Source organism: Chitinophaga vietnamensis, assembly GCF_902167635.1.
Taxonomy (GTDB): Bacteria; Bacteroidota; Bacteroidia; order Chitinophagales; family Chitinophagaceae; genus Chitinophaga; species Chitinophaga vietnamensis.
In genome coordinates this window covers 403,700-461,370 of record NZ_CABHMS010000005.1, presented here as the reverse complement: position 1 = coordinate 461,370, position 57,671 = coordinate 403,700, and the positions used below count along the sequence as shown (strand labels likewise).

The following is a 57,671-nucleotide window of genomic DNA, read 5'->3' as shown; positions in this document are numbered from 1 at the left end:
AATTTTCTGATCAATACAAATCCCATTTATTAACCAAACTAAAAAGGCAAGTATGAAAAAGAACCTACGCCTTATGAAAGTGTGTATGGCTGCCGGTATTGCCATCACTTCCATAATTGCAGACAATGCACAGGTGATGGCGGCGAGGTATGCTTACACTCCCACGCTTTCATTCCGTAGCATTTTCCAGGAAAAAGAAATAGCTGGTACGGTGCGCGATAGTAAAGGAAATGTGCTGCCTGGTGTAACGGTACAGATAAAAGGCACGGCACGCGGAACGCAAACAACTGGCGATGGCAAGTTCCACCTTAGCAACGTAAAAAGCAGCGACATACTGGTTTTCAGCTCTGTTGGCTTCGCACAGAAAGAAGTACCGGTAGGCGCCAATAGCGCCCTCACTGTAACCATGGACGATAACGTGAAGGGGCTGAACGAACTTGTGGTAACAGCTCTGGGCATCCAACGTAAAGCAAAAGAACTGACCTATTCCACACAGTCCGTAAAAAGTGAAGACCTCACCACCGTAAAAGAAAGCAACGTCGTGAACAGCCTCTCCGGAAAGATCTCCGGCTTGCAGGTCAACCGCAGCGCATCCGGTGTGGCAGGGTCTTCCAGGGTGATCCTTCGCGGACAGAAATCCATCCGCGAAAACCAGCCGCTGTATGTAGTAGACGGCGTACCCATCGCTAACTTCACCAGCGCGCAGCCTACTGACCTCTGGGGCCAGTCATCCGGCGCCTCTTCCGGTGGCCGGGACGGCGGCGATATTCTCAGCACCATCAACCCCGATGATATCGAAAGCGTGAATGTGCTCAAAGGCGCCTCTGCATCTGCCTTGTACGGTAGCCAGGCCGCCAATGGCGTGATCATGATCACCACCAAAAAAGGAAAGGCCGGCAATATGAAAGTGAACTACTCTTCCGATTTCACACTCGACCGCCCCTCGTACCGCCCCGATTTGCAGTTCTCCTACCTGCAAACCAACAAAGACAACCTGTATAGCTGGGGACCAAAAGGCAGCAGCCCGGATCACGTGAAACCCTTCTTCCAGAATGGTACTACATGGATCAACTCCATCAACCTCTCCGGTGGCACAGAAAAATCACAGACCTATTTTTCCTATTCCAATACTTCCAACAAAGGTATCCTGCCCACCAGCAAGTTCTATCAGCATACCGTCAATTTCAGGGAGAATGCCAACTTCTTCAATGATAAACTGAACATCGATGCGAATGTGCTGGCCACCACGCAGAATGCGCACAACAGGCCCTCTTCCGGCTTGTATTACAACGCGCTCACCGGCCTGTACCTGTTTCCACGCGGACTGAATTTCGATGATTACAAAAATAATTTCGAATACTTCTCTCCCACCCGTAACATGTACATGCAAAACTGGTGGAACATCAACTACGACCAGGGTAAAGGTGGTCAGGATTCCCAACAAAATCCTTACTGGATACTCAACAGGAATATAACAGAGAACAGGAAAGACAATATCATCGCCTCATTGACCCTGCGTTACAAACTCACCGACTGGCTCAGTATCCAGGCGAGAGGCAATGCCAACAAGTCATGGGACAAATATGAGCTGAAAGCCAATGCAGGCACACAAACCACCATTGCTGATGCAAACGGTCGCTATACCTATGATTATATTACCAGCACCCAGTACTACGGCGATCTGTTGTTATTGGGTAACACAAAGCTGTCTGACAAATTCGGCCTGAACTTCACTGCCGGTACCAGCATCACCGACCTGAAACAGGATCGTACTTTCCTGGATTCAAAAGATGGCGACCTCGCCTTTGCGAATGTGTTCCACATCGGTAACCTCAACCTGAATCCCGCGACCAAAGTGAAACCTGACGGGTTGAGAAGGCAGCTGCAATCTGTCTTCGCTACCGCAGGCATCAACTTCAGCGAAAAAGTATTCCTCGATCTGACCGCACGTAACGACTGGTCATCTACCCTGGCGTATACGCCCAACATGAAAAAGGGATATCTCTATTATTCCGCAGGTTTGAACACTATCCTCAGCGATGTGTTTAAAATGCCGGCATTCATCGATTATTCCAAACTGCGTTTGTCTTACGCCAAAGTGGGTAACGACGTAGCGCCCTTTGCTACCCTGCCTACCAACATCATCGCTTCAGGAACGCTGACCTCCAATGTTTCCGGCGCCTATCTCAATCAGCCACTGAAGCCGGAAATGACTACCTCCGTTGAAATCGGTACAGAGTGGAGATTCCTGGATAACAGGCTGAACTTCGATTTCACCTGGTATAATTCACATACCAAAGATCAATATTTTGATTTCCGTATCTCCAGCGGCTTCCTGTATCCGAATGCTTTCGTGAATGCAGGTAATGTGCGCAACACCGGTATAGAAGCTACGCTCGGCTACCAGGTCATCAAACAAAAAGACCTGAGCTGGACCACCACCTTTAACTTCACCCGTAACAAGAACACCATCATAGAACTGGCGCCGCAGCTGAAAGGCGATTACATCATCACGCCCAAAGGCGACAACGTAAACAACTATGCGTTGATGCTGCATGAAGGCAGTTCTTTCGGAGACATCTATGGCAAGGCCTTCAAACGCGCTGCAGACGGCTCTATTCTTGTTGAAGACAATGGCAAGCCTATCCCTGCTGATGGCGCCCTCACCTTCCTCGGCAATCCCACACCGAAATTCCTGTTGGGATGGAACAACAGCTTCAGCTGGAAACAGTTCAGCCTCAACTTCCTGATCGACGGCCGTTTCGGCGGTAAAGTGATGAGCGTTACACAAGCCATGCTGGATGAATACGGCGTATCCAAAGCCACTGCCGATGCCCGCGACAATGGCGGCGTAAGCATCAATGCCACCACCGTTTCCGGCGGCAAATTCAGCGGCAAGATACCCGCAGATGTGTTCTACGGTACTGTTGGCGGTCGCGCCGGTATCACTGAATATTATATGTACGATGCTACCAATATCCGCTTGAGAGAGCTGGCTATCGGCTACACTATTCCTTTACGCACTTCAGCAATCAAAAGCCTGAAAGTAGGACTGGTAGGCCGTAACCTCTTCTTCTTCACGAAGAAAGCGCCTTACGATCCTGAGCTGAGCATGAGTACAGACAATGGTTTACAGGGTGTAGATGTATTTGGCCTGCCTGCTACCCGCAGCTTCGGCCTTAATCTGAAACTGTCCCTTTAATCCGATTCAGAACCACTAATAACAAAAGCCATGAACTATAAATCATTCAAGATAGCTGCTCTGGCCCTCGCGGCGCTGCTCAGCATGGGCAGTTGTACCAAGAACTTCGAGGATATCAACAAAAATCCTTACGGTTCTACAGACAAAGACCTCGAACCTGATTTCGCCATTGTGGCCGCACAGCTGCAACAGGCGCAACGCAGCATCTACCTGTATCAGCCGGTGCCTTCCTTCCAGCTGCAACAGAACCTCCTCGGCGATGTTTTCGGCGGATATATGATGTCGGCTACACCCTTTGCAGGCAACAGCAATAACCTGAACTATAACCTGCTCGATGGATGGACCAGCGCCTCCTTCACCATCGCTTATGCGAATGTGATGAACCCTTGCTACAAAGCGGGTAATTTCTCCAAAGACAAAAACTTCCCCGACGCCTACGCCATGTCCAAAATACTGCGCGTAGAAGCCATGCACCGTGTCAGTGATATCTTTGGACCTATCATCTACACAAAATATAATGTGCCCAATGCAGAAGGTGGTGTTGATTTTGATGCACAGAAAGATGCCTACTATGCATTTTTTGCTGATCTGAAAGAAGCCATCGATATCCTCACGCCGCTGGCAGGCAAACCTTCCAGCGTATTGTTCAGCAAAGCCGACCTCGTATATGGCGGCAGTTATGCACAATGGCTGAAATTCGCCAACACCCTGCGTTTGCGCCTGGCGCTGCGCGTAGTGAAGATCGATCCTGCGAAAGCAAAAACAGAAGGCGAAGCTGCCCTCGCCAATGCCGGCGGCCTGCTCACCAGCGCCAGCGATAATTTCCTTGTTGACATCGGCGCTACCACGCATCCACTGAACACCATCAACAATTCCTGGGATGATATCCGCATGGGCGCTCCTTTAGAGTCTATCCTCGGCGGCTACAACGATCCGCGCCTGCCCAAGTATGTATTGCCTGCCACCGATCCTAAAGTAGCCGGCACTTTCAAAGGCATCCGCAATGGTATCGATATCGATGCGAAAGAACGGTATGTAGGTTATTCCAAGCTCGTCACCTTCCCCAGCAAGATTTTGCTGATGACTGCCGCAGAGGCCTGGTTCCTCAAAGCAGAAGCCGCCCTCCGCGGATGGGCTAACGCCGGCGATCCTAAATCCAATTACGAAAGTGGTATCAGCACTTCGTTTGATCAATATGGTTTGAGCGCACAGGCAGCTGCCTATATCAATAACAGTACGCTCACACCCGCGCCCTACAAAGATCCCAAGGCCATCACGGCGGGCGCCAACGATGTGCTGACCGGCTCGCCCTACCTGAGCACCATCACCATCAAATGGGATGCTGCCGCTCCGTTTGAAACAAACCTCGAACGTATCATCACCCAGAAATGGATCGCCATGTATCCCGAAGGGGAAGAAGCCTGGTCCGAATTTCGCCGGACCGGCTATCCCAAACTGTTCCCTGTTGTGATCAACAACAGCGGCGGCAAAATCAGCACCACTGATTTCGTTCGCAGGGCGCAGTTCCCGAGCAACGAGTACTCCACCAACAATGCAGCGGTACTCCGCGCCATCCAAACTTTAAGTGTACAGAAAGACGTAGGAGGCACACACCTCTGGTGGGATCCGGTACACTAATCAACAATGTCTTATTTTGAATCGCGTGCATAAAAATCGATGCCGGTCCTGTTGAGGACCGGCTTTTTCATTTAGGGATTTCTTGATTTACGGATTTCTTGATTTAGGGATTTGAGAATTTAAATTCCCATGAAGATTTACATGGAATTTAAATTCTCAAATCCCTAAATCAAAAAATCCCTAAATATTCTATAGTACCATCACTCTCTTCATACGACTCCTCTACATCGGCCTATACAGCATGTAACTGACACGACTATACGAAAATGTCCATTCATTTATCAAACCAAAATTTTAAAACAAGGCAAGTATGAAAAGAAACCTACGCCTCATGAAAGCATGCGTTGCTACCGGGCTTGCGCTCAGCACGGTGATAACGGAAAATGCGTATGCTGCAGTAGCCGCCACCACTGCACATTCCAGCGCATGGCATGCGAACTTCCAACAAAAGGATGTACATGGTACTGTCAAAGACAGTAAAGGCTCTCCTTTACCCGGCGTTACTGTAATCGTGAAAAATACGGGCAAAGGCACCCAGGCAAATGCAAACGGACAATACAAGATCGCCGCCAAAGCCGGCGATGTACTGGTATTCCGCTTCGTAGGATTTACCGTTAAAGAAGTAACAGTAGGCAGCGACGACGAAATGAACATCACCCTGGAAGAAGGTTCCACCGGCCTCAATGAACTGGTAGTAACCGCACTGGGCATCAAGAAAGAAGAGAAAAGCGTTGGCTATGCCATCACCAAAGTGAAAGGCGGCGACTTCACCCAGGCCCGCGAGATCAACGTAGGTAATGCCCTCGTTGGTAAAGTAGCCGGCGTAAACAGCTCGGCCCCTGCAACCGGCCCTGGTGGCTCTTCCCGCGTCACCATCCGTGGTAACTCCTCCCTCTCTTTCAACAACCAGCCACTGTATGTAGTGAACGGCATCCCGCTCAACAACGACAACCAGGGCAACCCCGGTATGTATGGCGGCGCCGACTATGGCGATGGCATCTCCAGCATCAACCCGGATGATATCGAAGATATGACCGTATTGAAAGGTGGCGCCGCCGCCGCATTGTACGGCCAACGCGGTATCAACGGCGTAATCCTCATCACCACCAAATCAGGCAAGGCGCGTAAAGGCATCGGCATTGAAGTGAACAGCAACATGACCATCGATAAAGTGCACGACTACCGCGACTTCCAGGACGTATACGGCCAGGGCACGCTGGGCGCGCGTCCTACAGATGCTACCAGCGGCATCAGAACGGGCATGTCGTCATGGGGCGCGAAACTCGATGGCCAGCCTGCCTATTACTTCGATGGCCAACAACGTCCTTACAGCAAGGAAAGTCAGCATAACTTCAAAGACTTCTATCGCACCGGTTCCACCATTACCAATACGGTGGCCTTCTCCGGCGGTAATGAAGCTACTACCTTCCGCGTATCGCTCGGCGATCTCCGCAACCTGGGCGTATATCCCGGCGCTTACTATAAACGTAACAACGCCAACATCGACCTCGGATTTAAATTAAGTCCGAAATGGTCCGGACAAGCCAACATCACATATGTGAAAGAAAGAGCTAACCGCGCCAATGTGAGCGATGCACCTGGTAACGGTAACTTCGCCATCATGTTCCTGCCGCCGAACGTAAGAGCCAATCTCCTCGCACCAGGATGGGATCCGCTCACCGGCGCAGAAACACAATACAGCGACAACCAGTATAATACCAATCCCTACTTCGCTGCCGCTAAATTCTCTAACAAAACAAACAAAGACAGGATGATGGGCATGGCTAGTCTCCGCTACCAGGCTACCGACTGGCTGTATGTGCAAGGCCGCGTTACCAACGACTTCTTCGCCTTCAACGCGCAGAGCATCTGGCCCACGGGTACCGCATTCAAACCTACCGGTAAACTGTACCAGGACCTTACCCGCAATTTCAATGAGCTCAATACCGACGTACTCGTAGGCCTCAACAAAACTGTTGCCCGCGATTTCAATATCGGTGTTACTGCCGGCGCCAACTTCATGCGCCAGGACGCCAAAGAAATTGATATGAATGCCGACGGCCTCGCATATGCCAACCTCTACAACCCGAGCACTGCCAGCGCCAGAAACGTAAATATCAGCACGCCTACCAAAGAAGTACATTCTGTGTACGGATCATTGGAGCTGTCTTATAAAAGCACCTTGTTCCTGACCCTGACGGATCGTAACGACTGGTCCAGTTCATTGCCTGCCAGGAACAACTCTTACAACTATCCATCTATCAATGCCTCTTATCTCTTCTCCGAAACCCTGCAATTGCCATGGCTCAACTTCGGTAAGATCAGAGCGGGTTACTCACAGGTGGGTGGCGACGCGCAGCCTTTCAAAACACAGCTGTACTACGGCGCTATGGGCGCTATCGGCGGCAACCCGATCGCCGACCTGCCTTCTGAAATCCCGAATGCAAACCTCGAACCACTGAAAGTGAAAGAGGCGGAAATCGGTGCTCAACTGGGTTTCTTCAAAAATCGTTTATCCGTTGACGTTGCTGTGTATAAAAAACAAACACTGAACGATATCGTATCCGGTACCGTATCTATCACTTCCGGCTACCTGACCAGGCTGCTGAACGTAGGTAAAATAGAAAACAAAGGTATTGAACTGATGGTATCTGTAGTGCCTGTGAAAACTACTGACTTCACCTGGACCACCAGCTTCAACTATACCAACAACAAAAATACCGTACTGCAACTCGCTGCCGGCCAGGCGGACATGCAGATGGATCAATCACGCACCACCAACGCCTATATCAAACATGTAGTAGGCTTGCCGATTGCGCAGGTGATGGCATTTGATTACCTGAGAGACGCCAAAGGCAACCTGGTACTGGATAACGGCCTTCCACAGCAAGGTGCGCTCACCCCGAGAGGTACCGGCGTGGCGCCCGTATCCGGCGGTTGGAACAACGAATTTGTATACAAACGTTTCGGTCTCTCTTTCCTCATCGATTATAAAAATGGCGGTGTACTGTATTCCGGTACTAACGCTAACGCCTACACTTTCGGCCTGCAGAAGGAAACCCTCGCAGGCAGGGAAGGCGGCGTAACGGTGAAAGGTGTGGATGCCAGTGGCAACGAAGTATCTAAAACGGTAGATGCACAAACTTACTACGGCCGCCTGTCTACCATCTCTGCTTTGCAGGTATACAGCTCGGACTTTATCAAGTTCCGTTCTGTAAGTCTTACCTATAACATCCCGGGAAGCGCCTTCAACCACAAGATTGCCGGCTTGGGAGTATCGCTGGTAGCCAGGAACCTGTTCTACATCTCCAAACATACGCCCAACATCGATCCTGAATCTTCCTACAACAACTCCAACTCACAAGGTCTGGAATACGCCGGCGTGCCTACTACCAAATCTATCGGTGTAAATCTGAATGTAAAATTCTAAAAAGAGAAACATGAAACTACTGTCAAGATATATGCTGTTACTGGCGGTTCCAGCCACTGCGTTGCTGGCCTCCTGTACCAAGAATTTTTCCGATATCAACACCGATACCAATAAGGTGGCGCCGGAAAATAATATTCCCATCTACAACCTCACCCGCGCCGAGCTGGAATTTGCGGGCAACCACGATTTCAGCTTCGACACCTGGCGTGTGAACATCATCTATTGCAGCCTGATGACGCAGCAGCTGTCGTCCACTACCGGCTGGTATTCGGGCGATAAATATTCTCGTAACGACGGATTTGCCAGCAGCGCCTTCACCACCGCCTACCAGGATCAGATCAAATACGTGGTGGATCTCGTGGCCAATACCAAAGGCAAACCACAATACGCCAACCTTTACCAGGTAGGCCGTATCGCCAAAGTGCTGCTGTTTCACCGCCTGACCGACCTTTATGGCAACATCCCTTATTCGCAGGCCGGGCAAGGCTATCTGAACGGCATCTCCACGCCTAAATACGATGCGCAGAAAGATATCTATTCCGATATGTTGAAAGAACTGGACGAAGCCGCCAAAGGCCTCGATGCCTCCAAAGACAAGATCGGTGCGGGCGACCTCATCTACCGCGGCGCAGACGACGCCGTGCTCAAATGGAAAAGGCTGGCCTACTCGCTCATGCTGCGTCTCGGCATGCGTATGAGCAAACGTACAGAAAATGACAGCGCACGCATCTGGGTGGAAAAGGCTTACGCCGGCGGCGTATTCACTTCCAACGACGACAACGCCTACGTACAACATGAGAGCACCGGCGGCAGAAATACCGTGAACCGCAACAGCAACATCCTCAGCGGCGAATGGGACGCAGTAGGAAAAGGTAACGTATACCTCAGCAAAACATTGGTAGATTTTCTGCAAGGCAACAATGATCCCCGCTTGCAATATCTCGCGCAGATCAAGTCCAGCGGCGACAGAACGCCTTCCAAACAGATCGGCTTACCCAATGGCTATGATCAGAACAATGGCGCCAACGATGTAAAAACAGCGCCAGGTTTTCCGGGAGATATCAACAATTACTCCACCATACAGAAAAACTTCCTGCTGAAACTTGATGGTCCTACCTTCGTGATCACCTACGCGCAAACAGAGCTGTTGCTCGCTGAAGCGGCCCAACGCGGCTGGAACGTAGGCGCCAACGCAGCTACTCACTATAACAACGGCGTTACCGCCGCTATGAAACAGTTCGCGCAATACGACAAAGGCGCCACCATCGCCGATGCCGACATCGCGGCCTACCTCACTGCACATCCTTATGTAGCAGCCAGCGGCCTGCAACAGATCAACACCCAATACTGGATGGCCTCCTTCCTCGACTGGTACGAAGCATGGAGCAACTGGAGAAGATCAGACTTCCCGAAACTGACACCCGTTGTATATCCAGGCGATAACAACGGCGGCCAGATCCCGAGAAGAATGCTCTACCCCACCTCCGAAGCCAGCGCCAATGCCGACAACTACAACGCTGCCATCACCGCACAGGGCGCCAACAATTTCAGCACCCGCGTATGGTGGGATAAATGATAAAGAATAAAGCATACATTCTCCATAAGCAATCGCTTAGCATTCACATAGGTCACATTTAACATGTTTAAGAAAGCCGCCTGTAATCTTGCAGGCGGTATTGTTTTACGCGAAGGTTGTCTGGCTCAGGATTTAATGATTGAAAGGATTACCAGGATTTTTATCTACAGGATTTATAAAGATTAAAAAAAGATTCGCGGAGACCATTTCGACCTGATCTCCGCGAATCTTTTTTTAATCTTTATAAATCCTGTAGATAAAAATCCTGGTAATCCTTTCAATCATTAAATCCTGAGCCAGACAACCTTCGCGCTATCGAGCGAAAAAGCGGTGGAAAAACAACAGTTGATACTGCACCGAATTACTCCAATAATCCCAGTTATGTTCGCCGGGTCTTTCGGTGTAGTCATGTGGGATGCCCAGCTGTAACAGGCGTTGATGGAGGTTTCTGTTGACGTCGATGAAGAAGTCTTTGACGCCGCAATCGATGATGAGGGGAAGAGTGCCGGGTTTCAGTTGTTCTATTTGTTTGATGACCATGTAATTGGTCCAGTTGGCGCCATTAGGGCCCGGATCGCCAAATATTTTAGGAAGGTTCCAGCTTTTAGGAAAAGGTCTCAGATCTACGCCGCCGCTTATACTGCCAGCGGCGCCGAATGTTTCAGGATGACGGATAGCCAGGTACAAGGCGCCATGACCGCCCATGCTCAAACCCGTAATAGCACGGCTTTGCGGCGAAGGAATAGTACTATAGTGCTGATCAATATAAGCCGGTAACTCTTTGCCAACATACGTTTCAAAGCGGCGGCTACTATCTGCAGGGCTGTCCACATACCAACTATTCACACCATCGGGGCATACGATCATGCACTGATACCGGTCCGCCAACTCACGGATGGCAGGCACTTTCGTGATCCAATTGCTGTAGTTACCATCATAACCATGCAGCAGGTACACCACCGGAAAACGCCGCGTACTGCTTTTATATTCAGCAGGCGTAATCACCACACAACGGAAACTGCGGTGCATAACCGCACTCGGCACACTGATAGTATCCACATCCGCGGCATATGCCGTATGCAAACATAAAAACGCAATAATGAAAGCAAAAAATCTCATGAGATAAATATAAAAAAATCTTCGAAGAGTGAAGCGGAGGTTGTCTGGCTCAGGATTTAATGATTGAAAGGATTACCAGGATTTTTTTATCAGGATTAATAAGGATTAAGAGAGATTCGCGAAAATCAATTCGAAAATCTTTCTTAATCCTTATTAATCCTGATAAAAAAATCCTGGTAATCCTTTCAATCATTAAATCCTGAGCCAGACAACCTCCGCTTAGCTCTTCCGCGCCTTCTTCATCGGGTTATCCCCGTTAGAAGCGCCTCTGGGTGCGGCGTTGGATTTGAACAGTTCAAACTGTGATGGAGCAGCCTGACGGGGCCAGCTGTTGTTGCTTTCGTCGATATCGGCGGTTTCGCGGAGCGGGTCCAGTTTGATGGAAGCTACTTGCTTGTCTTTGGCGAATACCTTGGTGACTTCATTTTCGTTCTTGCGCCAGATGTAGGCGGAGATACGATCTGTTTCTTTAGTGCCGTCGGTGAAGGTCCATTCGATGATGAGCGGCATCACGAGGCCTCCTTTGTTGGAGAACGATACTTCGTAGAAATTCTTTTTGCTGTCGTACATCGCTTTTTCCTGCGGTGAGAGATTGCTATAGAACTTGTCGAAAGCCGCTTTATCTTCGTTGCTCACATCGAAGCGGTTCCATTTGCTGTAGAAGTCTTGCAGACTGGGATCCTCATCCACGGCGTATTTGATGCCTTCGGCCTTGTTACGCCGGCGGGCAATATGATCCATGTTTTTATCGTAAGCGGCTTTGGCGGCGGCGCTGGCTTCTGTTGGATTTTTGCTATCCATGCGATACCATTTTACGCTGTCGATGGCGATATCTACCGGCTCTGTGCCGAAGAACCAGCCACGCCAGAACCAGTCGAGATCCACGGCGGAAGCGTCTTCCATGGTACGGAAGAAATCCGCCGGCGTAGGATGTTTGAAGGCCCAGCGGCGCGCATATTCCCTGAAGGCAAAATCGAACAGCTCGCGGCCCATCACCGTTTCACGCAGGATATTCAGCGCAGTGGCGGGTTTCGCGTAGGCATTAGGACCAAACTGAACGATGTTTTCGGAGTTGGTCATAATGGGCTCCAGCTGGTCTTTAGGCATCTTCATATAGTCTACGATCTTGTGGGCTGGCCCGCGTCCGGAAGGGAAATTGCTGTCCCACTCCTGTTCGGCCATGAACTGACAGAAGGTGTTGAGGCCTTCATCCATCCAGGTCCACTGGCGTTCGTCGGAGTTGACGATCATCGGGAAGAAGTTGTGACCCACTTCATGGGTGATCACGCCGATCATACCGTTTTTGGTGGCTTCGGAATAAGTGCCGTCTTTATCTGCACGGCCGTAGTTGAAGCAGATCATCGGATATTCCATGCCGTTGGCCGCTTCTACGGAAATGGCCACGGGATAAGGATACGGGATGGTATGATGAGAATAGGATTTGAGCGTATGTGCTACTACTTTGGAAGAATAGCGGCGATACAGCGGATACGCTTCCGGACCGTAGTACGACATCGTCATTACTTTGTTGCCTTCTACATTGGTGGCCATCGCGTCCCATACCAGGCGGCGGGAAGATACCCAGGCAAAGTCGCGCACATTCTGCGCTTCGTATACCCATGTTTTGCGGGCGGTAGCTTTGGACTGCATGGCTTTCTTTGCTTCATCGAGCGTTACCACTTCCACCGGCTCTTTGCTGCTCTGCGCCTGCTGCCAGCGCTGGTATTGTGCGGCGGAAAGCATCTCTTTATAATTCTGGCATTCGCCGGTGCCGCCTACTACATGGTCGGCGGGCACGGTCATGCGTACACGAAAATTACCGAAGGTGAGCGCAAATTCGCCGGCGCCGGTGAATTGCTTGTTCTGCCATCCCTGGAAATCAGAATACACCGCCAGCCGGGGATACCATTGCGTGATGGTGTAGAGATAGTTGCCATCTTCCGGAAAATATTCATAACCGCCACGGCCGCCGGTGCTCATACGGTCAGAGATATTATACCACCATTCCACCTTGAAGCGATACTTTTCGCCTGGCATCAGTGTTTGCGGCAGGTCGATGCGCATCATGGTCTGATTGATGGTATAAGGCAAGGCTTTACCATCTGCATCGGTGATCTTCACGATCTTCACACCCAGGTCTTTATTGGGCCTGATGATGCTGTTGAGCGCAGCCATGGTCATCTTGTCCGTCATGCGGCTGCCATTGAACTGCTGGTTGTCGCTTTTGGCGTCATGCTCGTTCTCATCCAGCTGTAACCAGAGGTAGGTAAGCGGATCGGGAGAGTTGTTGAAATAAGTGATGGTTTCTGCGCCGGAGAGCCGCTGCTTGCTGTCGTCCAGCTCGGCGCTGATGTCATAATCCGCGCGCTGCTGCCAGTATTTAGGGCCTGGCGCGCCCGACGCGGAGCGGTACATATTGGGCGTTTGCAGCATGGTGCCCAATTGCTCAAAGCGATTACCATGGTTGGAGCCGGGATTATTTTGCGCGTACAGCGAAAGCGCGCTGCCACACAAGATACCCAGCACATACAAGTGCTTTCTCATAAACAGTATTAAAGACTAAATTCTACCATTCGATAACAAAGGCCGGATGCCCTGCAACACCATAATGAAAGCCGCTCCGAAAGCGGCTGACGACAGGAACATGTTCCAGTCGCGGCGGCGTGCATGCGATATGTTCACCGTGATACCGGAGATCAGCAACACGATCGTCACGATCAGTATCTGCCCCGCTTCCAGCCCGATATTAAAACCCAGCAAAGGTTTGATGATGTTGGTTTGGCTGCCCAACATACTTTTCAGATAATTGGAAAATCCCAGCCCGTGAATCAATCCAAAGAACAAGGCATAAAAATAATTCAGCTGTAAATGTTGTGGCTCGTCGTCCTTCCGGAGGATGTTGGACATAGCTGTTACGCAGATCGTGACCGGTATCAGGAACTCCACCAGCTCACCAGGTATATGGATCACATTCAGCACACTCAAGGCCAGGGTAATGGAATGCCCGATAGTAAAGGCGGTGACAAGTACCAGCACTTTGCGCCAGTCGCGCAGCACATAAATGGCACACAAGGCTATGATAAAAAGTATGTGGTCATAGGCATCCCAGTTCACGATATGCTGCCATCCCAGCTGAAAATACAAGTCGTCCATTACACTACATTGACTAAATTTGGTAATTATATAAACTAAATATTAATTTTTCATAAAAATTTGTCTAGTGGGGTTATTATTATGTAAGTGGTGGCTGACAGTATGGCTCACAGCGATGCATCCCTTTTATGCCAGTGTAACGGAAATCACGCATAACGCAGCGAAAAATGAGCTGGAAGTGAGCTGCCGCATCTTCACCGACGACCTGGAAAACACTTTGAAAGCACAGTTCAAAACATCCTTTGATATCGCACATCCCGCCAACCGCAGGCAGGTAGAGGATTTCATCGCTACCTACCTGTCGCAGCACCTCATCATAAAAGCCGATGGTAAAGCAGTATCCCTGCATTTGATTGGTTACAAGATAGAAGAAGACGCAGTATGGAGTTTTTTACAGGCGGATAATATCCCCGCCCCGAAGAAGGTGGAAGTCAGGAACGACGTGCTGTATGCGCAACACGCCTCACAGATCAATATGATACATGTGATCGTAGGCGGCAAGCGCCAGAGCATCAAGCTGGATAATCCCAAAGCTGATGCCGTCATGAATTTTTAAATGGGAAAGCCCTTGAAGCGCTTCGAGCGCTTCAAGGGCGGAAACTGCCGTTAGCTAACATCAAAGCATAAAGTGAATGCTACCGCGAACTTTTACCTATTAAGGCTCCCAGCCCTTGAAGCGCTCGAAGCGCTTCAAGGGCTTTATTCGCTTCCTCCGCTTCCTCCGCTAACTTCTATTATCGATAAATTTCACCGGCTTACGGCTATTTTCCGGAAACTGCATCCGCATAATTTCCTGCTGGTCGCAATAGCGTACCTGTGGGATCACGCGCAGGCGGGCTTGCAGGTAGGAACGTATCTTACGGTCTGTTTCCTCGGATTCCTCTCTGGGCCAGAGGTGCAGCAATATCTCGTCGGTGCCGAGTTCATTGGAATATACTTCTACTACAAATTCTTTGACTTCTTCCATGTCATTGAGCAAGTCGAACAAGGCAGGCGGATACAAGGTGGTGCCTTTGTATTTGATCATCTGCTTTTTACGGCCGATCACGGGAGAAAGACGCAGCGTTTGCCGGCCGCAGGAACATTGATCCTGTTGGTACTGGCAGATATCGCCGGTCTTGTAACGCAGCAGGGGCATGCCTTCCACGCCAAGCGTGGTGATGGTCACTTCGCCTTCTTCGCCCGGCGCTACGGGTTCATTGTTTTCATTGAGCAGCTCTACGTACAGCAGTTCGGGATGATGATGCCCGCCTTTACCTGCCTTGCATTCGGTGAATGCTGTCTGCATTTCTGTAGAGGCGTAGGTGGAATATAGCTGAATATCCCACTGGCTGGTGATCTTCTTGCCCAGCACATTCAAAGAAAAATCAGTGTTGCGTATATTCTCACCGATACACACTGCTTTCTTCACGGAAGTGCTGTTGATATCGATATGATGTTCTTTCGCATACGCAATGAGCTTCACGATAAAGGAGGGCACGCCTACAATGGTGGTAGGTTTGATGCGCTGGATATTTTCCCACTGCATGCTCGGCACGCCCGGGCCTACACGCAGTACGCCGGCGCCCAGTTTACGGATGCCGTTGTAATACGCCATACCGGCCATGAACTGGCGATCCAGCGTGAGCATGAGCTGAAAGATGTCGCTGTCGGAGCCATCGGCGCAACAGAAAGAAATATATTCATTGTAGCTGAGGCGCTGCAAGTCTTTTTCGGTAAGCGCAATGATCACCGGGCGGCCCAAAGTGCCGGAAGTAGTGGTATATTCAGCGATCTTGCTTTTATCTACACACAAAAATTCCCAGTTGTGTTCCTGCAGATCTTCTTTGGTTACCGGTGGTATCTGTGAAAAATCGTCCAGCGATTTTATTTTATCAGGATGTATATCATGCTGTTTGAACCAGGCTTTATAAAAGGGCGAGAACTGCCGGAGATAACCCAGCAGGTGCATCACTTCCCGCTCCTGGAAGGCCCTGATGGCGGCTTTGGACTGTAGTTCAATATCGGGTATATACATAGCAGCTGTGAAGATATTAAAAAGATACTAACCTTCGAGCACCACCATGGCGATGGCAGCGCCCTTTTCATGGGATAATGATACCCATATTTTTTTGATGCCCAGCTCACGGTAGCGGGCCTCGCCTTCGTGCAGCAGGAATAGTTCTGGCTTGCCGTAGCTGTCGTTGCGTATTTCGATATGATCGAAATTGATGCCGCCATTATTGCCCCAGCCGGTGCCCAAAGCCTTCAGCAGGGCCTCTTTGGCGGCAAAGCGCGCGGCAAATGATTCTGCCGGACTGGCCTGTTTTTCACAATAGGCAATTTCCAGCGGTGTGAATACCAGGTCCCGGAAACCATTGTCCCGGGCCAGTTTGGCCGCTATGCGCGGCACTTCCACAATATCGGTACCGATGCCAATGACCATAACATTTTATTTTAGATGTTCAACGCACTGCTGTAACCGTTTACGGATATGGTTTTCCTCGCCTTTGGTAGCAATCACTTTCGTTAATGCGGTGGCGTAGTATTGCTTCGCGGCAGCGTAATCTTTGCGTTTAAAGTCGTAATCGCCGGCCAATACATAGGTATGATAATATTCCGGGTTGGTGGCGATGAGCGCTTTGGTATCGATCGTTTCCCCGTTCGCGATCTGCTCCTTGAAACGGCGGTAGCGCTGAAAGTCGGCATAGTCCTTCGTTTGCAGGAAAGGATCAGCGGCGATGTTTTGTGCGCTGTCATATACTTCATGATCGGCATCGAGGCCGTGCATGTGGAATATCTTGTTCAGATCATAAGCTACAAATTGCCCCAGCTGCCAGGGAGCGGTAGATACCCATACCATTTTCTTTTTCGGTTCAAATACGATGGCATGATGCGCAATGAACTGGTTGATGGCCTTTTCATTGCCCATACCGATATTGGCGTTGTGCAGCCCGAAACGGTCGCGCAGGATGTCCACCGTCTTTTGCGGTGTGTTAGGTCCTTTTTCTTTCAGCAGTTCGTTGAGGCGCTGATAACGGTATGCAGAGGCGCTTTCCGCCACCTGCAATTTGTTGGAGGCCAGCTTGCCAAGGGTATCGCCCTGGAAGTGGTTGGTGCAGGTGATGAAATGCTGATCGGCAGGACTGTACATATCCATACCGGTGGGCGTTTTCTCGATCACGGCGGCTTTGTTATCTTTCGCGGAGCCTACGAGAAAAGATTCTGATACAAACATCTTGCGCTGCTTTGCAATATTCCAGGCTTCCTGGATCGTGCTGGCATATTGTAATATTTCGCGCGCTACCAGCGATACCGGAGTGGCGGCGCCGGAAGGCACATCGGTGCGGGCGGCGTTGATGGTAACGGTAAGGCCCTGGTCGTTCATGCCGGAAACCACGCCGGTAAAGCCTCCCCAGGTAACGAACATAAAGTTGTAGCCTTTATCCGGATGATAGAAAACGACCATCTTATCCTCCGCGAACTTGTCGCCCATATAGAAATCGAAGTTACGGCCAAGGATCAGGTTACTATCGGCCGACTGCTCATCCCAGGTGCCAAACGACGTACAACCCACGAGGGCCATGCCTTGCAGGGCGTGACCAATATCATGCGCGGCATGGTAGTTCATCAAACGCTCGTAATTGGTACCGATATAATCATAACCGCTGGCGGCAGAAAATGATTCTCCATAGATCTCTTCCTTAAACTCTTCTTTTACATGTGCGCTCAGGTCGCGGTTGAACCACCCGATAAAATATTTCAGGAAATGCAGGTAGAAGGTAGAAGGGATCATCTTTTTGATCTGGTTCACAAAATTATCTTCCTGGCGGCGGATCAGCTCACCGGACAATTTCCCGTTGATAACGCCTCTTTCAAAAGGAGCGCCTTCTACATACATTTCGTACAGGCCACTGTTGCTTTTACGGAACCAGTTGTTACCGATCGTGTAAGCGCTGCCGCTGATCGATGTCCGTTCCAGCTGCAATGCCCGCTGGTCGGCGATCTTCGGCGGCGTTATATGACTCACCGATACCAGGTAGATCGCCAGTGCGATGAACAACACCAGGAAAACACCAATGATCCATAAGAGTGCGCGTCCTAATTTCCGCCAGCCGCTTCGTTTCTTCTTTTCCACTTTTTATATATTGGATGATGCTTGATTAATACGGTCTACCAGGAATTCCATTCCCAGCAGCTCTGCGGAGGTGATCACGCTGCTGATCGTTACCCCGAGAATACCGTGCAAGTTCAGGTTTTGCCCGGTAAGATACAAATTGGAAAGTCTTGTACGCGCCGAAACCATGGACCGCAGCGGGTCGCGGCTGTCTTTCATCACACCGTACATGCTGCCGTCGGCTGTGCCGATGTAATCGCGGTATGAAAGTGGCGTAGCTACATAATACGACTGCACGCTGTTGCGGAAGCCGGGAAACTTTTGCTCCACGCGGTCCAGCAGCTGCTCTGCTTTCCGTTGTTTGAAGGCTTCGTAGTCTTCTCCCCTGGAACCTTTGTGCAGCACGGTATTGAAGGTATGTTCCCAGGGTTGTAACTCCTCGTAACGCATATACGTCATGATGGAAAGGCTGTCGGCCCAGGTACTGTGTTTCGAGGTGGCGGATACGTACATGGCGTAGGTTTCCGGCCACTGGTCGGTATTGTAGCTGATGCCGGCCCAGGCATCGTCCGAAGCATGGTAATAGTAGTTATAGTTGAGATAGGGGAAACTGTCCGGCTTGAGCACCACATTGAGCACAAAGGCGCCGATAGAGTTTTCCAGCTGCTGCATGCGGTTGCGATAGGCGCCGCGCAGCATATCGCTTTGTGTGATAGCCATGGTTTGCGCCGGATGCAGGTTGGAGATGTAATGCGTCGCCCGGGCAATGGCGCCATTATCGAGCAGGATATGATCTACCCGGTCGCCTTCACCAACAATGTTTTTCACGGTGGTATTGCGGATGATGGCGCCGCCATTCTCCGTGATGCGGCGTCCGAGCCATTTAGCGATCTGCGAGCCGCCATCCACACATTTCCAGGAGCTGTTCATATAACTGTTGAGCACCAGGGCATGTACATAAAAGGGCGTACGGTCGGGCATCCCGGCGTATAAGAGATTATTGCCGGCCAGCACATTTTGCAACCTTTCGTTGCGGGTGATGCTGCGCAGGTATTCGGCAGTGTTAATATGCAGCACACTGCGTTTTTCTTCATAGTCGCCCGTGCGCAGGTTATACAAAGGGAATTTGCTGCATACCTCCCGGATCATCTCACAATAATCCTGTAATGCTTTTTTTTCATCCGGGAAGTCGGCCAGCAATGTATGCACGAAGCGCTCGTAACCCTGTGCCAGCTTGTATTCCTTACTTTCGCCATTGAAGTTGATGTGATCAAAACCGTCGATATCCATGCGCTTCAGCCGCAGCTTGTCCATGATACCAAGGTAGTTGAATACTTTGTAGAGATTTTCTCCGGGGGCTAACCCTCCGATGTAATGCACACCGGAGTCAAAGATGACCTTCTCGCGGGAATAGGTCTGGAGGCAACCGCCCAGCTGGCGGTTCTTTTCGTATACGCATACCCGGTAGCCGTTCTGGCTCAGGATAGCGCCGCTGACCAGGCCTCCGAGGCCACTGCCGATGATAATGACATCATAATGCTGCATAATTTTTTTGGGGGGATTTTCGAATCACAAATATTACGTTGGAAGTGTATCGGGAGTTGTCGATCTCTTCTGCTACAGCGCCGTATTTGCTGACGAGATTACGTATATGCGTGCCCGATAGGAAAGATAAAGCGGTGCGCCCGGTTTTATTAAACCCGAACACTTTGGTGGACAGCACTTCCGTGAACCTTGTCCGTTCATGACGTTTGGCGCGGTCGCTGTCGCCATCGCGCACCACGATCACTCCTTCAGGCTCCAAGTGGTTAATACAATGTTGCAGCAATGCTTCCTGCTCTTCAGGGCGCAGGTAGTGCAGTACATCGCTGAGGATATAGCCATGATATTTTTCGGGAGACAATTGGGCAATATCTCCCTGTATAAAGTTCAGTTTCGAAGTTCTCGAATAGTTATGGTTCGCGGTCAGTATCTTCTCTTCGTCGTGGTCGATACCGGTGATCTCACGGCCTTCGGAGAGGAAGGAAAGCATATAGCTCATAAAGCCGTAGCCACAGCCGATATCCAGTATGCGGCCTTCCAGTGGCAACAGTTCATGGAACACCTGGTAATTGTGCTCCATCCTCGTTTTGATGCGCATGTACCATTCCAGCACCGGGCCTTTATAAATGTAGTTGTACTTCAGCAGTTCGCGGAAATATTCCGGCACTTCTATCTCCCGTCTCAACGCCTCATATTCTTTCTTGAAATATTTGCTCACCGATTTCGTACGGGCGCTGTAGCTGTCTCCCCAACGCGCGTCATCAGGCGCAATGCGCGGCAGGTACTTGACGGTAACCGTGCCATCTTTCAACAGGAAATCGCTCTTCTGCATCGTATAGGCGGTACCGTGAATGATCACTGGTAATATGTCAAGGCCCAGCTGTTCTGCAATATAGAACGCTCCTTTGTGGAAACGTTTGATATGCGGATCAGGCGAGCGCGTGCCTTCCGGGTACACCACAATAGAATAACCTTCCGCTACACGGGCGCGCAGCTTGTCGATCGCTCCTTCTGCGCCATCGGCCACGGGGTAATAATCTGCCAGCCGCACTACCGCGCCAAATACCGGCGAACGCCATACCCACTGGTTCGTCAGCAAAATAACCTTCGGATGGATCATCGTCGATACCAGTATATCCAGGAACGACTGGTGATTGCTGATGATCACCGCCGGCTTCTGCAATTGCTCCTCTTTCGGTTTAAACACCTGCTTTTTCACGTTGCCCATGATATACAACACGGACCAGGTGTATTTAGACAAGATGGTATGATAAAGCAATTTCGCCCTTTCCTTCTTTTTAAATGGATTAAGGCGGATAAGTATTGTGCCAAGCACGGTCATCAACATACACCCTACCGTAAAGTAAGTGAAGGAAAAAACCGACAAAGCCCATCCCTTCAAAGTCCAGGGTGCAAAGCCTTTGCGCACCCGGTTCGTGATCAGCCAGTTGAACAGCACCGGTATCATCACCTGCGATATCAATACCACCGTACCGATACCAATGATAGATATCAGCGCGATAGATTGTAAAGACGGATGTTTGGCGAAGATCAATACGCCCAGTCCGAGCACCGTAGTGATGGCAGAGAGAAAGATAGATGATTTGAAAGACGAGATCGTTTTCTTGCCGGTTTTGTATTCCTGCAAAAGGCCGTCCATCATGAAGATGCTGTAATCGTCTCCCAAACCGAAAATAAAGGTAGACAGGATGATATTGACGATATTGAACTTGATGCCGAAAAGCCCCATGATACCTAATATCCACACCCAGCTAAGGGCCATCGGGATGAAGGTGATCAGCGCCAGTTCGATGCGGCCGTAGGAAATCAGCAGCGCAAAAAACACCAGCAGGGAAGTCATCCAGGCAATGCTGTTATATTCATCACGTATCACTTCCACGAGGCGGTTGGCGGCGTATTGCTTGTCCAGCACGGTGGTATGCGCCTGTGTTTCCAGGGCTTTGTACACCGCCTGCTTGTGGGCGGGATCTACTTTCAGCAGCGTTACCAGCGAGGTATTGCCATTCTTCTGCATGATAAAATCGCCCAATGTGCCGCTGCGCAAGGTTTGCAGGGCATCATCGCCAAGGGGTGCGAAGCGGGTTTGCAGCAGCTCCTCAAAACGGTTAAAGGCGGTAGCGCTGAAACCTGTTACAGTACCATGACTGCGCAGGTAAGCCAGCAATTGCGTTTTCTTTTCCGGCGTCCAGTAACGGTTCCAGCGGTCGATGCGGGCCTGCTGTTCCTTATTGGATAACAGTAACGACTGTACGCCGGCGTACTTCTTCACAATGCCTTGCTGCTGTAATTGCGTGATCATGGGCATCAGCTGTTCATTGCGTTCCAGCGCGGTTTCCAGGCTATTGCCATCAGTAACTACATAAATGGATTGCGCGGTATAGGCATTGATCTTATTCAGCTGCGCTTCCGCTGCTTTCAGTCGGGGCGACATATAATTCATGCGCATCATGTCGCTCTCAAAGCCAACACGCTGCGCTGTGAAAAAGAATACGATCGTTAATACAAAGATGCCTGCCACGAGGAATTTGTTCTTTTCCGGGTGGTAGTCGGATATTTTATCGAGCCAGTTATCATGGTGATGGGCGTCCACCGGCGGCTGGTGGCCGATCACGATCATGTGCGGTAAAAAGACCAGGGAGAACAAGGCAGCGCCCACCAGGCTCAAAGCCGCAAACAGCCCTACATCACGGAGCATGGGCGACTGCACAAATTGCAAGCACAGGAAGCCGCCTACCGTGGTAAAGCTGCCGAGCGTCATCGGAGTGGCCAGGTCGGCGATCACTTCGCGCACATCGCTGGTATGCCGGAAATGGTTGAACACATGCAGGGAATAATTCACCGCAATACCCAGCACCACAGAACCCGCTCCCAGCGCCACTACCGAGATATGCCCCTTAATAACGTATATCCATGCCAGTGAGAAGATGCCGCCAAAAAGCACAGGCAGCATTACCAATACCGGCGCGCGCTTCTTGCGGAAGAACCACGCGATCAGCACTACCAGCAATACGATGGTGATACCCTGCGTCAGCAAAGTATCCTGCCGCAGTTGTGTGGCATTGCCCGCCGATACCGCCGTACCGCCGAAATAAGAGGCGCTCACGCCCGGAAAGGCTTGCTGGAGGCTGTCTTGCAGGCGATCCAGCCCCGCAAGGAACACGGTATTTTGTTTGGTAGCGCCGGGAGGATTGGCCGGCGTAATGAATATCATCAGATGACGATGGTCTTTCGTCATCACATAACTGTCATACAATTCAAACTGATCATCGTATTGCAAGTGCTGCAATTTCTTCACACCAATCCAGGAGATGCCCACGGGATCGGCCTGTATCATTTTCTTCAACACCAGGCCGGCAGGGGATATCAGGGTATTATAATCATACTGCAATGTTTTTTGCAGTTGATCCGGCATGAGTAAACTATCGATCTTTTTATAATCTCCTTCTTCCAGGAAAACGGGCAAATGCGTTTGTATCGTTTGCATCAGGCCCATCACCATATTGTCGTCGGCCTGCGCCTGGATATGTTTGATATAAGGCGATAGCTGCGCGCCCGCCCTGGATACGTATTCCGCGGCATAGGCGGTAAGACTGTCGGGCTGCGCTTCCGCGGCGCTATCGCGCTGTGAAATAGTCACGATCAGTTTATCCGCGAACTTGGAGTCCTGGAATACCTGTTGCAGTTTATCCAGCTTTTTGTCTTGCGGCAATATCTTCGTAATATCTTCTTCCAGCCTGATCTGTGCGGCGAAAAAGCCTGCCAGCAGAAAACTGGCCACAACGGATATCCACAGCCAGGCTTTATGGCGCGCAAAGAAATTATAGATCGCTATGAAGAGTTTACTCATCTTTATTTTTTTCCTCTAAAAATTGTCAACAACACAAAGCTCAGCAGCCAGGCTGCCAAACCCGCTGCTATGGCCAGTGTGATGGCGCCATACACATATTGCAAGGTATTGGCTTTAATCGTTTGCATGGAGATGCCATCGCTGAAGAACAGGTCGGTGGCAGATTGTCCCATCCATATCTTCCCGGTAAGAAAGCTGAGAAAGACCACTACCGGTATCATGGGCGGGATGCTGATATGTGCCGCAATCACCACCAATGCCTTATTCAGCTTCAGTTTGATGGATACCAGTATGGCCACCAGTAGCTGAAATCCCCATATTGGCACGATGCCCATGAATACGCCGAAGCCGATGGAGGCGGCTTTCAGGGCATTGGATTCCCGCGGGTTCAGTATTTCGTCGTGCCATAGTTTACGCCAGCTCTCGCCTTTGAGCATATAGCGTACAAAGTCGCGCGGCTTGATATACAGGAAAGTGATCAGCACCAGTACGGTATTGAGCACGCTGATACGGGAGAAATCGCGAAAGGGCCTGAAATGCGATACCCGCTCATCTGCCGGCGGGTAGTATACTTTCACGGGGGCCCAGTCTATCTTGATGCCGCGCCAGGCGCTGCGTACGAGCACTTCTATCTCAAATTCGTATTTGGTGCACCAGAAGCGCATCTTGCGCATGAGGTGCAGTGGGTACAGGCGGTAGCCGGATTGCGTATCCGGTCCTTTGAGGCCTGTTTCCACATAAAACCAGAAATTGGAAAACTTGTTGGCAAAGGTATTTTTGCCGGGCATGTTCTCCTGTTGCAGGTTGCGGGCGCCAATCACCAGTGCGCCGGGTGTTTCATCGATCTTTTGCAACATCACCGGCAGATCGGTGGCAAAATGCTGCCCGTCTGCATCCATCGTGATCACGTAATCGTAGCCCTGTTCCATCGCATAGGAAAAGCCGCGGCGCAACGCCACGCCCTTACCACGGTTAGGGCTATACGAAATTAATTGCAGTTCCGGGAATTGTTCCAATATTTTGCTGGTGCCATCCGTAGCGCCATCGTTCACCACAATCACATGACGGGTATATCCCAGCGCATCGGCGATCACCGCGCCAAGGGTAGCGGCGTTGTTGTACGTGGGGATGAGCACCGCTACGCGGTGTTGCTCAAATTGCTCGTTATGTGAATAGCTATTCTTCATTTGATTTGAAACGTATGAAGCCTCCCAGCGCTTGAAGCGCTTCAAGCGCTTTTTATTTAAATATCCCTTGAAACTTCATAAATGTCTTCTCTTCTTTCTTCAATACCGCATTCACTTTCAGCAGACTATCTTCTTCTTTATAGGTCACCTGTACATCTACCAGCGGCTGTTGCCGGGGATCGATCATGTTCAGGAATTTCATGTTGCTGGCTTTTTGCAACAGCACTTTACGCTGTACGGCTGTTTCCAGTACTTCGGTAATGGTCTGCATCATGCATACGCCGGGCACTACCGGCTGATCCGGAAAGTGGCCGCCAAAGATCGGATGCGCCGCATTCAGTTCGATGGTAACGTTGATCTGACCGGGCTCCTGCGCTGATGCAGTGATATTATAGAAGTTGCCTGCTAACATATACTATTGTTTTTTTTCGACCCTTTGCAGGGAGATATTGAAATTAAAGTTCTGATGTTTGATGCTGATGGTATCAGGTACGCCATTGGTGTAATGCTGCATCCACACTTTCACCACGGGCTTGCGTACAGATGATTTTTCTATACGTACCAGCTCCGTACAGGCGGTATCTGTGATATAATAGTTGTTACCTTTTGCGGTAGGTAGTACCGTATAACGGTAACGGCTATCCGTAGCAATGTGCGCCTGTTGCAGGTCGGGGCGGAGCAATACCAGCGCAAAGTCTTGCTGCAAGGTCTTCACCACCGCTTTCTTGTCCATCTTGCTGATAATATAATGCTTGGTAAAAGCGCCATTTTTATCAAACTCGAAGTCAAAGAATTTAAAGCCCATCTCATTGGCGAATACCACCCGGAGGCTGCTGTCGGGCATCTGCTTGAAAAACAGCAGGCCGCTGAGGTGGTGCTTCAACACATTCACCTGCGTGCTGTACAGCGTGGAGCTGAACTGCGGACTGAACTGCCGGATACAATTTACATCGCCCTCCCGGCGCTGCAAACCTTTGTACACCGACTTACAACTCACGCCCATCAAGGCGAGCAGCCACATACTATTTAGCCGTAAAAACCGCATCCGGAATATTTCCATTCAATTGTTTATGTAAAAAGCTGATGGTGGTATCATCACCGGATTGCTCTTCCATCGTGATCTTCGACACAGAGTAATCCTGTTTGTCTACCAGCAGTACGATCGTTTTGAAATATTCTTTCAGCGCCTTGTTCACCGGCGTCATTTCCAGCTTGTAGTACTGCGCATTTTCGAGGGCTTTGGTGCTGAAATCGTTATTGTCGAGCACCGTGCCGCGCACGCAATCTACCGTGATCTTGTTGATCTGGTCAAACAGCTTGTTCGCTTTGGCGGATACTTTGTTCTCCTTCTGCGCATCTTTGATCTTGATATCTTTTCCATTGATGACGAGCAGATAGTAAGAAGGTTGCTGGTACTCCATTCTCACTTTATTATCTTTCTTGAACCAGAATTTTCCTTTTGAAACGATCTTGTCCGACAGCATGCTCAGGTTTTTTTCCTGTACAAAATCGCTTTGTATAGACTGTGTATTTTGGGCGGCTTTAGCAAACTGCTGTTTAAGTGGCGACAGATCATTCACCGGTTTAAATCCGGTTTGGGCCTGCATTTGCAGGGAGGCCAGGCTGCACAATATGATCGTGATCCATTTACGCATAAGCGGTTACGTTTAACATTTTATCGATTCTTTCCAGCCGGTACCCCTTCTCGCGGATGGCGCTGATCAGGGCCGGCAGTATGCGGGCGGTGATGCTGCAGGTATCATGCAGGAGTATCACAGCGCCGGGTTGAAGCTGTGAGATGATCTTCCCCAGCAATTGTTGTTCGTCTTTCGCTACGGTATCGAGCGAGCGGATGTTCCAGCCGATGGGTGTGTAACCACCTTCTTTGATCGCTTTAGCGAGGTTCGGATTGGTAACGCCGTAGGGCGGGCGGAACAGCCGCGGTTGCAGGCCGGTGGCGTTTTCCATCACCTGGTCCATGCTGGCCAGGTCGGCAAGCATGCGGTGTTTGTTATACATATCGAACCAGAAATCATGTGAGAAGGAATGGTTACCGATCACATGCCCTTCTTCGTGTATGCGTTGCAGTAAGTTTTCGTTGCCGGCGATATGCTTACCGATGCAGAAAAAGGCGGCAGGCGCGTTTTGCTGTTGCAGGATATCCAGTACCAGCGGCGTATATTCCGGCAGCGGGCCATCATCGAAAGAGAGGGCCACTACTTTCTCGGTGGTGGCGGCTTCGCAGCGCACCGGAATATAAAAGCCGGAACGGATGTTCATGGCGCCCCATACATATAGCGGCAGCGTCAGCAATACGAGGAAGAAAAGCCATAACGGTAACGGGTATCCGAAAACAAAACGCAGGGTGATCAGGATCACCAGGTAAAGCGCCACGGTCAGATATGTTACCTTGTAATTCAGCATGCACGTAAGAGAACCAGGGAATGGTGTGTGCCCTGGTGATGGTTATACAATAATACGGTCCTGATATTGGCGGGCGCCTGGCCGTAGAACATGGCGGCGGCAGGCACATCCTGCTCCGCGATGATACGATTGGCCATCCACATACCGAAGGAAGCGGCCGTGGGATATTCGCCGCACAGGTGTTTGAAGCAGGCCTCCGGATGATCCGGGAACAGCGCTGCTGCTATCTCTTCATAAAATTCATCCTGGTCTATATCTCCATTCCTGCCGGTGAGCAGCAGGTCGATATCGTTGAGCGAACAGTTATTTTCTTCGAGAAACTTTACCACGTGACCAATCACTTCGCCCTCCCACAGCGGTTTGTAGAGGGTGCTCACCCCCGCCAGCTCTGCGGCGGCATGCGATCCCTTTTCGCTGCTGAGGATAAAGAAGGCTGCGCCTTCGCCCGCAATAGTGCCGCGGGTGGGGCTGTTGAGCAGCTCCATCGTTTTCACCGGCTCTTTTTTATAGAGGCCAAAGCGACTGAGTATAGTGTGACTATAATCGGTGATTTCGTCCAAACCGCCTGCCAGTATATTTTTGGCGGCGCCTTCTTTCAATATCATGGTCGCATCGAGCAGGGCGTTCTCGAAAGAGAAGCCGCGATGCACAAAGGTATTGTTGTAAGCGTTGCAGCCCAACAGCAGCGCGATCTGGCCGGCTACGGTATTGTGAGTAGACTGGATAAATGCTGTAGGCGTGAGCATTTCTTCCTGCTGGTTCACCATTTTGGTGAGGAACACGCCGGTATCATCGAGGCAGCCGTAGGCAGTGCCGGTGATGATGGCATCCGGCATGGTGATGCCCGCCTCTTCGAGGCTCAGGCTAGCCGCGCCCACACCCATTTTCACGATGTGGCTCATGCGGCGTATCTGTTTGATGTCGACCCACTGCTTGTAATCCGGATCGATCACCGGCAGGCGCACCTGGTCGTATTCCTTTACTGTTGCCAGCAAGGGGCCTATCTGCGCGGTGTCTTGCGCAGAGATACAACCGGATCCGTTTATATAGATGTTCATCATGCTTTTATTCTTTTGAAAACACCAGGCTGGAGCAGTTACCGCCAAAGCCGAATGAATTGGACATCACATGTTGCAGGTCATTGCCTTCGGAGAAGGTAGTGGCAGGCGAGAAGGGCAGCTCCGGCATCTGGTGGGCAAAGCGCAGATTCGGATAGATGATGCCATCTCTCACGGCCAATGCGGAAAATACCGCCTCAATGCCGCCACTGGCGCCAAGTGTATGGCCGGTAAAAGATTTGGTAGAGCTCATCGCCGGGAAATGCGGCGCAAACAGTCGCTTGATGGCGATGCCTTCTGACTCGTCATTATTTTGTGTGCCGGTGCCATGCAGGTTGATATAACCGATATCATGCGCTTGCAGTCCGGCCATATCCAGCGCGCCTTTCATGGCGAGGTAATTGCCTGTGCCATCCGGCGACGACGCCGTTTGATGATAGGCATCATTGGCGTTGGCAAAGCCGCTGAGGCGGCACCACGGCTGGATATGCGCTGCCAGCGTATCGGAGATGAGTACCACATAACCCGCGCCCTCGCCCAGGTTGAGGCCTTTGCGCGTGGCATCGAAAGGGCGGCAGGCCTGCTGGTCCAGGATCATCAGGGTATTGAAACCGTTGAGGGTAAAGCGCGTGAGCGAATCCGCGCCACCGGCGATCACCACATCCACTATATTGTTGCGGATCAGGCGCGCGCCATACATCAGCGCATTGGCCGCTGAAGAGCAGGCCGTACTGATGGTAGATACATGATGACGGATGCCGAGGGCATCTGCTACAATCTCGGTCACACTGCCACACTCGTGGTGTATCACATCGCGCAGCCTTCCGCCCTTGTCGGGAGCGGCGAGGAAGGCGCTGAAAAAATCTTCGGTCTTGTCCATACCGCCAACCGTATTGGCGGAAACCAGCCCCACGCGGTAATCCGCGGGGTTGCCCAGGGCAGACGATTCCCAGGCATGTTTGGCGGCGATGAGGCTGAGCAGCGCCGTACGGCTGATCTCCTCCGGCAGGCCGGCCATTTCCGCCAGGGTGGCATTGCCGGCCTTTACCTCCGCCACCGGAAAGGTGTTGCGGTGTATGGACGACAGGTACTGCATCGGGGCCATACCCGGCTCCATCTTGCGGAACGAGGCGATACACGCCTCGAGATCAAGGCCTATGCCGCTGATCACACCACCACCCGCTATCCACACCTTTTCACTCATGCTTTAGCAGTTTGCTGTGCGGTGATAAATTCCGCCATCGAGCGCACGGAATAAAATACTTCCGGGCCCTGTTCTGGATTGGCAATGCGGATGTTGTAGTGTTGCTGCAATAATACGATCAGCTCCAGCGCATCGATCGAATCGAGCCCCAGCCCCTCCTTGAACAAAGGCTGGTCGTTGCCGATGTCTTCCGGTTTCACTTCCTGCAAATTCAATTGTTCGATGATCTGCGCTTTCAGATCTGCCATCAACTTTTCCACTTCTTGTTGCGTATTTTAATAATAAATAGATGATAGATTTTCAGGAGTGAGCGGCATCGCGCCCGCTACAGGCTTGCGTTCTGCCAACACCATCACGGCTTCGTACTGCTGGTCCATCACTTCTACCCAGGCGCTCAGGCAAGCCTGCAAAGGCGTTTCCGCCAGTAGCTGCGCCGGATAGGACGATAAGAGATGGGCATCAAATGCAGCAGACACAAAAAAGGTATTCTCTCCTTTAAAACCATGCCGGATGCTGATCTCCCCCATCACAATATTGGGCAGCGTATATACAAACAGTGCCGGGCTCGCGAAATCCTTTACCGTAGCGAAATAGCGAAGATCCGTATCCAGGCTCGCGCTGCGGTTGGAGAGCACCATGCCCACCGCTTCCGCCGGCAAAGCCGCCACCGGGCTGTCTTTCAGCAGCACTTCCGCTGCCAGCCATCCCAGTTTGCTGAGGGCGTCCATCTTGTGGAATTTCGGATACTGCCCCGAAAACCGGTCGTAGCCCGCCCGCAGGAAATCTTGTAAATCCAGCTCCTGCCCCGCTTCCCACAACAGTTCCCCATTAAGCCGGATGCTGTTGTTACGAATAATACAAACGCCTGTGATATATGCTTCGCCGCTATTCAATCTCTGAACTGCTTTTTAATTTTTCGGTTAATTCAATCGTACGTGCCAGGCGCTTCAAAGCGGTATCATGGTTCTTCACAAAAGGATTCTCCATATCCCACACATAGCCCGCCAGTACGGAACATATCTGCCCCTTGATCAGCGGATCCGCATCTTTCTTGAAGAAGATGGTATCCAATGTGCCTTCATACCAGGCCATCACATAAGAGCGGAAGGTGTTTACCCCCTGTAAGGTAGGCTCCATGTATTCTTTCTCCCAATCCACCTCCTCGCCTTTCAGCTTGCGGATCACCAGTTTGGCCGCGGTTTGACTGGACACGCAGGCCAAAGTTACGCCAGATGAGAAAATCGGGTCCAGAAATTCTGTTACGTTGCCGGTGAGCACAAATCCATCTCCGTAGAATTTATCCGTAGTGGCCGACCAGGACTGCAATACCCTTGGTTCAAATACCAGTTCCACATCGCGGAAACGCTCCCTGGTATAGGGTTCCGCTTCCAGCAGCGCGCGGTATTTCTCTTCATCGGTACCCGGGTATTGATCAAAAAATTCCGGATCGCCTACAAAGCCCAGGGAGGTGACCCCGGTGGAGAAAGGAATGATCCATATCCACACGCCTTTTTTGTGCACCACCGCCGTAATGCGGTTAGGCTCATCAGCCATGGAGCGGCGCGCATCCACGGTATGGGCAAAGAGCGCCTTGCGCGGTTGCAGGTTCGAATTTTTTTCCAGGTTGAACAAACGCGGGATCACGCGGCCATAGCCGCTGCCATCCACGATGAAACGCGCCGCAATCTCCATTTCATTTCCTTCCGCATCCACTACTGTCGTAACGGAATCAGAACCATTGAAACGTATAGCCGTTACCGTTGTTTCGTATGCAACGGGCACTCCCATTTTCTCTACCGTATCAGCCAGTGTTTTGTCGAAGTCGGCACGGGTCACCTGCCAGGTCCAGGTCCAGCCGGGGGTGTATTGCTCTTTGAAAGTGAAGTCACACACCGCACTGCCTTTCACGAACTTGGCGCCGAATTTCTCCTGAAATCCTTTTTCCTGTATCGCCTCAATGAAACCCGCTTCCTGCAAGGCATCCATGCTGCGCGGCAGCAGGCTCTCGCCAATCACGAAGCGAGGAAATTTCATCTTCTCTACGATCTTCACTTTATAACCCGCCTGGTGAATAATGGACGCCGCCACAGTACCCGCAGGCCCTGCCCCGATTACTAACACATCGACTTGTTCAGTTTTCATACGGTAAAAAGATTTTGGGAGTTTAATATTTTGATCAGATCATTATTTTTTTTGACATTTCAGCAGCGTGTAATTGAGCCCCATGCGGTCATTTTCCTCTGTGATCGCCAGTCCTGCCTGATCGATGCACTGGAAGAAATCATCCGTGTGGTACATCTGGCTGTTGCCGTTGGCCATCGCCGTGAAATACAGCGAAGTTTGCTGTAAGCAAAATGCCGCCGACTTGAACTGCTGGCGGTTCCAGAAGGGCTCGAGGATATAGATGGTGCCGCCGTCGTTCAGCGCTTCGCGGCAGCGCGACAGGATCGATACGATCTCCGCTTCGGAGAAGCAATCGAGGAACTGGCTCATCCAGATGGCATCAAAGCCTTTCGGGAAAGGCTTGCTCTCATCGAGGATATTGGCCACATGAAAATGCACACGGTTTTCCACGCCGGCATCTTTCATTTTTTGTTGCGCAAGGCCTACCTGTCCGGGCAGGTCGAAGATGGTCACATCCACTTCCGGATCTTTGGCAGTGCAGGCCAGCGCCCATTTGCCGGTATTGCCGCCTATATCGAGCAGCCTTTTCGGATGGCGCTCAAAAACGATATCCAGTGCCGCCGGTGTGGCGAGATCGGAATAATAGTGATCGAAATCGAACCAGCTTTTGCCCACAGCGGGTGGCAACAGGGAAAGGCCGGGATAGATGGTATCCCAGGGGCCCAGTTCTTTCAGGCCTGCCGGCTTGCCTTCCGTAAGGGCTTCCTGCAAATGGTACATGCCTTTGTAGCAGATATCCTGCGTAAAGTCCATGTTGATGCGAGTCAGCTCATCGTGCTGAATAAAGTAACCTGTTTTGGTAAGCGTGTATTTTTTGTCGTTCACAATCACCAGCTCCATGCCCAAACCGGCTTCCAGCAATACTCTTACGGCATAGCGGTTCATGCCAACCTTCTCCATGATCCCTTCGATGGTGATCCCTTCGGAGCCGCTTTCGCTCACCGCTTTTAAAATGCCCATGTCGCGCAATGCCCTGGTAGCCTGGAAAGCGATGGGGGCAAAGGCGAGCCATAATGCGGCTTCTTTCGCCTGTAGTGCTGTTTTTGTTTCTTTATTAAACACGAATGATCGATTTAAAAATGTTTATACAAGATCGTGATTATCCTTTTAAACTGAACACCATGGCGGCATTGCAGCCACCGAAGCCCGATACGGACTTCAGCAGGTGTATGGCGCTGGTGTGGCTGTTGCTACCGCTGGCTTTCACCGGCAGGCTCACGCCGGGCGTTTCAAATCCTTTAGTGGCCACTATTACGCCGGCTTTCAATGCATGCATGCTGATGATAGCCTCTATCAGCCCGGCAGCGCCAAGGGTATGACCATAGTAGCCTTTGAGACTGTTTACCGGTACATCGGCCAGGCCGGCATGATGCAGCGCCTTGGCTTCCATTTCATCATTGTACAGCGTAGCGGTGCCGTGTGCCGATACAAACCCGATATCAGCGGCGCTAATACCGCTGCCCTGCAAAGCGAGGCGCATGGCCGATGCCAGCTCTTCGCCTGTGCGGGACGGGCCCGAAATATGATTGGCATCGTTACTGATCGCCCCTGCCCCCACCGCAAAACCGCTGCTCTTCGAAGGGTCGTTGGTCAGTATCACCGTAGCGGCGCCCTCTCCCAGCGATACGCCGGAACGGGCTGCATCAAAGGGTTTGCAGGGACTGGCGCTCACCGCCTGGAACGACTGAAAGCCGGAAAGTACAAACTTCGTGAGCACATCGGCGCCGCTTACCACCACATGATCGTAGCGGCCGGAAGTGATGAGGCGCTTCGCCGTTAAAATGGCCACCAGCCCGGAAATGCAGGCCGTGCTCACCACCAGCGGCGTATTGGCTGCCTGGAACCAGGCCGCGATCTTTTCCGCGGTAGCCGCCAGCTGCATATCGTGCAGAGGTGGCTCGGCGCCCTCCGGCTGCTGCTCCAGCAACTCAATGTTACCTTTGGTGGTAGAGATGATGAAGCCCGTGCGCGGATGGCGGAGTGTAATATCCGTTTGCTGCAAGGCCTCCTGTACGGAGGCGATGAGCAGCTGTTCAAATTTCGTATAGTCTTTCAGGTTATACTGCCCGGTATAGGATGCCAGTTGGCCTGGCGCCATCATGGCAGCATAGAACGGAGCGGCCGCAAAGGCCGTGTCATCATGCATCCGGATGCCGCTATTATTCAACAGCACCTGTTCCACATTCTCCCGGGTAGTACTGCCCAGCGGGCTCACAATATTATCGGCGGCTACGAAGATCGTTTGCATAAAACCCGGTTATATCAGCCCATGCTGCTCTTTCCATTGACGGAAAAAAGCAGGAATGGTGAGTTGTAAGGTAGATGTTTCCTTGTCCAGGAAAACCTGTACGGAGGAGCCTTTCGCTACTACCTCACCAGTGGCTGCATTGGTAAGCGTATATTCAAATTTTATTTTGGCTGCCATATCGTCTACGTACGTGGTAGCAACGTTTACACGGTCGCCGTAACGGAGCGGGCGCTTGTAATCGCATTGTATGTTCACAACAGGAACGGTATATCCTGCTGCAAGAATATCGAGATAGCGCAAACTATATTTCTCACCGAAAGCTTCTCTCCCGTCTTCAAAATATTGTACGTAATGCCCGTGCCATACGATTCCCAGCGGATCTGCCTCATTAAATCTTATCAGTACCTTGGTGCTTTCAGTTAAAGACATAGTAAATTTCTGGATTTTTTGATGTGAGAATTTAAGCATTTAAAATCCCTGAATCCGTAAATCTTCACATCAAGAAATATTTTTTTTCTTTGGTTTCTTCGCCATCGCCGGCTTGCTTTCTTTCTTCGGCTGTTGTGCCGGGCGTTCCTCTTCCGGATCTTTGGCGTCGGCATATTTTGTTTTCAGCTTGTTGTAATCTGAATACAGGTCATCCAGCACTTTGTGTACGGTATAAGCCCAGTAGTTGCGGAAGCCGAAGCCTTGTGCCTTACCGCTGTAACGCTCTGCCATCAATACATTGCGGGTGCCCATGTCAATAACGGTCACGTACATGGAAGCCGCTTTATCGCTCTTGCTCATGCCATCCATTACGAACATGACGCCAATACCTTTTTTGCCATTGAAGTTATAGCCTTTTACCAGTTTGGTCACGTCTTCCGGTTTCAGGCGTTCGAAATCAGCGGTGTTCGATGATTTCAGGTTATCGGGATTGGTTTTCTCGTTGTGTTCATTCACAAAAGAGATATCGTAAGTTACCTTATCGCGGCGGAAAGCGCCGGGCACATCATATTTTTTCGGTTCATTCATGATCACGTCGTTGATGCCGGCAAAGTGGCGGCCAACGATATCATCTGCTCTGGCTGCGCCATCGCCGATGAGGCGCGCTTGCGTGAAATCCACGCCCAGCCAGGTAAAGGAAGAATCCTTGTTGTCAAGGAAATTTTTCAGTTTCTGTGCCTGTACAGTCGAGCAGAGGCCAATTAACAATACTACCGGGAGAAGGAAAAGTTTAGTGGCGTTCATGACGGTAAAAATTTATAAGGGATTGGTGAATATTTTCATTTCACAGCGGGCCATCACTTTGCCCTGGTACAGCACTTTTCCGGTGACCATCGTGGCATTGAACACTTCTGATCCGATTTCAGTAACGGTTTCGATGGTAGCGCCGGCGGGTGGCAGTTCAAATATTTCCAGGTCTTTCACTGCGCCGATGAAGCCGAGCGGTACAGGGGCGTTCTGCTGGCGGGAGATATAACCGATGCGGGCGGCGGCGGTTTGGGCAATGTTCTCCATCAGGCCGGGCGGCATCAGCACGCCGTTCTCCACAAAAACATTATCCGGCGCAATGGCAAGCGCAGTGCGGGTTACCGGCCCGTCAACTTCCAGTATGCCGCTGACCATCACAATAGGTGTGCGTTGCGGAATGTAAGCGGTGATATCATCTGTATGAATAAACATCTGCACAAGTTATTGTAAAAAATAAAACACGAAATAAATAGAATTATACGAAATTATTAACAGTAAAAACACGCATTATTCCCAGAAATCGTAATAATTGAACCACTGTGTAGGATAGCGGCGGATCTTCTCTTCCATCACCTGCACAAAGTCCTGAACGGCAGCATCTACGCCCTGGCTGCGGCGTCCGTGGTAGGTTTTCGGTTCTGTGGCATAAAAATGATAATGCGTGGAAGTTTCCTTGAAGGCAAAAACAGCGGCAACAGGCACCCGGAAAGTAGATGCCAGCAGGAATGGTCCCATAGGGAATTTCGCCGGATGCCCCAGCAATGTAGCAGTAAGGGTTTTATTGCCGGGCAGGAAACGATCGGCGTGCATGCATACCAGCTCCTGGTGGCTCAGGGCGTCGTTAATAGCGTATATGTGCGACAGGTCGTCTTTGATCACGATGATATTCACATTCCGGTCGCCGGTAACAGAGGCCAGGTAATCTTTGATGCGCTGGTGCTCTCCATCAAACATCACAATGTTGATGCGGGTTTTCAGCCGCTTGAAGAGGTGGCCGGCCGCTTCCCAGTTGCCCAGGTGAGCGCTCAGCAGGATACCGCCTTTGCCGCCTGTCGCCATCTCGTGCAGGTACTGCTCTCCATCAAAATCAAAGGTGAATTGGTTGCTCATGCCCGCCATCACCACGATCTTGTCGATGATGGTTTGCCCGAACACATAATAATTCCTGTACACGCTGAGGATAGACTTCAGCCTGCCATATCCGGCCTTGGTGTGAAAGTAACGATAGATGGGTTTTGAGGAACTCCAGGAAAACAAAAAATAGTATGCGGCTACAAACCTTAACAGCAGATAAGCGGGATATACGCCGCCATAACGGAGTATGGCTATGAAAATACGGTACCCGAGCTTATTCCCTTTCGACTTTCCCTGCCAGGAAGCCATTATACCAGTTCTTTTTGTTGAATACGAGCGGTTACATAATCGTAGAAATCCTGGAAGGTAACGATAGATTGAAAATCTTCCGGCTTCACTTTAAAACCGAAATTATCTTCAATCACCACCACCATGTCGATATAATCCAGGCTGTCAAGGTCCAGCGTGGACTTGAGGTTTGCTTCAGGCTTAATATCAGCGGGGTTTGCTTCAAACTCCTCTACCAGAAACTTGTTCGTAACAGTTATTATTTCTTTGATATCCATAAAAGTGTTAAAACAGATATAGGTTGATTTTTTAATAATGATTACTAATCTGAATGCTCATCCAATATGTATGAATCAACCTTTGTTCATTCCTATTTCGAGCATCAAAGTTAAGAAAATATATTTGGCAGTAAAGCACAGTCCTTCAGCGGGTGTTTTCCACATCCCGGGCATTACTCTAAAATCGGCGCGGGGCTTACTTTCCGGTCCATCCTCTTACGATCAGCGAGGAATTGGTGCCCCCGAAACCGAAAGAGTTGGACAAAAATACATTAAAGTTTTTATTAATTGTTTTATCGGCAATATTCAGTTTGGCTGCATCTTCATCTGGATTTTCCAGGTTGATATTTGGGGCGATGAAGCCGTTCTGCATCATGAGCATGGAATAAACGATCTCGCTGGCGCCGGCCATCCAGCACTCATGGCCGGTCATCGACTTGGTGGAGCTTACCCATGGGCGGGAATCGCCGAACACTTCGTGGATGGCCTTGGCCTCGCTGGCATCGCCCGCAGGCGTGGAGGTGGCGTGCGCGTTGATGTATTCGATATCTTTTGCCTGTACGCCTGCATCTTTCAACGCGATCTGCAGGGAGCGCACTGGCCCTTCTACTGTTGGATTGGAAATATGCGCACCATTGGAAGAGAAGCCATAGCCCAGCACTTCACCGAGGATGGTGGCTCCCCTGCGCTGTGCGGATTCCAGGCTTTCGAGTATCACGGTGGCAGCGCCGCCGCTGGGCACGAGGCCATCGCGGTCGCGGTCAAATGGCCGGGAGGCGCGGGCAGGGTCACTCTCTCTCACTGAAAATGCTGCGATCGCATCGAAGTTACCCATCGCATAGATGTTCACTTCCTGCGCGCCGCCACAGATAACGGCATCCTGCATCCCGTTCTTGATAAACATATAGCCCAGCCCTATTGCATGCGAGCCGCTGGCGCAGGCCGCGCTCACGCTGAAGTTCACGCCTTTGAGCTTGAAGATGGTAGCGAGGTTCATGTTCACCGTGGAGTTCATCGTCTGGAACACAGAGCCAGAGCCCACCAGCATGGTATCTTTCTTCTCCCGCATGATATCGGTCGCTTCAATCACCGGTTTGGCAGAACTGTCGTTGCCATATAAAAGTCCGATTGGCGTACTATCGATATAATCCTGGTCGATGCCGGATTGTGCAAGCGCCTCACGGGTAGCCATAAACGCAAATTCTGCCTGCTCTGGCATCATCAGCCTGGCGCGACGGTCCAGCAAGCCTTTCAGCTCGGGGCGCTCGATATAGCCGGTGAGGCCGGAGCGGTAACCGAATGCCTTGCGCTCAGGATCGAGCACAATGCCCGATTTGCCGGTATATAATGAATCTCTCACTTCCTGCAGGTTTTTACCAATGCAGGAGTAGATGCCCAATCCAGTGATCACAACTCTGTTCATAAGCCCGAAATTAGGTATGTAAACCTCCGTTAATATTCAGCACTTCACCCGTGATATATCCGGCATCCTTTGAAACGAAGAAGGCCACGGCTGCTGCTACTTCTTCCGGTGTGCCGAAACGGTTCATCGGCACCTGTGCCGCCAGTTCCTTTTCATTCAGCTCGGCGGTCATATCCGTGCTGATGAATCCGGGAGCTACCGCATTTACCGTAACGCCGCGCTTGGCCACTTCCTGCGCCAGCGCTTTGGTAGCGCCGATCACGCCGGCCTTGGCAGCGGAATAATTGGTTTGCCCCGGTAATCCTTTGATGCCCGATAAAGACACCATGTTCACAATGCGGCCGTAACGTTTCAGCAACATGCCGTTGATCACCTGCTTGGTCACATGGAAAAAGCCGTTCAAACTGATGTTCAGCACATTGTTCCACTGACTTTCATTCATCCAGAACATCAGTGAATCCTCGCGGATGCCTGCATTGTTGACCAACACCTCGATATGATGTTCCTTGTTCTGTTCTATCCAGCCACCCAGCACCTGTTGCACTTCGGCGGCATCGCCTACATTGAACTGCAACAGCTCACCGCTGCTGCCGGCGGCCTTCACGGCTTCCAGCGTTTCATTGGCGGCGGCTTCATTGCCTTTATAATTGATCAACACATGGTATCCCAGTGTTGCCATCTTTATACATACTGCCCTGCCTATCCCTCTTGATCCACCTGTTACGAGTGCGCACTTCATGAAAAATTACGAATTACGAATTAAGAATTACGAATTACGAAAACTGCACCGGTTCGTTTTTCACCAGGTATTCTTTGATTTTCTGAAGGTCTTTATACTTGTGACTGTCCTCAATAAATTTAGGGAAAATCGCCCTCACTTCGCTGTAGATCTTGTGGGAGAAAGCAGCGAGCCTGTCCTGGCAATTGAGATAATCCACTGCCTGTAACATCGTCATCACTTGTATCGCCAGCACTTCGAAAGTATTTTCCACCACTTTATTCGCCATCAGCGCCGCATTGCAGCCCATGCTCACAATGTCCTGGTTATCGTTGTTATTAGGAATACTGTGCACATACATCGGGAAAGACAAGGTCTGGTTCTCTGCAACCGTAGAGGTAGCGGTGAACTGCACGCCCTGCATACCGAAGTTGAAGCCCAGCTTGCCCAGGTTCATGAACGGCGGGAACTTGTGATTCAGCTTGTCGTTCAGCAGGTAGTTGAGCTGGCGTTCCGCGAGCATCGACAGTTTCGTGATCGCGATCTTCAGCTTGTCCATTTCCAGGGAAACATAATCGCCATGGAAATTGCCGCCATGGAACACGTTCTGCAAGTCGTGATCCACTACCGGGTTGTCGCTCACAGAGTTCAGTTCCTGCACCACTACTTTCTCTGCCTGTGCCAGCGTATCGTACACGGGGCCAAGGATCTGCGGCACGCAGCGCAGGGAATAGTATTCCTGTACTTTATCTTTAAATATTTCTTCTTCCAGCTCTTTATAAAGATGATCAGGGCGATGACGTACCATCTTGCTGCCCTGCAATATCTCTCTCATCTTGGCAGCGATCTTGTTCTGTCCTTCGTGCAGCTTTACTGCATTGAGTTCGGCCGACAGATGATCATCAAATGCTTCTACAATTTCGTTGATCATGGCAGATAATACCACAGACCATCCGAGCAATTTTTTCGCCTCGATAAGATTTACCAGCCCTACGCCGGTCATGGCAGAAGTGCCGTTGATCACGGCCAGGCCTTCGCGCACATGGATGCCCATTGGTTTGATACCCAGGCGGGCAAATACCTCTGCGGTGGACTGCATTTTATCTTCATACCATACTTCCCCTTCTCCGATGAGCACCAGCGCCAGATGGGCCAGCTGTACAAGATCGCCGCTGGCGCCTACGCCGCCATGCTCAAACACGCACGGATATACGTTTTTATTGATCAGCTCTGCCAGCAGCTGCACCACTTCGGGATGCACGCCGGAATGGGCTTGCATGAAACTGCTCAAACGGGCTATCATCAAGCCTTTGGTGAGCAGCGGCGGCATGCATTTGCCGGCGCCGGAACTATGACTGCGGATCAGATTGTATTGCAATTGCAAAGTATCGGCATCCGGAATGCGGTATTGCGCCATCGGGCCAAAACCGGTATTGATGCCGTAGATCAGTTTCTTCGCGGAAAACTGCTTCAGGAATGAAAAGCTCTTTTCCACCTGCTGTAAAGCCGCCGGGTCCAGCACCAGCTCTTCGCCTCCAAAAAGTACCCTGTACACTTCGTCAAGGGTCAGCGCCTTACTTCCTATTGAAACCATGTCTCTGTTAAATTAAATTTATTGTGTATGTAAAAAAGTGCTCAAAAATAGTACAAAGATGGATTTATCCAAATAAATACCCTCACCCCTATCCAAAATGCGGATAAGTACTTATGCGGATAATACGTTAGGTGATTACTCCTCCTCCGCTGGCCCAGGCGGCGTCACCAGCACTTTATCAATGCGGTGCGCATCCATATCGATGATCTCAAAGGTAAAGCCTCTCCAGTCGAATTTTTCGCCGGTTTGGGGGATATGTTCCAGGTGGTGCAGTATAAAGCCAGCCAGTGTATCGAAGTCCTGCTCAAATTCCGCCATCCAGTCCTCCCGGTCGAACTCCGCGAGGAAATCGTAGAAGGGTATCTGCGCATCCACGAGGTAGGTGCCATCATCTCTCAACACCATCTCGTAATCGTCATTCTCTTCTGTTTCGGGCATATCGCCTACGATGGCCTCCAGTATGTCGTTGAGCGTGATCATACCGAGGAAGGTGCCATATTCATCCACAATGAAAGCCGCATGTACATGTGTTTCCTTAAATTTCTCCAGTACCTGGTAAGCGGTATTATTTTCCGGCACGAACAGTGGTTTCTTGATGATCTGCGCCAGCGGCAAAGCCTTGCCGGATAAGGCATACAGGTCTTTGATGGATACCACGCCCTTGATGCTGTCTATCTGCCCGTCGCATACCGGGTACACGGAATGCAGGCTGCTATGTATCTTCTGCTGATAATCGGCCGGCGCTTCGTTGATATCCAGCCAGGTAATATCGGTGCGGTGCGTCATGAGCGAAGTGATGTTACGGTCGCCCAGATGGAATACCCGCTCAATGATCTCCTGTTCTGTTTCTTCGATGGCGCCGGAAGTGGTGCCTTCGTTGATGATGGCTTTGATCTCCTCTTCCGTTACGTGGGTATCGGTAGGGCGGAGATTGAATAATTTCACTAATACGTTGGTAGAGGCGCTTAACAAAGAGATGAAAGGATAGGTGAGCCAGGAGAGCAGGGTCATAGGCTTGGCCATCGTTTTAGCGATGGCTTCCGGCTTGGCCATCCCGATGCGCTTGGGCACCAGTTCGCCCAGCACCAGGGAGAAATAAGTGATCACCACTACAATGAGTATGGTAGCCAGCGGGCCGCTGTAAGGCTGTAAGGCGGGAACCTGGTTGATGAAGGCAATCACATCTGTTTTGATGCTTTCGCCGGAATAGATACCCGTTAAGATGCCGATGAGGGTAATACCGATTTGAACGGTAGAAAGAAATGTGTCCGGATTGTTGGCCAGCTTCAGTGCGGCCTTTGCTTTTTCATCCCCCTTATTGGCCAGATGTTCCAGCCGGATCTTCCGGGCTGATACCATCGCTATCTCCGACATCGAGAATATGCCATTCAATAAAATGAGGATGAGGATAATGACGACTTCCATGATATAAAGCCTAAAAATAAAAAATTATTCAAATACCAGGGTAAGAAATGCAAGAACAAGCCCTGCCGCTATCGCCAATACCTTACGGCTACTGAGTTCATGATGTTTTGTACCACTCTCATAAAAGATGGTGGTAGAAATATGCAGGAAAGCGCCGATCACCAAAGCCACGAGATACAGGAGATAATGGGATACCACTTCAAAACGGCTGCCCAGCCATCCTGCCAGCACGGCCGCCAGCGGCGTTACCAGCGCAAATACAATGAGGATGCGCCACAGCTGCGAACGTTGCTTGTTAGCATGCATCATCACCGTGATGAGTGTAAGCGCCTCCGGTATCTTGTGCGCCGCTACCCCCAGCATGAGCGAAGGCAGGGCCGACTGATCATCATACCGGAATCCCAGCGGGATACCCTCCATGAATGCATGGATGGAAAGGCCCAGCAGCAAAGGCGTTACGGCAATATGATGATGGTGCTGCGCGGTGGGCAGGTGCGTATGCCCGTGCTCCATCCCGTGTGAAAGCTGCTGCAAAAATACCTGCAGGAAAAAACCTATCACGATGTAGATGCCGGCGCTGTGCCCCAGTTCATGATACACTTCGGGCAGCAGGTGCATGATGGTAACACCAAAGAGAAAGGCGCCCGTAAAGGCCAGCAGGTAAATAGAGAAATTGGCGTGTATACGCTTTACCGTCATGGGGATCACCCCTCCGGCAATGGTAGCCACCAATACCAGTATCAGATAGTTCCAGTTCATGATGCAAGTTCAGGCTCCAGTCTTATGCGGCGTTTAAAGAAACTACCGCTCAGCAGCCCTACAAGAAGGCCTAACACGGCGCCACCGAAAACATCCAGTGGATAGTGCACCCCTACATATACCTGCGCATAGGCAATCGATGCTGCCCAAACGAAGAATAGCCAGGCGTAACGGCCAAAAGCTGATTTTAAAGTTAAGAAACAAAATGTAGCCAGCGCAAAATGATTGGCAGCATGGTTAGAGGTGAAACTGCCGCTCATCGGGCAATACACCACCAGCACCCGCGCATAGTGCGATACGATCGGATCGCGGCAGGGCCGCACACGGCCGATCGACTCTTTGAGGAACAGGCTCACCTGGTCGGAAATAGCAAAGGTGACCAGGAAGAAAACGATCCAGAAGAAACCTCTCCATCCATAATTGATCGTGATGAAAAGGGCCAGGAACAGGTACAGGGGCGCCCATACAAAAGGCTCCCGCAGGAACGGCATGAGCACATCCAGCCACGCGTTGTGCCATTGTCCGTTGATATGAAAAAATAATCTTAAATCCCCCCGAAGGATGCTATCTAGCATGGCTTTGATTTTGTAGCCACGATGATCAGGCGTGGCGAACGCAGCTCATCATAGCTGTTAAAATGATAATCGCCGAATATTTCCGTTATAACAAGACCCTGACGGGCAAACATTACTTCAAAATCCTCCCTGGTAAAGGCATTCACGCTCTCGGTAAAAGTGGCGCGCCGCAGTTTCTCCTTATCCAGTATATTGATCTGTTTTAAAAACTTCTTGTCTTTCAGCTCTCTCTTGATATCAAACACCACATGATCTTTCTCCTTCACCTCATCTTTCACCAGGTGCGCCGCCACATATTTGCTGTTGAGATAATCCAGTACCAGCTTGCCTTCCGGCTTGAGGGCGTTCTTCAGCGTACGCAGGGCATTGTCGTTATCGCGCCGGGTATCAAAGTAACCGAAGCTTGTGAAGAAATTGTATACCACATCAAAATAATTGATGCGGAAAGGCAAACGCATATCGTGCTGAAAGAAGCTCAGGTGCTCATTTTCCAGTTTCTTCGCCGCATTGATGCTCTCGATGGAAAGATCGATGCCGGTAACATTATAGCCTTTATCTGCCAGGTATTTGGCATGACGGCCTTTTCCACAGGCCACATCCAGCATCAGCGCGCCCGGCGGCGGCTGAAGATAGGCCAGCAGCTTGTCAATGAATGCAGCAGCCTCCCTTTCATCGCGGTTATTATATAACAGGTGATAGTAGGGAGAATTGAACCAGTCCTTAAACCATAACTTTTCTGCTTCCACTGATTACTGCTGTTTTTTATTGTTAAACATCAAATATCGCGTGCTTTCATAAAACCCGCGTGTTAAATTATCCAGATATTTTGCGGTGTCGGCCTGTTGTGCCTGTACGTTTTTCATCGGGTCCTGCTGCAGGTCGTACAAGGCGGTAGCGTTGGTTTTGAAGTTCACTTCGTACAGGTAGCGGTTGCCCATCATGGCATAATAAGGCTGCTGGTTGCGCACATAAGTGATGAAAACATATTTGTTATCAGCGCGGGTACTATCGAACAGGTTCACGCCCATGGTGTAGTTGCGGTAAGGCATGCCCACCAGGCTGGCCATCGTAGGATATACGTCCAGCAAGCTGCCGGGAGTAGTTACCACTTCTGGTTTTACATGTTGCGGACTGTACATGAATGCGGTCACGTGCACGCCGCCGGTAGCCATTTCATATTCCGGCAGCGGCATGAAGCTGTACGGATTGAGCACGCAGTTATGATCTCCGAAGAACATAAAGACGGTGTTATCCAGGTAGCCGTCTTTCCTGGCCATATCGATAAGATGCCCCACATTATAATCTTCGTAGCGGAGCGCATTGAACTGGTCGATGGAAACAAATCCTGATTTTTTGAATTTGTTCATATCGATATCTTTTTCTTTCAATGGCTTGAAGTCGCCGGCACCGCTGGTAGTGGTATAAGGCGGATGGTTATCTGCCAGTTGCAGGAAAGCCACAAAAGGTTCTTTCTTGTCATTGGCTTCTTTGAACACGGCGCTGGCCTCGGTAACGAGATCATAGTCCGAAACGCCCCATACATCAGCCTTTGCAGCTTTGTAATAACCTTCTTCAAATATCTTCACCCCCTCTACGTTGTTGGTGAATACTGCGCGGATATTGGCCCAGTTGGTGTTTCCACCGAGCAGGTAATATTTGTGGTATCCTTTGAACTGGTCCATTATGATGCGCTGATCGAGCATCTTGGGATGACGGCTGGCTGTTTTCACGCTGGTTACATCGGGCAGGCCGGTGGTAACGCCAAACACTGTTTTGGCGGTGCTGATGGCGGGCACGTAAAAATTTTTGAAGAGGATGCCGCTATCGGCCAGTCGCTTCATATTGGGCGTAGCCTGCATGGGATTGCCGTACATGCTGGTGGGCGCCGCGCCGGTGGATTCCAGCATTACCAGCACCACATTGAGTTTGGGGCGGGCCGCATCACCGGGGATGGTACGCACATAATTCAGTTTATTCACATCGGCGCTATCTACCCGCAGGTAGCTGGCAGCATACGGATAATATTTTTGGGTCTGCTGCAGATCGAAGGTATCTCCCTTGACGGAGAGGTTAGACACGAAATACAGGATGGGATTGAGTCCCAGGCTGGTCACGCCATTATCGCGGGTGAACATGGCCTGGCTCCAGCGCAGCGGGAAATAGGCGAAGTTGCCATAGATGCCGCCAGCGGTGAGCAATACCATCGCAATCACGTAGCTGGTGAAAGGCCAGTTGCGCAGGTAGACGACCGGCTGCGCCGCAAAGCGGTTCCAGGTGCGCTTTTGCAGGCGGTACACCAGGAACAGGAATACCACGATGGCCAGTGTACCACGCACCACCGGATAGCTTTGCCATACCATGCGGGCATTGTCGGCACGTTCGCCCTTCGCCAGGAAACGCAGAATGGAAGGGTCGAGGCGCAGGCCGAGGTAATCGTAATGACCGAGGTCGAGTATATATAATAAGGTGAGTAAGAGATAGACGATAAAGAGATAGGTGAGATTAACGCGCCGCAGTCCTTTCGACACAAAGAAATTATTCCTGGAAATGAGTGCCATGGCCGCAATGGGCACGATCAATATCAGGGTAAGACGCAGATCGAATTTCAGTCCGAGGTACCAGGCTTTACTGATTACGGCGCTGTCAGTGATCGTCGTCTTGAAGAAAAACAGGTAAAAAACGACTCTGAACAACACCATCAGCAGGAAGAGATAGAGCGTTTGAACAAGCACATAACGAATATACCGGGGTATATTCTTCCAGGAATATTGCATTGTAACGTATAGCTGTTTTTTTAAAAGCGTAGCTGCAAATATAGTCATTTACTTATTAGTGTTGTTGCCTAAATAGGCTGGAGCTTCCGGCTCTGCGGCGGGAAGCACACGTTACAATTTACTAATTAGGAAATCTGGCATGGATTTTTTTATATTTGCCTTCCTTTAAAAAAAGAATATTGTGGCACTGATCAAATCGATATCCGGTATTCGCGGAACCATAGGCGGCAAGCCTGGCGAGGGGCTTTCTCCCGTTGATGTGGTAAAATTCACGGCTGCTTACGGCACCTGGCTTACGCGCCAGACCGAGAACCGTAAAGTGGTGATTGGCCGTGACGGCCGCATTTCCGGCGAAATGGTGAAAAACCTGGTAGTATCCACCCTGAATGGATTAGGCATTGATGTAGTAGACCTCGGACTTTCCACTACGCCTACTGTAGAAATCGCTGTGAAGATGGAGAACGCCGCAGGCGGTATCATCCTCACTGCCAGCCACAATCCAAGAGAATGGAACGCGCTGAAACTGCTGAATAGCGAAGGCGAGTTCATCTCCGGCGAAGACGGCGCACAGCTGCTGGAAATCGCTGCCAGCGAGGATTTCAACTTCGCCGACGTGAACAAGCTCGGCGCCTACACACAAGACGATTCCTATTTACAGAAACACATCGACCTGATCGTGAACTATCCACTGGTAGATGTTCCTGCTATTAAGAAACGTCAGTTCAAAGTGGTAGTAGATGCGGTGAACTCTACCGGCGCGATCTTCGTTCCTGCCCTGCTCAAAGCCCTGGGCGTGGAAGAAGTGGAAGTGCTCTTCGGTGAAGTGAATGGTAAGTTCAGCCACAACCCTGAGCCGCTGCCTGAAAACCTCACGGCCCTGTCCAACGAAGTAAACAAATCCAAAGCCGACCTGGGCATCGCGGTAGATCCGGATGTAGACCGTCTCTGCTTCGTTTGTGAAGATGGCAGCATGTTCGGCGAAGAATATACCCTGGTGGCCGTTGCAGACTATGTGCTCAGCAAAAGAAAAGGCAACACGGTATCTAACCTGTCTTCCACACAAGCACTGAAAGATGTTACCCTGAAACATGGCGGTACCTACGCTCCTTCTGCTGTGGGCGAAGTGAACGTAGTGAAGAAGATGAAAGAAGTACAGGCGGTGATCGGCGGAGAAGGCAATGGCGGCATCATTGTTCCTGACCTGCACTACGGCCGCGATGCACTCATCGGCATCGGCCTGTTCCTCAGCCACCTGGCGCATAGCAAGAAAAATATCAAAGCGCTGCGTAACAGCTACCCTGATTATTTCATCTCTAAAAATAAAATAGAGCTGGACAAAGGCGTAGATGTGAAAACGATCTTCGAAAAGATCAAAGGCAAATACAAAAATCAGCCGATCAATACAGAAGACGGCCTGAAGATAGAATTTGAAAAAGATTGGGTACACCTCCGTACTTCCAATACAGAGCCCATCATCCGTATCTATGCCGAGAGCCAGAATGAGACCACCGCGGATAATATCGCGAAGCGTATCATGCAGGACATCAAGGAATTTATGCACTAAGCTCAATCGCTATAAATAAAGAAGGCCCGCCATATGGCGGGCCTTCTTTATTTATAGCGATTTCAGATCAGCTCTTTCAGCTTTTCGATCACTTTATCCACTTCTTCTTTTGTGTTGTTCTTGGAGAAGGAGAAACGTACGGCGATCTGGTTAGGATTGCTGTTGATGGCGCGTATCACATGGGAACCTGCGTTGGCGCCGGAGGTACAGGCACTGCCGCCGGAGGCGCATATGCCGTTGATGTCCAGGTTGAACAGGATCATTTCACTTTTCTCTGATTTCGGGAAAGACGCATTCAGCACGGTATACAGACTGCGGCCGCGGAGGTCGCCGTTGAAAGTAACACCGGGGATGTGTTTTTCCAGTTGTTCGGCCATGTACAAACGGAGGCCGTTGATGTATTGGCTATGCTCTTCATACTGTGCAGTGGCCAGTTCCAGCGCTTTGGCAAAGCCGATGATACCGTAGAGGTTTTCGGTGCCGGCGCGCATGTTGCGTTCCTGGCTGCCCCCCTGGATGAAGGGCGCTATCTTCACGTTCTCGTTGATGTAGAGGATACCTACTCCTTTAGGGCCATGAAACTTGTGGCCGGCGCCGGTGATGAAGTGTACCGGTGTATTGCGCAGATCGAAGGGATAGTGCCCTACGGTTTGCACGGTGTCGGAGTGGAAGATGGCGTCAAACTCTTTACAGAGGGCGCCTACAGCCTGGAGGTCGAGCAGGTTACCGATCTCGTTATTGGCATGCATGAGCGTTACCAGGCTTCTTTCTTTGGAGCCCTGGAGCAGTTCGCGCAGGTGATCGAGGTCAATATGCCCATCGGGCAGCAGTTTTACAAAAGAGAGGGCAATGCCATTGTGATGGTGCAGGTATTCTACCGTATGAAGGGTAGCGTGGTGCTCGATCGGCGAGGAGATGATGTGTTTGCATCCCAGGTCTTTTACTGCCGCATTGATAGCGGTGTTGCTACTTTCGGTGCCACCGGAGGTAAAAAATATCTCTCCGGGATGTGCGTTGAGTATCCTGGCTACGGATTTACGTGCATTTTCGATACCGAGTCTGGATTCCCGTCCATAGGAATAGATAGAGGAAGGGTTTCCGAATTTTTCGGTCATATAGGGCAGCATGGCTTCCAATACTGCCGGGTCCAGCGCTGTAGTGGCTGCGTTGTCAAAATATATTCTTTCCAATGCGGTTGGTTTTTGATAACCAAAGTTCCGAAAAAATTCATAATTACGGATTACGAATTAAGAATTACGGATTTGTGGGGAGATGAAATGATCTCCCCACAAATCCGTAATTCTTAATTCGTAATCCGTAATTATGAATTTTTATTGATCATATCGTAAAACCTGTCCCTATAGCCATCACTGATGGGGATGGATTGATTGGCGATCATGACCGTATTCTTCTCTACCGAATTGATCTTATTGAGGGATACAAGATAGGAGCGGTGCACGCGGATAAATTTATCGGCTGGCAAACGGGTTTCGAAAGATTTAAGGCTGCGCAGCGTGAGCACAGGTTGTACTTGTGTATAGATTTTCGTATAGTCTTTGAGTGCTTCTATGAACAGGATATCTTCCAGGTTGATCTTGATGATCTTGTACTCTGTTTTAATGAAGATGTAATCATTGAGCCAGGCGGCTTCGGCGTTGCCGGTTTTCTGTTGATGGGCAGAAAAGGCTTCGCTGGCTTTGGCGGCGGCTTTCAGGAAACGTTCGAAGGGAACGGGCTTGAGCAGGTAATCTACCACATCGAGGTTGAAACCATCCAGGGCATATTCGCCATAGGCAGTGGTAAAGATGACCATGGGCGGGTATTTGAGGGATTTCAGGAACTGGATGCCGGTGATATCGGGCATCTTGATATCCAGAAATACCAGGTCCACAGGTTCATCCTGGATGAAGCGCAATGCTGTTGCAGCATTTTCAAATTTGCCTGCCAGTGTAAGGAAAGGGACTTTCCGGATGTAGTCCTCTATGATCTCGAGCGCGAGTGGTTCATCATCCACTGCAATACACTTTATCATTTTTTCAACACTAGTTTAAGATCAACAATAAATTGGTTTTCCGTTTCCTGGATGCTTACTTCATGCTCGCCGGCATAAAGCATTTCCAGTCTTTTTAATACATTCTGAAGGCCAATACCACCTCTTTCGGCAACGCGTTCTTTGAAGTGGCTGTTCCTGACGGTCAGTCTTATCATATTTTCCGAGATCGCGATATCTATGGCAATGAAGGAATCTTCGGTGTAACTGATCCCATGTTTGAAAGCATTCTCCACGAAAGGCACCAGCAGCATGGGTTCTATGAGCAGCCCTTCCGGTTCCCCGCTCACCCGGTACTGTATCGGGATATCTTTCGACAAGCGCAAACGTTGGATATCTATATAATCTTCCAGGTATTTCAATTCCTGTGACAGCCTCACTTTCGCTTCATTAGACTCATAGATCATATAGCGCATAATGGTCGATAACTTCAGGATAGCATGTTCCGTTTGTGTGGATCGCTTATGCGCCAATGAATAAATGGTATTAAGACAGTTAAAAAGGAAGTGAGGATTAATCTGTGACTTTAAAAATTTTAATTCCGCATCCAGTTTCTCTACTTTCAGCTCCTCCCTTTGTTTTTCGCTTTTGAACCATTCCAGTGCGATTTTGATAAAGCCGCTCATGAACAACATGAGCAAGGCGAAGAAGCCGGACCGACGCAGCACTTCCGGAAAGAAAAGGTATTCCAGAAAAGGAGGCTTTTCGAATAGCTCCGGCGCTGCCACCGCGATGCCGTTATGCCGTAAGTTGCTACCCTGCTGGATCACCACTGTGCCCGAGGAGGTATGTGCAACGTTAACGTCGGTCATAGGCTCCGGTGGCGGGATATCATCGCGGGAAACAAATAAGTGGTTGCGATGGTGTAACGGCCTGGCATCAAAAGATGTTACTTCTCCTCTTATTTTTTTATCCACTCTTACCGCAAATGCCCGCGGGAAAAAGTTTCTGAAAAAATAGTAATCCAGCGCCGCCTGTTGCATCGTGATCAATACCAGCACTACGCCAATGCTGGTGATATAAACCGCGATCTTCTTTCCGTTAAAGAAACGTGGTATCAGCACGTAAATGTTGAGATAGAAAATACCGATCAGAAAGAGATTGTCGATCAGTTCTTTTAAAAAGAATCCTTTATGTAAAATCTGAATCCTGTAAATAAAAAAAGGCATGAACAAGAAACAAACCCATGCAAGAACATGCAGGCCTATGAGTACGGGACGTTTCTTGATGATCTGTTTAAAACGCATTCTTTTATTTATGCGATAAACTTACAGCACTTAGGGTTATACTTGTGTTAAACTGTGTTAATCCTTTTTAAGGGTTTGTTAAAATCAAAAAAGCAAATAAAATGCTGTTAAAATTTAATACCACGCACGAAGCCGGGAACAGCATTGTGCGTGGTAAGTTTTGATCTAAAAATTTATGTTCATCTGCCGCAGTTCCTCCTCGCTCATAGATGGTATCTGGTGCTTCGACAGCTTTGCTACTACTGCATTTCCGACGCGCACCGCTTCCTCTTTGGAACGAAAAACATGGTTTCCCTGAATGCCTGGAATAACGTCCTGGTAGATATAGGTGTGGCCGTCCATATTTACTTTGTAGCCCCATCCGCCATTGATGGCAAAGGGTTCCACCGCAACGGCCATCATAGCGCCGGAACTTTTATCTGCTGAAACAGTTGTTGGTTTACGGAACAGGATCGCCAATATCAGCAAGGCAATACCCGCGATGATGAGCAGATTACGTTTAGTCATTTTTGTTATATGCAGCATTGGGATCAAATTCATAGAGATCGTCGAAAGGCTGGCCGGAGCTCACTCCCAGCACCACGAAGCCGCGGTCTTTCACCGTGAAGCCGGTAGCGCCGCTACGGGCAGCGCCTTCAAAATCTGTTTTCTGGTTCCAGAGATCGGTGGTGGGATCGTATTCCCATACTGCTGTTGACAAGGCGCCTTTGGTGCCGGTGGCGATATAGCCTTTACCTTTCATCGCAAAGGAAGCGGCGCCACTGCCTTTGAAGTTATAGGCAGCATCATAGGTTTGATTGATGTTATCGATAGGCCGGAGCGTGATCCAATGGGCGCTATCGGCATCGTAAGCATAGAAGTCGGTGATGAAAGTAGAGTTGGCAGTGCCCATACAAACGTAGGCCCTGTTATTGATCACAAAGCTGGAGGCGTCCTGACGCTTGCCACTGTTGAGGCTTTCAGCCTGTGTCCAGGTGTTGGTACCGGGATCGTATCTCCAGTTATCTTTGAGCCAGTTGCCATCATAACCGGTGGCGATATAGCCCTGGTCTTTCAACGCAAATGATACAGCGCCAAAGCGGGCGGTGCCGGCGAAGTCAGCTTTGCGGGTCCAGGTATTGGCGGCTGGATCGTATTGATAAAAATCGTTCAGCCGGTTTTGTCCGTCGTAACCCGTGCCCACATAGCCTTTGCCGGCAGCGGCAAAGCCTACTGCGCCATTGCGGCCGGAGCCGGTGAAAGCGGCACGTTGTGTCCACTGGTTCAGATCCACATCATATACCCAGAAATCCTGCAACCTGTTAGTGCCGTCAAAGCCGGTTCCTACGTATGCTTTATTATCAATCACAAAAGAGGCAGCCCCGCTCCTGGCCACGCCTTCAAATTCGGAACGCTTGATCCAGTTGCCTATTCTGGTAGTGGAGGTGTTGTCCTTGGAGCATGCCACCAGTGAGGCGATCAACAATAAACTATAACCTTTGAAATATCGCATTTACAAATTCTTTTACTGCTGCCAAAATTATCCGTAGCAGCATTCCGGCAAACAGGAAATAGATATTCCCTTCTTTTTAACTGACAGATACCCCTTTTTCATCTGCCAGTAGTAATCTTTCGCCTATAATCCCTCTAATGCCGCTATTGGCGCGCATATAGAACATATCCAGTAATTCGTCGATGAATTTAACCTGTTGGCATATTAAATCAACTGCAAGTATCGATCCTGTCTAAAATTGCGCACCATGAACCATATGTTACATAGGATCACCACCTGTTTCACAGTACTGCTGGCAGTACTGTTCACCTCCTGTTCAAAGACAGGATTTACTTACGATAATATCGGAGGAGGTGATCAACAGGCAGACTATATCCTCAGCGATACGCTCACCGTGAAGATGAACAGCATACAATACGATTCCGTGGCCACTTCCGGCTTGGGCGCCGTATTGCTGGGCCAGAACAATGATCCGCTCTTCGGCAAGATCACCACTTCCTCTTTCTTCCAGATCGCCCCACCTACTTCGTTTAATATTCCCACCTACGGATCACAATACGATTCTATGGCGCTCATCATGAACACAAATGGTTACGCCGTAGGTGATACGCTGGCGCCGCAAGACTTCCGCGTGTACCGCATCACCCAGAACATGCAGCTGCCAACAGGCGTTTATTCCTTTTACAATAAAAGCAGCTTTAGTACAGAAAGCACTCCCATAGGCAGTTTCACTGGTATGATACGGCCCAATACCGACAAAACTATTTCCGTAAAAATGTCGGATGCGCTGGGCAGTCAGCTGTTTTCCATGCTGCGGGATAAAAGCCCGGATATCACCGCCTCCAATACCTTCCTGGAATTTTTCAAGGGCCTGAGCCTTCAGCCCGGCCCGCAAAGCAATACGGTAACGGGTTTCAACGCAAAGGATTCCAGCCTGTACATGCGTCTGTACTATCATATCAATGAACTCATCACCACGGTGAAATATGTGGATTTCAAACTTACCGGCAACAACCTGCAATTCAACCAGGTGAAGTATGACCGCACCGGCACTGCCATAGCGGGCTTCAACAATACGGTAAAGCAACTTCCCAGCGCCGCCACCGGCAATACCGGTTACATGCAGACGATCACGGGAACGGCTACACGAATAGATATTCCCTACCTGAAAAATATGTTGCAGTTAGGGCAATACGTCAAGATCATGAAAGTGCTGTTAACAGTGGAGCCTATCCGCGGCAGTTATCTCAACTATCGCCTTCCGCCCAGACTGGCGCTGTGCGAGGCCGACAAGACCAACGCCATCATAGATACCCTCTCCTATGGCAGTCTTGTGGTAGATAATCTCTATAACGAACATACCTATTACAGTTACGATATCACCAACTATTTTAATGCACAGCTGAGTACCACTGATTACAATGCCCGTGGCCTGATGCTGACACCCAGCGGCAGAACCATACTGGACAGGCTCGTCATCGGGGATCAGCAAAACGCTAAAAACAAAATTAAAATCCAGGTCTATTATCTGCTTTATAAATAGATCAACTGTCAAGTATCATGCGGATAAAAATATATACAGGTTTATGCAGCGGCCTCTTGTTGCTGTTACTATGCACCAGCAAAGCCAGTGCACAGCACGGCCTCAACTCCATCTATTCTGCCTATGGCATCGGTGATCTGGAAACAAGGGATTACAGCCGTAACTTCGGGTTGAGCAGCACCGGCGTTGCTGCCCGTCCTTACAGCTATCTCAACGAACTGAATCCGGCCTCCTACAGTGGCCTGCCCATGCAAAACTTTATGCTGGATGTATCTATCCGCGCACAATCTATCAACTACGTTGGCAATAATATTTCACAAACCGCGGGGGACATCAATTTCAAGCGCCTGGCACTCGGCTTCAAAGCGGCCAAATTCTGGGGGATCAGCGCAGGCATCTCCCCGTTCTCTACCATCGATTATAAATTGCTCAGCACACAATACCTCACAGGTACCGGCAATGCCGTAACAGCATCCACCACCGGCACCGGCGGCCTCAACAGAGCCTATATCTCCAATGGATTCAAGCTCACCAAAAATTTCTCTGTGGGCGTATCCACCGGATTCCTCTTCGGCCCGATGAACGTAGCGCAATCCATCGGCTCCGATTCACTTTTCACACAACACAATGCCTATACTTTCAAACCTAACTTTACAACAGGCGCACAATATACCGGCAAACTGAGTAAAGACTGGCAACTGGGACTGGGCGGCACTTACCGCTTTCCCACCAAATTGAAGTTACAGGAGAAACTCAATATCGTTGACCAGGATCAGCAAGTCCTTTTCACCAAACAAATGGACCCGCAGTATTTCACTTTACCAGCGGAATATGCAGGCGGTATCTCTATCAGCAACGGTACGTTCACCTGGGTGGCGGATTACCGTCATACATTGTGGAACACGCAAAACATCAAGGGTTCCGGCTATTACTACCAGGATGGACAACGCTATTCCACCGGTATAGAATATGCTCTCAAACGTAAATACTACAATCAAACCATAGAAGGCAAAACCTTCCAGGCGGGCTTCAGCTATAATCAATCTCCGCTGGTGATCAACGGCACCAAGATAAGAGACATGTCTGGTACACTCGGCGTTTCCATGCCAAGCAAAAATGGCCAGCTGCGCTACTACATCGGCCTCGAAGCCGGCCAGCGCGGCACCAGCGCCAACAGCCTGATCAAAGAAAATTACATCAACGCCGTATTCAATTTCAGCCTGAGAGACCTGTGGTTCCTGAAGCGGAAGGAAATGTAAGTCGCGAAGGTTGTCTGGCTCAGGATTTAATGATTGAAAGGATTACCAGGATTTTTATCTACAGGATTTATAAAGATTAAAAAAAAGATTCGCGGAGATCAACTCGAAATGGTCTTCGCGAATCTTTTTTTAATCTTTATAAATCCTGTAGATAAAAATCCTGGTAATCCTTTCAATCATTAAATCCTGAGCCAGACAACCTTCGCGTTCATCCCTCCTTTAAAAACTCCTTGAACCAATATCCGGAGTCTTTGATGATTCTTTGCTGTGTATCGAAGTTGATATGCACCAGGCCGAAGCGGGCACGGTAGCCTTCGGCCCATTCGAAGTTATCGGTGAGGGTCCAGGCGAAATAGCCATCGACGGGGACGCCTTCGCGTTTGGCTTTGAGCACGCCGGAGAGGTATTCCTGGAAATATTGAATGCGGTCCGTATCGTGGATGCGGCCATCATGATCGGGGATATCGGGAAAGGCGGCGCCGCCTTCTGTTACGATCAGCTTTTTGACGCCTTCATAGGCCGCGAATTTTTTCAGTACCTGGTAAAGGCCATCGCCATTGATCTCCCATCCAAGGCTGGTTACCGGCACATTGCGGTAGCGCGGCTTCACCTCAGATATCTTTATCACCGGCATAAATGCATTGTATTTTACTACCAGTGGAAAATAGTTCTGGATGCCGATGAAATCGTAGTCGAAAGGCATTTTATCCCAATCGCGCCACAGTGCGTAGCGGCGTTCAATACGTTTTAGCAGGGGGAAGTCGTCCACGGGATAACCCAGGCCTAGCGAGGGTTCTATGAAAAGACGGTTGAAAAGCGCGTCCGCTCTTTTGGCCGCATACAGGTCGGGTTCATTACTCGTATAAGGGATGATATGCGAGCAGGAAAAAGTAGTGCCGATGTTGGCGTTTCTCTGTTCTTCCCTGATCACGCGCGCAGCGCCCGATTGCGCCAGCACCGCGTGATGCACAGCAGGCAGAAAATAAGAGAGCCCGAATTTCCCCGGCGCGTGTACGCCCAGCATATAACCCAGGGCAGTGAAGCCAAAGGGCTCGTTGAGGATGATCCAGTTGCGCACTTTGTTACCGTATTCACGGATGCAGATGCGGGTAAATTCTTCAAATGCAAATACAACACCGCGATGGCACCAACCACCTTTGTGTTCCAGCGCCTGTGGCAGGTCCCAATGATAGAGGGTTACATAAGGCTCGAGGCCAAGCTCAAGGCAGGCATCTATCACGCGGTGGTAGAAGTCAATACCCGCCTGGTTTACAGCGCCGGTGCCTTTGGGCATGATGCGCGACCACGACAATGAAAAACGGAAAACGGAAAAGCCAAGCAGCTTGGCCAGCAGTATATCCTGGGTGTAACGTGTGTAGAAATCGCAGGCTACCTGCGCATGGCTCTTGTCTTTGATCTTACCTTTACGGTTGGTGAATGTATCCCAGATAGAAGGGCCTTTACCATCCTCGAGGAAGGCGCCTTCATTTTGAAAAGCGGAAATTGTTACCCCCCATAAAAAATCATCACCAAAATCCTTGCGCGTAAAGGGTATAGCCGGTTGTTGCATAAGCGAACCAAATATGCCGGACGCATAGGCGGCCGGTAACAACCTGCAGTTTACAACACTTTACGTAAAAAAATAATTATGAAATTGTTAAGGCGCTCAAGGGACGATGAGCCGGAACAGGTAATGGTCTGATAAATATAGTCGACGCCGGCCAAAGTAAAGTATTATAATACCCCGCTTCATTTTTATTACTTTTGAGATGATCCTAAGAACAAACATAATGGCAAGAACTAAACATTTCATTAATATCAGCATACTCCTGGGAATAGGCGCCCTGGCGGCCTGCGGCAGCCGGTCGCGGGCAACGAAGGAAAGTATTACAACGCCAACGGATACACTGAATCATATGGTGATGATACCTGGCGGCAGTTTCAGCATGGGAGCGGACGACAGCACCGGTATGCCCGATGAATATCCAACGCATACCGTGCATGTGGATAGTTTCCTGCTGGATGAGCACGAGGTAACCAACGCAGAATTTGCCGCCTTTGTAACCGCCACCGGCTATGTTACCACAGCAGAAAAACCTATTACGAAAGAAGAGCTGATGAAAAGCCTGCCTCCCGGCTCACCGGAGCCCGACAGCAGCCTGCTGGCGGCAGGTGCGCTGGTGTTCACCCCGCCGGATCATGCAGTGCCTTTTGATGATGTTTCACGCTGGTGGAGCTTTGTGGCGGGCGCCAGCTGGCAGCATCCGGAAGGACCGGGCAGTGATATAAAAGACAGAGCGCAGCACCCTGTTACGCAGGTATCCTGGGAAGATGCACAGGCTTATGCCAAATGGGCCGGCAAGCGCTTACCCACAGAGGCGGAATGGGAATATGCCGCCCGTGGCGGCCTACAGCATCAGCTATATCCCTGGGGCGATGAAGC

48 protein-coding genes (1 of these 48 cut by a window edge) are annotated in these 57,671 nt (G+C 50.3%); 9 read left to right on the top strand and 39 right to left on the bottom strand.

From position 1 onward, the window contains the following. Positions 1-52 precede the first annotated feature (52 nt). From FPG75_RS16200 to FPG75_RS16185, 4 genes are all read left to right on the top strand, one after another. Positions 53-3,202, top strand: coding sequence for a SusC/RagA family TonB-linked outer membrane protein (locus tag FPG75_RS16200; protein ID WP_143307897.1), 3,150 nt, complete (start codon positions 53-55; stop codon positions 3,200-3,202). 30 nt (positions 3,203-3,232) lie between these two features. Next, positions 3,233-4,840: a SusD/RagB family nutrient-binding outer membrane lipoprotein gene (locus tag FPG75_RS16195; protein WP_143307896.1), complete on the top strand. Its 1,608-nt coding sequence runs from the start codon at positions 3,233-3,235 to the stop codon at positions 4,838-4,840. Positions 4,841-5,150: 310 nt separating this feature from the next. Next, a complete protein-coding gene (locus FPG75_RS16190) occupies positions 5,151-8,270 on the top strand; it encodes a SusC/RagA family TonB-linked outer membrane protein (protein ID WP_143307895.1) in 3,120 nt (1,039 codons plus the stop codon). A 10-nt stretch (positions 8,271-8,280) separates the two neighbouring features. Next, positions 8,281-9,846, top strand: a complete 1,566-nt coding sequence (locus tag FPG75_RS16185) for a SusD/RagB family nutrient-binding outer membrane lipoprotein (protein WP_143307894.1) — start codon at positions 8,281-8,283, stop codon at positions 9,844-9,846. A 312-nt stretch (positions 9,847-10,158) separates the two neighbouring features. Here the strand turns inward: FPG75_RS16185 and FPG75_RS16180 are convergent, their stop codons facing one another. The 3 genes from FPG75_RS16180 to FPG75_RS16170 form a co-directional block, all read right to left on the bottom strand. Next, positions 10,159-10,965, bottom strand: a complete 807-nt coding sequence (locus tag FPG75_RS16180) for an alpha/beta hydrolase (protein ID WP_143307893.1) — start codon at positions 10,963-10,965, stop codon at positions 10,159-10,161. A 219-nt stretch (positions 10,966-11,184) separates the two neighbouring features. Beyond that, positions 11,185-13,509: a M1 family metallopeptidase gene (locus tag FPG75_RS16175; protein WP_143307892.1), complete on the bottom strand. Its 2,325-nt coding sequence runs from the start codon at positions 13,507-13,509 to the stop codon at positions 11,185-11,187. 15 nt (positions 13,510-13,524) lie between these two features. Continuing rightward, complete coding sequence (locus tag FPG75_RS16170) at positions 13,525-14,118, bottom strand: HupE/UreJ family protein (protein WP_143307891.1); 594 nt, start codon at positions 14,116-14,118, stop codon at positions 13,525-13,527. 67 nt (positions 14,119-14,185) lie between these two features. On the opposite strand from FPG75_RS16170, the gene FPG75_RS16165 reads away from it, so the two are divergent. Continuing rightward, on the top strand, positions 14,186-14,674 hold the full coding sequence (locus tag FPG75_RS16165; RefSeq protein ID WP_143307890.1) for a DUF6702 family protein: 489 nt from the start codon (positions 14,186-14,188) through the stop codon (positions 14,672-14,674). A 168-nt stretch (positions 14,675-14,842) separates the two neighbouring features. Here FPG75_RS16165 and FPG75_RS16160 read toward each other — a convergent pair whose 3' ends face one another. The 30 genes from FPG75_RS16160 to FPG75_RS16015 all read right to left on the bottom strand — a co-directional run bounded on the left by FPG75_RS16160 (position 14,843) and on the right by FPG75_RS16015 (position 46,073). After that, positions 14,843-16,135 (bottom strand): phenylacetate--CoA ligase family protein, encoded by a 1,293-nt coding sequence (locus FPG75_RS16160; RefSeq protein ID WP_143307889.1) that lies wholly within the window; start codon positions 16,133-16,135, stop codon positions 14,843-14,845. A 27-nt stretch (positions 16,136-16,162) separates the two neighbouring features. Next, on the bottom strand, positions 16,163-16,543 hold the full coding sequence (acpS, locus tag FPG75_RS16155) for a holo-ACP synthase (protein WP_143307888.1): 381 nt from the start codon (positions 16,541-16,543) through the stop codon (positions 16,163-16,165). A 6-nt stretch (positions 16,544-16,549) separates the two neighbouring features. Further along, positions 16,550-18,235 carry a C45 family autoproteolytic acyltransferase/hydolase gene (locus FPG75_RS16150; protein ID WP_143307887.1) on the bottom strand — a complete coding sequence of 562 codons (1,686 nt, stop codon included), beginning with the start codon at positions 18,233-18,235 and terminating at the stop codon, positions 16,550-16,552. Positions 18,236-18,238: 3 nt separating this feature from the next. Beyond that, positions 18,239-19,759, bottom strand: a complete 1,521-nt coding sequence (locus tag FPG75_RS16145; RefSeq protein WP_143307886.1) for a phytoene desaturase family protein — start codon at positions 19,757-19,759, stop codon at positions 18,239-18,241. Beyond that, on the bottom strand, positions 19,746-23,624 hold the full coding sequence (locus FPG75_RS16140; protein ID WP_143307885.1) for a trifunctional MMPL family transporter/lysophospholipid acyltransferase/class I SAM-dependent methyltransferase: 3,879 nt from the start codon (positions 23,622-23,624) through the stop codon (positions 19,746-19,748). Before FPG75_RS16140 ends, FPG75_RS16145 begins: the two co-directional genes overlap by 14 nt. Before the next feature lie 2 nt (positions 23,625-23,626). Continuing rightward, a complete protein-coding gene (locus FPG75_RS16135; RefSeq protein ID WP_143307884.1) occupies positions 23,627-24,811 on the bottom strand; it encodes a DUF2062 domain-containing protein in 1,185 nt (394 codons plus the stop codon). 52 nt (positions 24,812-24,863) lie between these two features. Continuing rightward, positions 24,864-25,223, bottom strand: coding sequence for a hotdog family protein (locus tag FPG75_RS16130; protein WP_143307883.1), 360 nt, complete (start codon positions 25,221-25,223; stop codon positions 24,864-24,866). Between the two features lie 3 nt (positions 25,224-25,226). Further along, the gene (locus FPG75_RS16125) at positions 25,227-25,832 is read right to left on the bottom strand and encodes a hypothetical protein (protein WP_236652810.1); all 606 of its coding nucleotides are present in this window, start codon (positions 25,830-25,832) and stop codon (positions 25,227-25,229) included. 1 nt (position 25,833) lies between these two features. Then, positions 25,834-26,466 carry an outer membrane lipoprotein carrier protein LolA gene (locus FPG75_RS16120; RefSeq protein WP_143307882.1) on the bottom strand — a complete coding sequence of 211 codons (633 nt, stop codon included), beginning with the start codon at positions 26,464-26,466 and terminating at the stop codon, positions 25,834-25,836. After that, complete coding sequence (locus tag FPG75_RS16115; RefSeq protein WP_143307881.1) at positions 26,459-27,235, bottom strand: polysaccharide deacetylase family protein; 777 nt, start codon at positions 27,233-27,235, stop codon at positions 26,459-26,461. The genes FPG75_RS16120 and FPG75_RS16115 overlap by 8 nt, the downstream gene beginning before the upstream one ends. Continuing rightward, complete coding sequence (locus tag FPG75_RS16110) at positions 27,229-28,296, bottom strand: beta-ketoacyl synthase N-terminal-like domain-containing protein (protein ID WP_143307880.1); 1,068 nt, start codon at positions 28,294-28,296, stop codon at positions 27,229-27,231. Before FPG75_RS16110 ends, FPG75_RS16115 begins: the two co-directional genes overlap by 7 nt. Positions 28,297-28,300: 4 nt before the next feature. Further along, positions 28,301-29,497: a beta-ketoacyl-[acyl-carrier-protein] synthase family protein gene (locus FPG75_RS16105; RefSeq protein WP_143307879.1), complete on the bottom strand. Its 1,197-nt coding sequence runs from the start codon at positions 29,495-29,497 to the stop codon at positions 28,301-28,303. Next, positions 29,494-29,757: a phosphopantetheine-binding protein gene (locus FPG75_RS16100; protein WP_143307878.1), complete on the bottom strand. Its 264-nt coding sequence runs from the start codon at positions 29,755-29,757 to the stop codon at positions 29,494-29,496. The genes FPG75_RS16105 and FPG75_RS16100 overlap by 4 nt, the downstream gene beginning before the upstream one ends. A gap of 15 nt (positions 29,758-29,772) precedes the next feature. Continuing rightward, positions 29,773-30,390 carry a beta-ketoacyl-[acyl-carrier-protein] synthase family protein gene (locus FPG75_RS16095; RefSeq protein ID WP_143307877.1) on the bottom strand — a complete coding sequence of 206 codons (618 nt, stop codon included), beginning with the start codon at positions 30,388-30,390 and terminating at the stop codon, positions 29,773-29,775. After that, the gene (locus FPG75_RS16090) at positions 30,383-31,639 is read right to left on the bottom strand and encodes an NAD(P)/FAD-dependent oxidoreductase (protein ID WP_143307876.1); all 1,257 of its coding nucleotides are present in this window, start codon (positions 31,637-31,639) and stop codon (positions 30,383-30,385) included. The genes FPG75_RS16095 and FPG75_RS16090 overlap by 8 nt, the downstream gene beginning before the upstream one ends. 42 nt (positions 31,640-31,681) lie before the next feature. After that, positions 31,682-32,743, bottom strand: a complete 1,062-nt coding sequence (locus tag FPG75_RS16085; RefSeq protein WP_143307875.1) for an SAM-dependent methyltransferase — start codon at positions 32,741-32,743, stop codon at positions 31,682-31,684. 37 nt (positions 32,744-32,780) lie between these two features. Further along, positions 32,781-33,929: a beta-ketoacyl synthase N-terminal-like domain-containing protein gene (locus FPG75_RS16080; RefSeq protein ID WP_143307874.1), complete on the bottom strand. Its 1,149-nt coding sequence runs from the start codon at positions 33,927-33,929 to the stop codon at positions 32,781-32,783. Positions 33,930-33,938: 9 nt separating this feature from the next. Continuing rightward, entirely contained in the window at positions 33,939-34,358 is a 420-nt protein-coding gene (locus FPG75_RS16075) for an acyl-CoA thioesterase (RefSeq protein ID WP_143307873.1), read from the bottom strand. A 69-nt stretch (positions 34,359-34,427) separates the two neighbouring features. Next, entirely contained in the window at positions 34,428-35,162 is a 735-nt protein-coding gene (locus FPG75_RS16070) for a hypothetical protein (protein WP_143307872.1), read from the bottom strand. Positions 35,163-35,174: 12 nt separating this feature from the next. Further along, a complete protein-coding gene (locus FPG75_RS16065) occupies positions 35,175-35,597 on the bottom strand; it encodes a 3-hydroxyacyl-ACP dehydratase (RefSeq protein WP_143307871.1) in 423 nt (140 codons plus the stop codon). Positions 35,598-35,672: 75 nt separating this feature from the next. Beyond that, complete coding sequence (locus tag FPG75_RS16060; RefSeq protein ID WP_143307870.1) at positions 35,673-36,548, bottom strand: LpxL/LpxP family acyltransferase; 876 nt, start codon at positions 36,546-36,548, stop codon at positions 35,673-35,675. Beyond that, positions 36,548-36,805: an acyl carrier protein gene (locus FPG75_RS16055; protein WP_143307869.1), complete on the bottom strand. Its 258-nt coding sequence runs from the start codon at positions 36,803-36,805 to the stop codon at positions 36,548-36,550. The genes FPG75_RS16060 and FPG75_RS16055 overlap by 1 nt, the downstream gene beginning before the upstream one ends. Positions 36,806-37,001: 196 nt before the next feature. Beyond that, a complete protein-coding gene (locus FPG75_RS16050; protein ID WP_143307868.1) occupies positions 37,002-38,228 on the bottom strand; it encodes a beta-ketoacyl-[acyl-carrier-protein] synthase family protein in 1,227 nt (408 codons plus the stop codon). Positions 38,229-38,238: 10 nt separating this feature from the next. Then, positions 38,239-38,967 (bottom strand): 3-oxoacyl-ACP reductase FabG, encoded by a 729-nt coding sequence (gene fabG, locus FPG75_RS16045; RefSeq protein ID WP_143307867.1) that lies wholly within the window; start codon positions 38,965-38,967, stop codon positions 38,239-38,241. 34 nt (positions 38,968-39,001) lie between these two features. Then, on the bottom strand, positions 39,002-40,540 hold the full coding sequence (locus FPG75_RS16040; protein ID WP_143307866.1) for an HAL/PAL/TAL family ammonia-lyase: 1,539 nt from the start codon (positions 40,538-40,540) through the stop codon (positions 39,002-39,004). Positions 40,541-40,675: 135 nt separating this feature from the next. Next, positions 40,676-41,965 carry a hemolysin family protein gene (locus FPG75_RS16035; RefSeq protein WP_143307865.1) on the bottom strand — a complete coding sequence of 430 codons (1,290 nt, stop codon included), beginning with the start codon at positions 41,963-41,965 and terminating at the stop codon, positions 40,676-40,678. Positions 41,966-41,989: 24 nt separating this feature from the next. Continuing rightward, on the bottom strand, positions 41,990-42,724 hold the full coding sequence (locus FPG75_RS16030; RefSeq protein WP_143307864.1) for a ZIP family metal transporter: 735 nt from the start codon (positions 42,722-42,724) through the stop codon (positions 41,990-41,992). Beyond that, a complete protein-coding gene (locus FPG75_RS16025) occupies positions 42,721-43,299 on the bottom strand; it encodes a phosphatase PAP2 family protein (protein ID WP_143307863.1) in 579 nt (192 codons plus the stop codon). The genes FPG75_RS16030 and FPG75_RS16025 overlap by 4 nt, the downstream gene beginning before the upstream one ends. After that, the gene (locus tag FPG75_RS16020) at positions 43,293-44,045 is read right to left on the bottom strand and encodes a class I SAM-dependent methyltransferase (protein ID WP_143307862.1); all 753 of its coding nucleotides are present in this window, start codon (positions 44,043-44,045) and stop codon (positions 43,293-43,295) included. Before FPG75_RS16020 ends, FPG75_RS16025 begins: the two co-directional genes overlap by 7 nt. 3 nt (positions 44,046-44,048) lie before the next feature. Next, positions 44,049-46,073, bottom strand: a complete 2,025-nt coding sequence (locus FPG75_RS16015; RefSeq protein WP_161596823.1) for an LTA synthase family protein — start codon at positions 46,071-46,073, stop codon at positions 44,049-44,051. Between the two features lie 181 nt (positions 46,074-46,254). Here FPG75_RS16015 and glmM point away from each other — a divergent pair, with 181 nt between their 5' ends. Then, on the top strand, positions 46,255-47,637 hold the full coding sequence (gene glmM / locus FPG75_RS16010) for a phosphoglucosamine mutase (protein WP_143307860.1): 1,383 nt from the start codon (positions 46,255-46,257) through the stop codon (positions 47,635-47,637). Between the two features lie 62 nt (positions 47,638-47,699). On the opposite strand, the gene FPG75_RS16005 is transcribed toward glmM, so the two are convergent. The 5 genes from FPG75_RS16005 to FPG75_RS15985 all read right to left on the bottom strand — a co-directional run bounded on the left by FPG75_RS16005 (position 47,700) and on the right by FPG75_RS15985 (position 52,426). Then, positions 47,700-48,827 carry a cysteine desulfurase family protein gene (locus FPG75_RS16005; protein ID WP_143307859.1) on the bottom strand — a complete coding sequence of 376 codons (1,128 nt, stop codon included), beginning with the start codon at positions 48,825-48,827 and terminating at the stop codon, positions 47,700-47,702. A gap of 131 nt (positions 48,828-48,958) precedes the next feature. Then, positions 48,959-49,669, bottom strand: coding sequence for a LytR/AlgR family response regulator transcription factor (locus FPG75_RS16000; RefSeq protein ID WP_143307858.1), 711 nt, complete (start codon positions 49,667-49,669; stop codon positions 48,959-48,961). Then, on the bottom strand, positions 49,666-50,934 hold the full coding sequence (locus FPG75_RS15995; protein ID WP_143307857.1) for a sensor histidine kinase: 1,269 nt from the start codon (positions 50,932-50,934) through the stop codon (positions 49,666-49,668). The genes FPG75_RS16000 and FPG75_RS15995 overlap by 4 nt, the downstream gene beginning before the upstream one ends. Positions 50,935-51,099: 165 nt before the next feature. Continuing rightward, positions 51,100-51,441 (bottom strand): DUF4907 domain-containing protein, encoded by a 342-nt coding sequence (locus FPG75_RS15990; RefSeq protein ID WP_161596822.1) that lies wholly within the window; start codon positions 51,439-51,441, stop codon positions 51,100-51,102. Beyond that, complete coding sequence (locus FPG75_RS15985; protein ID WP_143307855.1) at positions 51,434-52,426, bottom strand: Kelch repeat-containing protein; 993 nt, start codon at positions 52,424-52,426, stop codon at positions 51,434-51,436. The genes FPG75_RS15990 and FPG75_RS15985 overlap by 8 nt, the downstream gene beginning before the upstream one ends. Positions 52,427-52,673: 247 nt before the next feature. Here FPG75_RS15985 and FPG75_RS15980 point away from each other — a divergent pair, with 247 nt between their 5' ends. After that, the gene (locus tag FPG75_RS15980; protein ID WP_143307854.1) at positions 52,674-53,969 is read left to right on the top strand and encodes a DUF4270 family protein; all 1,296 of its coding nucleotides are present in this window, start codon (positions 52,674-52,676) and stop codon (positions 53,967-53,969) included. A 17-nt stretch (positions 53,970-53,986) separates the two neighbouring features. After that, positions 53,987-55,228, top strand: a complete 1,242-nt coding sequence (locus FPG75_RS15975; RefSeq protein WP_143307853.1) for a hypothetical protein — start codon at positions 53,987-53,989, stop codon at positions 55,226-55,228. Between the two features lie 208 nt (positions 55,229-55,436). On the opposite strand, the gene FPG75_RS15970 is transcribed toward FPG75_RS15975, so the two are convergent. Then, positions 55,437-56,798, bottom strand: coding sequence for a GH1 family beta-glucosidase (locus tag FPG75_RS15970; RefSeq protein ID WP_143307852.1), 1,362 nt, complete (start codon positions 56,796-56,798; stop codon positions 55,437-55,439). 220 nt (positions 56,799-57,018) lie between these two features. On the opposite strand from FPG75_RS15970, the gene FPG75_RS15965 reads away from it, so the two are divergent. Next, positions 57,019-57,671, top strand: the 5' portion of a protein-coding gene (locus FPG75_RS15965; RefSeq protein ID WP_143307851.1) for a formylglycine-generating enzyme family protein. 406 nt of this gene lie beyond the right edge of the window; only the first 653 of its 1,059 coding nucleotides appear in the window; the start codon lies at positions 57,019-57,021; its stop codon lies beyond the right edge, outside the window.

Bases quoted from the DNA above. Each gene is read 5' to 3' on its own strand.
- FPG75_RS16000 (WP_143307858.1), bottom strand. From the start codon at position 49,669: ATGATAAAGTGTATTGCAGTGGATGATGAACCACTCGCGCTCGAGATC.
- acpS (WP_143307888.1), bottom strand. From the start codon at position 16,543: ATGGTCATTGGCATCGGTACCGATATTGTGGAAGTGCCGCGCATAGCG.
- FPG75_RS16110 (WP_143307880.1), bottom strand. From the start codon at position 28,296: ATGATGAACATCTATATAAACGGATCCGGTTGTATCTCTGCGCAAGAC.
- FPG75_RS16050 (WP_143307868.1), bottom strand. From the start codon at position 38,228: ATGAACAGAGTTGTGATCACTGGATTGGGCATCTACTCCTGCATTGGT.
- FPG75_RS16035 (WP_143307865.1), bottom strand. From the start codon at position 41,965: ATGGAAGTCGTCATTATCCTCATCCTCATTTTATTGAATGGCATATTC.
- FPG75_RS16115 (WP_143307881.1), bottom strand. From the start codon at position 27,235: ATGCTGAATTACAAGGTAACATATCTGACCGTGGCGCTTTACCTGGTG.
- FPG75_RS16160 (WP_143307889.1), bottom strand. From the start codon at position 16,135: ATGTATATACCCGATATTGAACTACAGTCCAAAGCCGCCATCAGGGCC.
- FPG75_RS16030 (WP_143307864.1), bottom strand. From the start codon at position 42,724: ATGAACTGGAACTATCTGATACTGGTATTGGTGGCTACCATTGCCGGA.
- FPG75_RS16055 (WP_143307869.1), bottom strand. From the start codon at position 36,805: ATGGATATCAAAGAAATAATAACTGTTACGAACAAGTTTCTGGTAGAG.
- FPG75_RS16120 (WP_143307882.1), bottom strand. From the start codon at position 26,466: ATGCGTAAATGGATCACGATCATATTGTGCAGCCTGGCCTCCCTGCAA.
- FPG75_RS16015 (WP_161596823.1), bottom strand. From the start codon at position 46,073: ATGCAATATTCCTGGAAGAATATACCCCGGTATATTCGTTATGTGCTT.
- FPG75_RS16170 (WP_143307891.1), bottom strand. From the start codon at position 14,118: ATGGACGACTTGTATTTTCAGCTGGGATGGCAGCATATCGTGAACTGG.
- FPG75_RS15995 (WP_143307857.1), bottom strand. From the start codon at position 50,934: ATGCGTTTTAAACAGATCATCAAGAAACGTCCCGTACTCATAGGCCTG.
- FPG75_RS16135 (WP_143307884.1), bottom strand. From the start codon at position 24,811: ATGAAGAATAGCTATTCACATAACGAGCAATTTGAGCAACACCGCGTA.
- FPG75_RS16180 (WP_143307893.1), bottom strand. From the start codon at position 10,965: ATGAGATTTTTTGCTTTCATTATTGCGTTTTTATGTTTGCATACGGCA.
- FPG75_RS15970 (WP_143307852.1), bottom strand. From the start codon at position 56,798: ATGCAACAACCGGCTATACCCTTTACGCGCAAGGATTTTGGTGATGAT.
- FPG75_RS15985 (WP_143307855.1), bottom strand. From the start codon at position 52,426: ATGCGATATTTCAAAGGTTATAGTTTATTGTTGATCGCCTCACTGGTG.
- FPG75_RS16175 (WP_143307892.1), bottom strand. From the start codon at position 13,509: ATGAGAAAGCACTTGTATGTGCTGGGTATCTTGTGTGGCAGCGCGCTT.
- FPG75_RS16040 (WP_143307866.1), bottom strand. From the start codon at position 40,540: ATGGTTTCAATAGGAAGTAAGGCGCTGACCCTTGACGAAGTGTACAGG.
- FPG75_RS15980 (WP_143307854.1), top strand. From the start codon at position 52,674: ATGAACCATATGTTACATAGGATCACCACCTGTTTCACAGTACTGCTG.
- FPG75_RS16070 (WP_143307872.1), bottom strand. From the start codon at position 35,162: ATGAACGCCACTAAACTTTTCCTTCTCCCGGTAGTATTGTTAATTGGC.
- FPG75_RS16140 (WP_143307885.1), bottom strand. From the start codon at position 23,624: ATGAGTAAACTCTTCATAGCGATCTATAATTTCTTTGCGCGCCATAAA.
- FPG75_RS15975 (WP_143307853.1), top strand. From the start codon at position 53,987: ATGCGGATAAAAATATATACAGGTTTATGCAGCGGCCTCTTGTTGCTG.
- FPG75_RS16105 (WP_143307879.1), bottom strand. From the start codon at position 29,497: ATGAGTGAAAAGGTGTGGATAGCGGGTGGTGGTGTGATCAGCGGCATA.
- FPG75_RS16185 (WP_143307894.1), top strand. From the start codon at position 8,281: ATGAAACTACTGTCAAGATATATGCTGTTACTGGCGGTTCCAGCCACT.
- FPG75_RS15990 (WP_161596822.1), bottom strand. From the start codon at position 51,441: ATGACTAAACGTAATCTGCTCATCATCGCGGGTATTGCCTTGCTGATA.
- FPG75_RS16130 (WP_143307883.1), bottom strand. From the start codon at position 25,223: ATGTTAGCAGGCAACTTCTATAATATCACTGCATCAGCGCAGGAGCCC.
- FPG75_RS16190 (WP_143307895.1), top strand. From the start codon at position 5,151: ATGAAAAGAAACCTACGCCTCATGAAAGCATGCGTTGCTACCGGGCTT.
- fabG (WP_143307867.1), bottom strand. From the start codon at position 38,967: ATGAAGTGCGCACTCGTAACAGGTGGATCAAGAGGGATAGGCAGGGCA.
- FPG75_RS16075 (WP_143307873.1), bottom strand. From the start codon at position 34,358: ATGTCTTTAACTGAAAGCACCAAGGTACTGATAAGATTTAATGAGGCA.
- FPG75_RS16060 (WP_143307870.1), bottom strand. From the start codon at position 36,548: ATGGCTTCCTGGCAGGGAAAGTCGAAAGGGAATAAGCTCGGGTACCGT.
- FPG75_RS16025 (WP_143307863.1), bottom strand. From the start codon at position 43,299: ATGCTAGATAGCATCCTTCGGGGGGATTTAAGATTATTTTTTCATATC.
- FPG75_RS16145 (WP_143307886.1), bottom strand. From the start codon at position 19,759: ATGCAGCATTATGATGTCATTATCATCGGCAGTGGCCTCGGAGGCCTG.
- FPG75_RS16195 (WP_143307896.1), top strand. From the start codon at position 3,233: ATGAACTATAAATCATTCAAGATAGCTGCTCTGGCCCTCGCGGCGCTG.
- FPG75_RS16065 (WP_143307871.1), bottom strand. From the start codon at position 35,597: ATGTTTATTCATACAGATGATATCACCGCTTACATTCCGCAACGCACA.
- FPG75_RS16090 (WP_143307876.1), bottom strand. From the start codon at position 31,639: ATGAAAACTGAACAAGTCGATGTGTTAGTAATCGGGGCAGGGCCTGCG.
- FPG75_RS16200 (WP_143307897.1), top strand. From the start codon at position 53: ATGAAAAAGAACCTACGCCTTATGAAAGTGTGTATGGCTGCCGGTATT.
- FPG75_RS16080 (WP_143307874.1), bottom strand. From the start codon at position 33,929: ATGCAAACGATCTTCGTAGCCGCCGATAATATTGTGAGCCCGCTGGGC.
- FPG75_RS16125 (WP_236652810.1), bottom strand. From the start codon at position 25,832: ATGTGGCTGCTCGCCTTGATGGGCGTGAGTTGTAAGTCGGTGTACAAA.